Origin of the sequence: Streptomyces sp. ME19-01-6, from assembly GCF_033793745.1 — a bacterium.
GTDB lineage: Bacteria > Actinomycetota > Actinomycetes > Streptomycetales > Streptomycetaceae > Streptomyces.
On sequence record NZ_JARAXF010000047.1, the window covers coordinates 1 to 56,599 of the forward strand.

A 56,599-nucleotide genomic window follows, 5' to 3' on the forward strand; every position below is an offset into this window, starting at 1 on the left:
CGTGGTCACCGACCCCGCCTTCACCAGCGACCCCTTCACCATCCACACCCGCTGGATCGAAACCGAGTTCACCAACACCATCACCCCCTACACCCCCACCGGCACCGAAGAAACCGAAGAAACCGCCCCACGGGAAACGGTGGTCGTCGAGGTCGGCGGCAAGCGACTGGAGGTCTCCCTCCCCGCGTTCCTGGGCGCGGCCGCCGCGGCTGCCCCCGGGGACGCCGGCGGTGGTAGTGGTGCGAAGAAGCCCAAGCGCAAGGCGGTCAAGAAGTCCGGCTCGGCCGCCTCGGGTGACGCGCTGGCCTCGCCCATGCAGGGCACCATCGTCAAGGTCGCCGTGGCGGAAGGGGACCAGGTCGCCGAGGGCGACCTGGTCGTGGTCCTGGAAGCGATGAAGATGGAACAGCCGCTGAACGCCCACCGCGCCGGCACCATCAAGGGCCTTGCCGCCGACGTCGGCGCCTCCATCACCGCCGGCGCCGTCATCTGCGAAATCAAAGACTGACAGCCGGCCACCTGCCCTCGAACCCCTGACCGTTTGGCAGCCCACCGGGCCCCCGTCTCTCCGGTTGTGCCGGATACGGGGGCCCGGCAATTCGTATGGCATCTTCGTGCCACGGGTCTGGGGCGCGAAGCCCACGTGACAGACCATGGAGCCGGTGATTCCGCACCAGCCGCATCACCGGTGAACTTGGTCTCCCCCGCGTAACGGGGGCGGGGGAGGCCAATTTCCCGTGCCCGAATCGGCGCGGATCGAGCCTGAGGCATGCCCGCTCGGGCATCGCCTCTTCACCCCTTCATCGTCCGCCCCAGGAACCCCAGGACCGTCTCCGCGTAGACCCGCGGATGCGTCTTGACGCCCTGCAAATGCTCGGTGTCCGGCAGCGTGTGCACCTCCGCCAACGGATACCGCTCCGCCAGCGCCCGCACCCCGGCCGCCGGGATCATCGTGTCGCTCTCGCCGGTCAGAAAGAGCATCGGCGTGCTTTCGTACGCCCCCTCGGACGCGGGCGGCCACTGCACCCGCAGCATCGCCACCGCCGCCGTCGAGGCGACCTTATCCACAGCCTTCCGGGACGGCCCCGTCCGCAGCGGGCCGGGGATCGGCAGCCCGCCGGCCGCGAGGAAGTTACGGAACAGCGGCCGCAGCTCCAGCGCCGGGCCGCTGTCGAAGACGACCGCGTCGACCGGGCATTCCCCGTCCCTCCTGAGCATGTAGAAGGAAGGGAAGGCGGAGATGGAGAAGCCGTAGACCGCGATGCGCGCCGAGGCGTGCTCCGCCATGCCGCGCAGATGCTTGACCACCGCGATCACATCGTCGGTGTGCCGCTCGCTCATGTCCCAGAAGGCCCGGTCCGCGCTGCTCTTGCCGTGGTTGCGGTGGTCGAACATGGCGACCGTATAGCCCGCCTCGTTGAGCAGCCGGGCGTGCGCGAGGCTCGCGGACTTGCTCAGGCCCAGGCCGTGCCCGAGCACCACCACCCGGTCCGGGTCGCCCGGGCACAGCCACACATGCAGCCGCCGCCCTCCGCCGCCCAGCGGCACGCTGACGTCGGTGCTGGTCAGCCCCAGGTCCGCGGGCTTCTTGTGATACGGCCTGCGGGGCGGGTGATAGATGAAGTACGAGAGGAAGGCGCCGTACAGCGGAGCCACCGGGAGGGCCAGCGCCGAGGCCGCCTTCGCCGAGAATCCCGTCGCCATGTCGCTAACCCCCATTACGGAAAGTGCACGGACTGTGCTTGATCGTAGTGGTGCGGACGGGTGGTCGTACCCGTCGGCAGGGGAACGTGTCCTAAGTCACCGGGTGTCGCCCGTGCGGCAACGCCGCCCCGGGGCAAGGATGTTGAGTCAGTCGCAGCGCTGCGGGGGAGAGCGAATCGTGTCGTACACCAGCCCAGGCGTCCAGCATCCCGCCGTCGACACGGCAGACGGGACGGGGAGCGGAGCGGGGGACCGGGCCTGGGGACCGGAGAGTGCCCTGCCCCGCCCCGAGGACCGGCCCTCCGGCGCCGAGGTGGCCGTATGGCTGCTGCGGATCCCGCCGTCCGCCGCTGCCGCCGCCGCGCGCGCCGGGATGCTGGACGCCCGGGAGAGCGAGCGGGCCGCCAGGTTCCGCGACGGCATCCTGCGGGAGCGCTATGTCGCCTCCCATGTGGGCCTGCGCGTCCTCCTCGGCGCGTATCTCGGCATCGACCCCGCCGAGGTCGAGCTGATCCGCGAGCTGTGCGGCATGCCGGACTGCGACAAGCCGCACGGCCGCCCCGCCGTGGCGGGCGAGCCCGGGCTGCGGTTCTCCCTGTCGCACGCCGAGGACGCCGCGATGTACGCCTTCGCCGACGCGCCCGTCGGCGCCGACATCGAGGCCAGGAACGCGCGGCGCGGCGGCACGGTGCTGGCCGGCCTGATCCGGCAGCTCCACGCCGATGAGCGGGCGGCGATCGAGGTGCTGCCCGAGGCGCTGCATGAAGAGGCGTTCCTCAGCTGCTGGGTGCGGAAGGAGGCCTACCTCAAGGGCATCGGCACCGGCCTGCCCGGCGGCCTCCGGACCCACCACGTGGGCCTCGCCGACCACCTCGCCCCGCCCGGCTCCGCCACCCCGCCCGGCTGGTCCCTCGCCGACGTACCCGCCCCGCCCGGCTACGCGGCCGCGGTCGCGCTGCGCACCGACGACACGCCGGCCGTGCGCCCGGTGGTGAGCGCATTGCGTTTGTAGTGAGTTTGAGACGGCGACACGCCGTAACGTCGGCGTGTCGCCGTCTTAAACTCACTACAAAGTCAACGGCATTGGAGTCGGGTATGCCTGAGCTGGAACTGTCGGCGGGCACCGTCGCCTACGAGGACACGGGAGGCGACGGCCCGGTCGCCGTGCTGCTGCACGGGGTCGCCATGGACGGCTCGCTGTGGCGCCATGTCGTCGCCCGCCTGGCCCCGGACATCCGCTGCGTGGTCCCGACCCTGCCGCTGGGCGCCCACCGCCGCCCGATGCGCCCCGACGCCGACCTGTCGGTCCTCGGCGTGGCCCGGCTGGTCGCCGAGTTCCTCGAACGGCTGGACCTCACCGACGTCACCCTCGCCATGAACGACTGGGGCGGCGCGCAGGCCCTCGTCGCCGACGGCCGCGACCAGCGGATCGGGCGGCTGGTCATCACCTCCTGCGAGGCGTTCGACAACTTCCCGCCCGGCCTTCCCGGCCACAACCTCTACGCCGCCGCCAAGCTCCCGGGCGGGCTGGCCGCCGCCTTCACCCTCCTCAAGCTGCGCCCCGCCCGCCGCCTCCCCATGACCTGGGGCCGGATGACCAGGCGTCCGGTGCCGCCGGAGGTCATGGACGCCTGGTTCCGGCCGCTGTGGACCTCCGCCGAGATCCGCCGCGACCTGCGCAAGTACGTCCTCGGGGTGCCGCCCAAGGCGGAACTGCTGCGCTGGGCCGAGCGGCTGCGCGACTTCGACCGCCCGGCGCTGGTCGCCTGGGCGGCCGAGGACAAGGTCATGCCGCCCGAGCACGGCCGGCGGCTGGCGGCGCTGCTGCCGCGCGGCCGCCATGTGGAGATCGCCGACAGCTACACCCTCATCCCCGAGGACCAGCCGGAGCAACTGGCGGAGCTGATCAGGGAGTTCGTCCTGGACGGCGCGCCGGCGTAGGGGGCGGCGGGCGTCAGGCCGTGGTCACACGTCGCGCCGCCGTACGACGAGCACGGTGACGACGACCGCGACGAGCGGCCAGAACGCGAAGGCCAGCCACGAGTCGGCCGGCGAGGGCAGGGCCGGGACGTCGCGGGGGTGCAGCTGGGACAGGCATTGGCGCCAGTCGCGTACGAGGCGGGGCTGGTGTCACCGTCCCGGTGACCTGACCTGACCTGAAACGGCCCTGCCTCACCCGACCTCACTTCATATACGCCAGAACGGCCAGGACCCGCCGGTTGTCGTCGTCCGAGACCGGCAGGTCCAGCTTGGCGAAGATATTGGACGTGTGTTTGATGACGGCCCGTTCGGTTATCACCAGCCGCTCGGCGATCGCGGCGTTGGAGCGGCCCTCGGCCATGATGCCGAGGACTTCGCGCTCCCGGGCGGTCAGCCGGGCCAGGGGGTCGGCGGCGGAGGAGGCGCTGGAGAAGAGCCGGGCGATGACCTCGGGGTCCATGGCGGTGCCCCCGGCGGCCACCCGGCGGACCGCGTCGACGAACTCGTCCGGGTCGAACACGCGGTCCTTGAGCAGATAGCCGATGCCGCCGGTGCCGTCGGCCAGCAGCTCCTTGGCGTACAGCTGTTCCACGTACTGGGACAGGACCAGCACCGGGAGGCCGGGGATCCGGCGGCGGGCCTCCAAAGCGGCCTGCAGGCCCTCGTCGGTGAACGTCGGGGGGAGTCGTACATCGACGACTGCCACGTCCGGACGTTGCTCGACGAGGGCCTGCAGGAGGTCGGGGCCGGTGTCCACAGCGGCGACGATCTCGAAGTCGTATGCCTCCAGAAGCCTGACTAACCCGTCCCTCAAGAGGAAGAGGTCTTCGGCGAGGACAGCACGCACGGCAGCTCCATGGTCAGTGTCGTCGGACCGCCCTGGGGGCTGGTCACGGCAAGGACACCGTCGAAAGTAGCAAGCCGGCGCTCCATTCCGCGCAGTCCCGTGCCCCGGGAGGGGTCCGCGCCGCCGATCCCGTCGTCGGTGACCTGGGCGCGCAGCCGGCCCGTCTCGTACCAGAGGTCGACCGTGACCCGCTGGGCCTCGCCGTGCTTGGCCGCGTTGGTGAGGGCCTCGGAGATCGCGAAGTACAGGGCGGACTCGACCGGGGCCTCGGGACGGCCGGGCAGCTCGGCGTTGACGTCGACCTCCAAGGGGCTGTCCATGCCCAGGGCGCGGACCGCGTCGGCCAGGCCGCGGTCGGCGAGTACCGGCGGGTGGATGCCGCGGACCAGGTCGCGCAGCTCGTTGAGGGCGGCGGCGGAGGCCTGGCGGGTGTCGGCGAGGATGGCGCGGGCCGCCTCGGGGTCCTTGGCGAGCAGCCGCTCGGCCACGCCCAGGTTCATGCCCATCGCGACCAGCCGGGCCTGGGCGCCGTCGTGCAGGTCGCGCTCGATGCGGCGCAGCTCGGCGGCCGAGGTGTTGACGGCGTCGCTGCGGGTCTCGGTGAGGTGGCGCACCTGGCGGGACATCTCGGTGGGGGCCAGCAGCGACTTGGCGAAGTGGGCGTGCACCCGGATCAGGTGCGGGCCCGCGGCCAGACCGGCCAGCACGATGGGGACGCCGAGGGCGGCGGCCATCAGGGCGGAGCCGTCACTGGTCACCTTGATCATCGCGTACCAGTTGTTGCCGCCCGCGTCAGCGATGTCCTCCCAGATCAGGGGCATGATCAGCCCGAAGACGCCATAGCCGACCAGCGCCAGCGGCAGAATGGCGATCACCAGGCCGACCACCGGGTTGACCAGGGTCCAGGCCAGGTCCCGCCAGGTCGCCGGGTCGGTGAGGATCCACTGGTTGCGCTGCATTAAGCCCTTGAAGCCCGGCTCGGGAGCCGGCTGCGGCCGGTACGGGTCCTCGATCTCGACCCCCGACCACTGCCCGGCCAGCCGCCGGGTGATCGCCGTGGTCCCCCGCAGGGCCACCGCCAGGGCGGGCACCAGGAACACCCCGAGGCCGACACCCAGCAGGGAGATCGCGGTCACCATCAGGCAGAAGAGCACCACCTCCCACGGGGCGAGGGCGGCCAGCGCCAGGCCGCGGCCCATGGCGCGCACTCCACGGACGGGCCAGGGGCCGCTGCCGCCGGCCTGACGTCCGTCGATCCTCTCGTCGGTCATGATGCTCATTTCGTAACCCCCTCCTCGGGGCGGCCCTTCCGCCGCTGTGTGCCATTCAGTCTGCCCGTGGTGCGCCCGCTGGGGCACTGGACCCGAGTGGCGTTTCGGGGGGTGTAGTCAGGTCCCCCATAAGACGCCACACAGGGCCCTCGGCCTACCGGCGCGAACTGAGTTGACTTGTGCTTGCGACGCGATCCCTCTGTGAGCGAAGGAGCCGGTAAATGAGTGCTCGACGCAGCGTTACCGCGGCGGTGTCCCTGCTGCTCGCCGTCCTCATGACCGTGCTGGCGACGGCCGCCTCGGCCTCGGCCGCGCCCGGCTCCCCGCGCCCGCGGAGCCTTGAGGCCCTGGTCGACAGCCTCGTCAAGAAGCAGCTGGACGACTACCGGATCCCGGGGGCCGCGGTGGTCGTGGTCTCCGGCGGACGGCAGGTGCTGGCCAAGGGGTACGGGGTGGCCGACATCGACCGCGGCACCCGGGTGGACGCCCGCCGTACGGGTTTCTTCATGGGCTCGGACGCCAAGGTGTTCACCGCCATGGCGGTGCTCCAGCAGGTCGAGCGGAAGAAGCTGGACCTACGGGCCGACGTCAACCGCTATCTCACCCGCCATAAGGCCGGCTTCACCATCAAGGACAGCTATCCGGGGCGGCCGGTCACCGTCCGCGACCTGCTGATGCACACCGCCGGGTTCGACAACAGCATCATCGGCCGCGCCACCGCCCACCCCGAGGACGCCGAGCGGCTCGGCGACAGCCTGGCCGAACACCAGCCGAAGCGGGTCCGCCCGCCGGGGAAGGTGTCCAGCTACGACAACTACGGCGTGGCGCTGGCCGGGTACCTGGTCGAACTGGTCTCGGGCGAGCCCTTCGACGCGTACGTGGGCCGCCACATCCTGCGGCCGCTCGGCATGACCCGTACCTCCTTCGCCCAGCCGCACCCCGCCGCCATCGCCACCGAACGGGCCGGCGGCTACCGCCCCGACGGCAAGCGGCAGGTGCCCGCCGAGGGCCAGTACGGCGCCTGGACCCCGACCGGCGCCGCGGCCGTCACCACCGCCACCGACATGGGGCGGCTGATGCTCGCCCAGCTCGCGGGCGGCAGCCTCGACGGTCACCGGGTGCTCGGCGAGCGGCTGACCCGGGCCATGCAGCACCGCCAGTTCGGCAACGATCCGCGGCTGCCCGGAATCGGCTACATCCTGGAGGAGCGTGGTCGGGACGGCCACCGCATGCTCGTCAAGGACGGCGACATCCCCGGCTTCCACGACAACCTCGCGCTGCTGCCCGACCGGGACACCGGCGTGTACGTCGCGTACAACGGCGACGGCAAGGACGGCAGCGCCTCCTGGGCCGGCCAGGAACTCGCGGGCCGCGTCGCCGACCACACCTTCGGCACCCCGCGCCGTGCCGCCACCGCCCGCATGGGCGAGACCGGCACGTTCGCCGGCTTCTACCGTTCCACCCGCACCAGCCACTCCGACCTCACCCGCGCCGCCGCGCTGACCAGCTCGGTCCGGGTCACCGCCGGAGCGGACTCCACCCTCACCACCACCGGCCCCCTCAGCCGCGACCCGGGGGTCACCAAGCAGCACTGGGTACGCATCGGCGACGGCCTCTTCCAGGAGAAGGACGGCCAGGAGCGGCTCGCCTTCAAGGACGGCAAGCTCTTCCTCGCCTCCGACCCGACCGTCGCCTACGAGCGGCTGCCCTGGTACGAGTCCCCGGTCCTGCACCAGCAGCTCCTGCTCGGCTCCCTGGGCGTCCTGCTGCTGTCCGTCACCGCCTGGACCATCGGCGCCCTCATCGGCCGCCGCCGGGGCACCGCCACGGCCGCCCCGGCCGGCGCCCAGCTGGCCCGCCTGCTCGCCTGGACCACCGGCGTGCTGCTCACCGTGGCCACCGGCTGCTTCGCCCTCCTGGTCGCCGACCCCAACTCCCTCAACCAGACGGTCTTCCTCGGCGACTCGCCCATGCTTAAGCTGGTCCCGGTCCTGGTGAAGGCGGCGCTGGCCACCACGGCGGCCGTGCTGGTGTGCGCCGTGATCGCCTGGTGGCGCCGCTGGTGGGGCTGGGCGGCCCGGATCCACTACAGCGCGGTGGCCCTGGCCGCGGTGCTCTTCCTGGCGGTCGCGGGCAACTACCACCTGGCGGGGTGACACCGGCGCCGACCGGCCGTTTCAAGGTTTTCGCAAGCTTTTCGCACGCCCCGTCCGGCACGGTTTCCCGCAGTGCGTTCGGTTAGGGAACGCGCCGGCACTGAATTCAGCTCATGCACCGCTGACAAAGGGGGAGACATCCATGAGCATCACAGCAAAGATCGCCACGACTTTCGCGGGAAGCGTCCTGGTCCTGAGTGCGGCGGTCGTTCCCGCCGCCGCCTCCCCGTCGACGGCAGCCGCCGCGTCGGCCGGGACGGCGGCCGGTCCGGTGCAGGGCGCCTGGCTCACCGTGCCGCCCGGCACGACCGCCGAAGCGGCCACCGACGTGCCAATTTGCTGCTGAAGGCGCGTCGGGGATCCGATGGGCAGCGTCCTTTCGGACGCTTGGCGCAGACGGCGGTACCGGCACGCCTGCCGGTACCGCCTACCGGCACTGACCGCGTCAGGGCTGGACGGGCTTGCCGCGTCCCCAGCCCCAGGCGAGCCGGTCGGCGCCGGACTGGTTGGTGGTGGCCAGCGAGGGCCGGGCGGGGTCGCCGGTCAGGGTCTGCAGCGTGTAGGTGTCGTCGGTGCGCAGGCCGGGCCAGTAGACCGACCCCATCTTGAGCTCGCGGAAGGTGTCCGTGACGGCCTGGATGTAGTTGATGTAGTTGTCGGAGGGGGTCGCCTTGTTGTAGTTGAGGCCGGTGGTCATCGGAGCCCCGAACTCATCGGCGACGGTCCGGTTGGCGCAGTCACCGATGCGCCCCTTGAGGTCGGCCACCCACTCGTCGTAGGTGGCGTAGCTCTTCCAGAACCCGTAGTGGTGCAGCGACAGGTAGGTGCCGGCCAGGCGCGGGTCGGCGCAGACGGAGGTGACGTGGTCGTTGTAGCCGGCGCCGCTGACGAACACCCGGTTGCGCGGGACCGAGGGGTAGGTGGACAGCCACTTCGCGGCGATGTCGGCCCACTCGGCGTCGGTGTAGCCGTGGGGCTCGTTCATCGGCTCGAAGTAGACCCGCTTGTTGTCCTTGTACGCGTCGACCACGGTGTTCCACATGGGCCAGAAGGTGGCGGGGTCGTCGATGAAGCCGTCCTTGCGGGGGCCCGTACCCTCCCAGTAGGACACGATGACCTTGAAGCCCTTGGCCGAGGCCGCGTCGATGACCCCGCGGTAGGACTTCCAGTAGGAGCCGTTGACGGTGTACGGGTTGATCGGCAGCCGGACGGTGTTGGCGCCGAGGTTCGCGCGGAACCCGGAGATGATCCGGCTCGCCTTGGCGTAGGTCTGGGCGTAGCTGTCGGAGGTGGACAGGCCGGACAGCACGACCGGGTCGTCGGCGAAGTTGTCGCGGGGGTCCGCCCAGTTCACGCCCTTGAACTGGGTGGTGTCTTTGCTCGGCGCGGCCGTGGCCGCGGCCGTGGAGGCGGAGGCGGGGCCGGCGGCGAAGGTCGTGCCGCCGGCCGCGGCGACCAGGATCGCTGCGAAGGCGGCGCCCAGCCGGGGGGTGAGGCGGGCTCTGACGGGTCTGGCGGGGGATGTGCGCATCGCGTGCTCTTTCAAGAGATGGCGACTCAGCGCTGGCGGAGCCTGCGGGGGGCTGAGTGGCCGTTGGAGGATGTGCCGGACCGGACGGGGGATGTCGGCTCGCCGTCGGCGGGCCCGGTGGTGGCCGGTGGGGTACCGGCGCCCTCGACGCGTGGCGTGAGGGAGTACGGGGTGCGGTCCGCGCGTCCGTCCCGCCCGGATGTCGGGACGCGGGGGCGGCAGACGGTGACGTGGTCAGGGAAGGCGTAAGGCGAAGATCTTGTCGGCGCCGGTCTCCGTCTCCGCCGCCGTCTCCGCGTCCGTCTCCGCTTCCGGGACGGCCGACGGCGGCCAGGAGCCGTGAACCTTCGCCTGCGGTGCTCGGCCCACCGTTCCGCTCCTCCCTGCCCCACCAACAAAGCGTTGGCCGGAACTCACGGCCCGGGACGACCCGTGGCGATGTTTACGCAAACATGGCGGCGCCCGAATCGTGACACCCGGTACAGCGGGCGTCAAGGTTTACTGCGGGTGGCCGCTGTGGTCACGGGTTGCTTCGCCGTTCCGGTACTACCGGCCGAGGAGCTTGACGACCTGCCGCGCCGTGTGCTCCGGGTCGGCGTCCGGCGGCAGCGGGAGCGCGCCGCCGAGCTGCAGCATGGTGAACCCATGGACCAGCGACCAGCCTGCCCACGCGGCGGTCTGCAGGTCCCCGTCCGCCGCGCGGTCGGCCAGGACAGCTGCGCCGCCGTGCAGCGACTCGGCCGCGCGGGCCCGGGCTGCGACCAGGTCGGCGGCGTCCGCGTGGCACAGGTTGGGCTGGAACATCACCTCGAAGTGCCCCCGGTGGGCCAGTCCGAAGCGCACATAGGCGACGCCGACTTCGGCGAAGTCGCCGGTCTGTTCCCAGGTGGTGTTGAGCGCGTCGGCGAACAGCTCGAACCCTTCGACGGCCACCGCGGTCAGCAGTCCGGCCTTGTCGCCGAAGTGGTGGGCGGGCGCGGCATGGGAGACCCCGGCCCGCCGGGCGAGGTCGCGCAGGCTCACGGCGGCGGCGCCGGATTCCTCGATGGCCTCGACGGCCGCGGTCAGGAGTGCGCGGCGCAGGTCGCCGTGGTGGTAGCCCTGGCGGTTGACGGCGGCGTGGGACGCGGGGTCGTGGGCAGTCATGGGTCCGACCCTACCCGGATCTAGCTATTGACAAGATTGGCGCCATCGGCGAATCTTGCCGACGTCAAGATCCGGCGGCGGAAGGAAGAACACGCACATGGTCCCCTTGATCGCGCTCGTCGCCGGTTGGATCCTGGCCCGCCTCGCCGGACTGCTCGGCGTCTCCGCCCTGGACGGCTGGCAGCCCGCCCTGTGTGCCGCGCTGGCCTTGATGTTCACGCTCACCGGCGTCGCCCACTTCACGGGCCGCCGCGCCGAAATGATCGCCATGGTCCCGCCCGCACTGCCCCGGGCGGACCTGCTGGTGACGGGCACCGGCGTGCTCGAACTGGCCGGAGCGGCCGGGTTGGTGCTCCCCGCGACCCGCTCCTGGGCCGCGGTCGCCCTCGTCGTCCTGCTGCTGGCGATGTTCCCCGCCAACGTCCACGCCGCCCGGTCCGGGCTCACGCTGGGCGGGAAGCCGGTCACGCCGTTGATCCCGCGGACGTTCCTTCAGGCGGTGTTCCTGGCGGCCTGCGCGGCCGCGGCGGTCTGAGCGCTCAACTGGGGCCCGGGTAGAGCACCGGAAGGTCGCTTCTGGTGGCTGCGAAGTCCTGGCCGGCGTCCGGCAGCCGCAGCTCCCCGTCCCTGCCGGGCCTAGGCTATGCCCATGTCAGAAGCCATTGACGCCCTCATACGGGATCTCTCCGACCAGGACCGCGCCGTTCGGAGGGCCGCGGAGGACGGCCTGGTCGCGCTCGGAGCCCAGAGCATCGACCCGCTCCTGCCGTATGTCCGCGACGGACGACGGGGGAGCCCGCGATTCAGCGCCGAGTCCGTCCTGAAGCGGTTGGGCGACCAGGCGCTGCCGCGCCTTCGGGAGATCCGGCGCCATGGCCCCGGGCGGCTGCGCGGCAAGGCCCTGGAGACGCTGGTCGACCTGGGCGGCACGGAGGCGCTCGACGACGCCGACCGGCGTGCCGTGGAACGCCTCGTACGGATCAAGCTCCTGGACGAACTCCCGGTGCGCCTCCCCTTGGACGCCGGTCGCTGGCTGGCCTTTCCGGCGGACCGGCTCGACGACGCCGTATCCGCCCTCGGTCTGCACGACCTCCGGCCGGTCACCACCGTGCTGGGTGTGGACGCCACCACCCGAGCCGACGACGCCATGGATTTCCAGGATTCCCAGGGTGAGAAGCAGAGGGCCTACCGGGTCTTCATCACCCCGGAGTTCGAGAACTGGGGCTGGTGGCGCGACCTGGGGATCAAGAACTGGCGCATGGTGTGGGGCAATTCATTCGTCGACGAATGTGACGGATTCGGCCTGGCCGATACGCTCAGCGAGCGATGCGGGGAGGCCCACTTCTACGTCATCGACCCCTACCACTCCGGCTCGGTCTGGTATGTCGCGCGCGACGGCCGAAGGGTGCGGAGCTATGGCACCTATGACTACCCGGAGTTCCGGGGCAAGCCACTGCCCTTCGAGCTCAGCTACATGGAAGACGCGGAAAAAGGGATCGAAGACGAGGAATACGCCAAGGGTGTGCCCCACGCCGACGTGGCAGCCGACAACCTCTCGGTTCAACCCGGCCCCATGGACGCGGAGCACACCCACGGCCACGGCTGGCTCGCCACCACCCACCCCGACCTGCCCAACTCCCGCTTCAAGGGCGCCCTGCCCATCTGACCGACCGCACCACACAGGGGCCGACTAAGCTCACGCACCATGTCGTCGCCGCACACACCCTCGCCCGCGCCGGACGCCACCGTCATACGCATCGGCCGCCGCAGCGCCATGACCGGGCTCCCCTGCTCCGTCCTCCTCATGGTGATCGGCGCCGTCGGCATCTTCGGCGTCGTCCTGGTCGCCACCGGAAAACAGAAGGGGGAGTCCACCGTCACCGGGTTCCTGGGGCTCGGGTTCGCGGTGGCCCTCGGTGTTCTCGGGGTCATCCTGTTCGTTCCCTTCTGGGCGAACCGCCGCAACAGGATTCTCATCGACCACACGGGTCTGTGGCTCGAAAAGGGAAACCTGCGGAACGTCATCCCCTGGCACACCCTCGCCGGAGCCGCCCTCTGCTGGAGCGAGTTCGGGCGCAATGGGAAGACGTACTCCCTGGAGCTGTATCCCACCGGCCCCATCGACCGGGACGACCCGATCCTGTGGGGCCTGGTCCGCGACGAGGAGCCGTTCCACCCCGGTCTTCCGCGCCTGCGCCACCGCATCCCCCTCGCCGCCCCCAACCAGCGGCCGGTGGTCGAGGCGGTTCAGACATACGTCCCGCAGATCTGGCTCGGTGAGTCCCAGCGCCCGGCGGGCCACATCGGCCGCCCCGACGTCAGGGGGCACCGGCAGCGCACCCGGGGCCGTACGCCCTGACGGGCAGTCACCGCCGCCTTTGATCGAAGCGGTCTGGGCGCCGAGAGGGGGCCGTCCAGACCATGCGACGCCCGGCCTCAGCCGGGAAAGGCGCGGGCCAACCCGGCCAGATTCCGCGGGCAGGTCCATATCTCCCGCGTCATCCGGCCCTCGTACCAGGACTGCGCCTCCTCCTCGTCCGGCCAGTTCTCCTCATCGGCCAGGGCCGCCTCATGGGCGGCGTCCCGCTCCGGATGGGCCAGCATCTCCAGGACATGCCGGAAGTTGTCCAGCTCCGCATCGAACGGCGCGTCGTCACACGGATGCTCCTCATGCGCACAGGAGATCTGGCCCAGAGCCCGCTCGACCGCGCCCATCGCCTCCATCACCCGGGCCTCGGCCGCCGCGTCCGGGCGGGCGTAGATCACATAAGGGCCTATGAGTACCAGCCCGAGCGTCCACAGCGCCGTATCCGGCCCGCCGGCCGCCACACTCGCCTCGAGATTCCTCGCGCACGCCAGCACCGTGCCCGGCGCATCGCCGAGGTAGTAGCCGTGGCGCATCTCGTCCCAGTCATCGATCAGGTCGTCCCACTCGGCAGGGGTGGTCGGCGCCGGGGTGGGGGGCAGCTCGTCGTCGTACCGGTCCTCGACCGTCTCCGCATTGCTCATCACCCGATGATGGCAGGGAGGTCTGACCTCGGCCCGGCCTCCCCCCGGCCTCCGAATCCGCGACCAGGGGGGCGGGCGCCACGGGCCGACAGGGCTGTCAGGTGGCCGGCCGCCGGGGGGCCGCCTCCGTCCGGTACTGCCCGGGGGTGGTTCCGAACTCCCTTTTGAAGGCGTGGGAGAAGGCGTACGGGGTGCCGTAGCCGACACGGCGGGCGATGGCGGCCAGTGGGTCCGTGGTGTCGCGGAGCAGGGCGGCGGCAAGGGTGAGGCGCCACCAGGTGAGGTAGGCCATCGGAGGGTGGCCGACCAGGGTGGCGAAGCGGCGGGCCAGGGTGGGGCGGGAGACGCCCGCCTCGGCGGCCAGGCGGTCGTTGGTCCACGCCGCGGCCGGATCCGAGTGCATCGCCCGCAGGGCGGTGGTCGTCACCGGGTCGCTCAGCACCGTCGGCCAGATCCCGGCCGTGTCCTCGGCCATCCAGGAACGGATCACGTAGACGAAGAAGAGGTCGAGCAGGCTGGGGACCGAGATGCACGAACCGGGTCGCCGCGCCTCCAACTCGCCACCCAGCAGATCGATGACGGCGCGGAGTTCGGGGTGGCTGCCCACGCGGTGGGGCAGGTGAAGGACCAATGGCAGCTCCGCCATGAGCGGGTGGACGTGGCTGCGATCCAGCCGGTACTTGCCGCAGAGCATCTCCACCTGGTCGCCGGCCTCCCCGCTCCCGTGCGGTCGCGTGCCGTCGAGCCAGTGCTCGATCGGCACCGCATCCTCCATGGCCGCCGCATCCGCCGGAGAGTCGGCGATCACGTGCCCGGTGCCGTGCGGCAGCAAAACCGCGTCCCCCGTTCCCAGTGAGACCGGAGCGCCGCCGTCGGGCAGCAGCCAGCAGCTGCCCTCCAGTACGACGTGAAAGCCCGCACCGTCATACGGGGCGAGTCGCGCGCACCAGTTCCCGCTCATCCGCACTCGGTTGGAGGACGGCCGGCCGATGCGCACGGCCGCGATGGCGTCGCTCACCACATCCACGGGGCCATGGTATCTGTGCTCGCTTCGAGAGTGAGACGGATGCGTATTCAAGAGAGCCCCTCACGCATTGAGCAGCTCATCACGGCTTCCCTAAGGTCGAGGACATGATCAGCGAAAACCTGCAGAGCAGCATGCTGGGGGACGTGGAAGTCTTCCGGATCATCGAGTGGAGCGGGCCCTTTGCCCCGGCCCTCGGTCTGGTTCCGGAGTCCGGGGCCGAGGTATGGAAGGACAACGAGAACTGGCTGGCACCGGACCACTGGGAGCCGGGCAGCGGTAAAGCCGTGGTCGCGCTGCAGACCTGGGTGCTACGCAGCGCGGGGCGGACCGTCCTGGTCGACACCGGGGTGGGCAACGGGCGCGAGCGGCCCGGCTCGCCGCGGTTCCACCACTGGCAGGGCGACTTCCTCGGCACTCTGGCGCAAGCCGGGATACGGCCGACGGACGTCGACGTCGTCGTCAACACCCACCTCCACGGCGACCACGTCGGCTGGAACACCACCGGTGCCGAGGGGGCGTGGACGCCGACCTTCCCCAACGCCCAGTACCTGATTCCGGCCCGCGACGACTTCCACTTCGGCCCGGACAACGCCTACGCGGGTGGCCATCGACCGGACGACCGGCTGATCTACGAGGACAGCATCGCGCCGGTCCACCGGTCCGGACAGGCCGTGCTGTGGGACGGCACCCACCGCATCGACGAACACCTCACCCTGGAGTCCGCCCCCGGCCACACACCCGGATCGGCCGTAGTGCGGCTCGCATCGGGAAGTGATCGTGCCGTTTTCGTCGGTGATCTGCTCCACAGCCCGGTGCAGATCCTGCGCCCGTCCTGCAACAGCTGCTTCTGCCACGACCCGAGACAAGCGGAAGCCAGCCGACGTCGGATCCTCGACCGGGCAGCGGCCGAACGGGAACTGGTCGTCCCGGCACACTTCGGTGGAGCCGGCGCGGTGGAAGTCCGCAGGGAAGGCGAGGGGTTCGCGCTCAAGCGGTGGGCGGCCTACGCCGCACCGTAGGCAGTGCCCGCCCGCGACGAGATCACGTGGTCCACGGCACCCTCGCCGTAAGGGTTGAGGTGCATCGGGCCATGACAGCAATCTGATCGGCATGAGACACGACGCCGGACACCACACCCACGTACGACAGGCGACGGAGGACGACATCGCGGAGCTCGTACGCCTGCGGCAGTTGCTGTTCGAGACCCTCGCCGGCGACTTCTTCACCCCGTCGGCGGCAGACGACGATTGGCGGGACGCTCTTGTCGCGGTACTGAAGGAACAACTGACCGCGGACGCCGTGCGGATCCTCGTCGTGGACGCCGACAAAGGCCTCGCCGCCTGCGGCATCGGCGCCCTCGAGCAGCGGCTGCCCGGCCCGCACCTGCGGAACGGCAGGATCGGCCAGGTGATCGGCGTGGTCACCGATCCGGCGCACCGGCGGCGCGGCCACAGTCGCGCGATCATGCGGGGCCTGCTCGGCTGGTTCCGGGAACGTGAGGTCGCCCGAGTGGATCTGCACGCCTCCGTCGAGGGTGAGCCGCTCTACCGCGAGCTCGGCTTCGTCAATCACCCTGACCCCGCCCTGTACTGGCGCCCGTGACCGGCACCGGATGGTCCGGCGAGTCCAACCAGGCGCCCTCGCCCTCGCCGTCCACGGTCAGCCCGAAGCGGTCGAAGCCGGGTCGGCCCTGCCGCTCCCACCACCGGTGAGCCGCTTCCGCCTCGTCCCAGAGCCGACGTGGGCCCGACTGCCACACCCGTGCCGTCGCCCCGTCGCGGAACTGCACGCACGCCCAGGAACGGTCGGTGAGCCCATAGAACCACACCGGGCGCGCCCCGTCGTCCTTGTCCGCGACGAGGTGCCGGCAGTGGCGGACGAGGAGGCTCAGCACGAAGCGTTGCGGGCTGAACCGGCCGGTCACGAACTGTGGCTGCCCGGTACGTACGCGGCGTGTACCACGGGCGGAAGGCGCTGCGCCCGGAGCTTCATGAACTCCACCGGTCCGGTGAACGCCCCTGACGCGCTGCGCCCGTCGTCGGCGACGATCAGTCGGGCGACGGCGTCCCCATTGCCGTAGTGCGTGCCCCAAGGGGCGACGATGACCCCGCGCGGCCTGCTCTGCCGCACCCAGGCGAACGGAATCGACCGGAGCCCGCAGGTCGCGATGATCCGGTCGTACGGTGCCGCCTCAGGGAAGCCCCGGAAGCCATCCCCGTGCACCACGCGCACGGGTGCGCCGAAGCGCTCCAGAGCGGCCCGCGCTGTTGTCGCCACGGACGCGTCCACTTCCACCGTGACGACGTTCTCCGCGCCCAGCCGGTGAAGCCAGCAGCGCGGCGTTCCATCCGGTGCCTGTGCCGATTTCCAACGCCTTGTGGCCGGCGCGTACGTCCAGGTCCCGGAGCATGGAGAACACCACGCTCGGCATGGAGGCGGAGCTGGTGGCCACCTGGCCCGGCTTTGCCGCCGTCGGTGGCCGTGGTGATCTGCGATCTCATTGCTCTTTCCTTCATTCGCTTTACGGAATCCATTTGGGCCACCGGCCCGATGAGCACACCATGCACGCGACCTTGGCCGTGCCCTCGCACGTCACGCATCCCGCGAGCCCGCCGCAGTCGGGGCAGCTGACCTCGCCCCAGCCCGCGCAATAGCCGCAGTACCACCTGTGGCCGTCGGTATCCGCCCATGCCGGCCAGGGCTAACGCGGAGCGGAGTTCACCAGCGGCCCACTCGGCGTCCGCCGCGGGCTTTTCGAGGCCTGTCACCGTTCCATCCCTGCTCGTGCGGGCGTGAAGTGAGGGATGTACGGGGGTGCCGGGTCGATGTTCCGCATCAGGGGGATGGTCCACCCCGCAGGGATTATGGGCAGTCCGAGGCGGACCTGCTCCGCGTACGACACGGGGTGCGGCATCGGGTCGGGCGTGGTGACGGGTGTTGGTGGAGTGGTGGAAATCGAATGGCGTTCGGGGGTGGCGGTACAGGGGCCGAACAAGGCTCTTTTCACACGTCCGAGTGATCCTGATACGAATTGCATTGTCGGTCTGCTCCAGTCAGGTCGGCCATGCCCCCGGGCCGGTGCCACGGTCGCGGGGTCCTGTACGTCTAATCAACGGCAGTTCGGACGGCATGACTTGCACACTTTTTGCACACTGCCAAGCGTGAGGCGACCGGGAGTGGGACCATGGGAACATGAACGGCGCGAATGTTCTCGGGCCCGGCGCCAACATCGCGGCGCTCCGCAAAGATCGCGGGCTGAGCCAGATGACACTGGCCCGACGGTCAGGTGTGTCGGTCTCTCTCCTCAGTAAAATCGAAGTGGGCGACCGGGCCTTAACACAGAGTGTTGCCGCATCCCTCGCCAGGGCGATGGGCCTGACTCTCGATGAAGTACTTGGTCGGACACCGGAAGCAAATCTGTCCGATCTGAGTCACGCTATTCGTCATTTCGATCTCCCCGGAGAACCACCCCTGAACCCGGAGGGGTTGGTACTTGAGGTTGAGAGTCTGAATCGGCATCGGTGGAACAGCGAGCTGGCCGAGGTCTCGGCGAAGCTTCCGCCCTTGCTGGCCAAGGTGACCAATCATGCGCACGCGACGGGGCGTCCAAGCGACTGGACTCTCGTCGCTGACGTCTACAGCGTGGTCTATTGGCTTGCCGCCCGGCACAGGTGGATGCACTTGGCCGAGCTGGCCACCATGAAACAGCGTCTGGCAGCGGGGCGGGCCGATCCGATCGCGGCCATCGTGGCAGCGAGGGACGATGCGGGTACGTTCTTGAACTCAGGCGACTACGCCGGAGGGCTGGCTATTGTCGACCGTGCCATCGTTCAGGCGGAATCATCACTGCGAGAGCGCGAGCGGGCCTTTGGGCTGGGCATTCTGCACCTTCGTGCGCTGACCCTGGCCGGGCGCCTGAGGGACAAGCAGACGACGAACCGGCATATTGAGGCCGCATGGCGTGCGGCGGAAGAATTTCCGGAGGACGTCGCGGAGCACGGAATCCACTTCGGCCAGGAGAATACGGCCACGCATGTCATCTCCACAGCTTCCGACATGGAGCGACATCGCGAAGCTCTGGACACCGCAGCGGACTTGATTCGCGCGGGCCTGACACTTCCGGCAACCCGTGTGGGGCCTCTGTACATGAATATAGGTCGTTCTCAGCTGGCCCTGGGAGACCGTGACGCAACCTTGGAGTCCCTTGAGAAGGCGTGGGACGTGGCACCCGAAATGGCTGCCGTTCATCCGACCAGTCTGGAGCTTACGCGCGTACTGACGTCATTGCACAAGCGCAGCAATCCACGCCTGACCAGGCTTGTGAAGAGGGCCGGAATCGCGATGTGAGTCACGCGCGAGCCGGGCTCAGCGCCCCTCGGCGCCGAGCGGGTGTCCTGCGGGCGGGCCGACGGGGCCGTCCACGAGGTTGGCGCGCTGAGTCCGCCACCACGGGACCAACTGAGCGACCCCGAACGCCACCTCCACCACGAGGAAGAGCCACAGGATCCGCGTGGCACCGTCGGCCAGCGCGTACGCCAGCCACATGGAGAACAGCGTGCGTGCGACACCGTCGAACAGGCCGTGCGACGGTAGCGGCTTGACGATGCGCAGGAGTGCCCAGACGACCACGACCGAGCCCATCAGATTCGCGAAGAGGGTCTGGATCGGGTCGAGGGCGGGGAAGACGCCCAGCCCGAGGGCGTCACCCAGCGAGGACAGCGCGTCGTGCAGCAGCGCATACGTCCACGGCGTCGCGAATCCGGCGGTGACGACGAGGTCGTACCAGGCACTCGCGCGTACGACGCGGAGATAGGCGTGGCGGGAAGGGGTGAAGAGACGGTTCATGGCGAGGCTCCTGCTGGTATTTCGGCGGCGACGTGCGGCGACGTGCAGCAACGGCCTCACGCTAAACAGTGGAGTACGGTCCAAGGTCAAGTCGACAGTGCGGCGGAGAGTCATGCGTATCGGAGAGCTGGCCGCGCAAGCGGGCATGAGCAAGGACACCATTCGCTTCTACGAGAAGATCGGCCTGGTCTCCGGGCGGCGCCTGAGCAATGGCTATCGCGACTTCCCGCCGGAGACCGTGACCTGGCTGCATTACGTCCGCACCGCGCAGATGCTCGGCTTCTCGCTGGCCGAAATCGGGCGACACTTCGAGGAGCTGCGCGAGGCGCCGGATTCCGCCGAGGCGTTGTCCGCGTTGTTCGAGGAGAAGATCCGGGTGATCGACGCGCGGATGGCCGAGCTCGCGGCCCTGCGGGCCGACCTCGACGCGCGGGTCGGTACGGGATGCCCGTTGCGTGTGTCGTAAGTCCGGGGCCGCCCCTTCGCGGGGCCGTCGGGGCAAGGGAACCGTCCGAAGCGCCAGATCTGCGCGAAGCGTATGAGTAGCTGCTTTGACCAGGTCAGTGGACAGATCGACAACTGACGGGTAGACAAGCGCCCGAAACCCCTGCAGCACTGGCCTGGAATCGCGGGACGAGAGGCGGCAATGACCTTCGATCGAGCCATCCAGGCCGTGTCGAGCCAAGGAGGGATCGCCGCGGAAGCGCCGGCGAATCCGACTGAGTCCCTCAGCCCCCTCGTCATCTTCGGCGCCACGGTTCTCGCCATCCTGGTCATCCAGTTCGTCGTCTACCTGGTGATCCGGCATCGTCGGCGACAGCGCCGATCCGCGGTGCGGCCCCCCACCATCCCAGCGCAGGTCAGCACGGTCGCGACCGCGACCCTCCGGGAACCCGAGGCCGTCACGCTGTCGTCGGGCCGGTTCACCCCGCTGGAAGAGCTCGGCCGCGGAGGCATGGGTGTGGTCGTGCGGGCGAAGGACAACGTGTTGGGGGCTCTCGCCCGACGCGAGACGGACCATGCGGGCGCGCATGCTCCGCGAGGCGCGGGCCGCCGCGCAGCTCGACCACGGGAACGCCGTGACCGTCTACGACGTACTCGTGGATCAGGATTCGGTGCTCATCGTGATGGAGCTCCGACGCTCACCGAAGTGGGCGCCGTCATCGGGACGCCGGCCTATATGGCCCCGGAGCAGATCCGAGGGCTGGAAAGCTCACCCGCCTCATCGGCCTGCTCGCGAAGGATCCCGGGGGCAGGCCGACGCCGGCACGGATTCGCTCCGACCTCTCGCAGCTGACCTTGCGTATCTGACGCGGTTGCCCACGCGTCGGCACACCATGAACACGACCGCTGCGACCAGCAGGTAGGCGGGCACGAGCAGTACCGCGTCGGGGGGCGTCCGGCTCGCCGACCAGCCCGCGTCGCGCCGGTCGCCCTCCAGCGCGACGCGGTTGACGGTGAGGCTGTCAATCGTTGCGGACCGTGACTGGTGGTCAGGCTGCAGCGGAGCCGAGCAGCAGGGCCCCCGGAGCGACCCCAGCGACGGCTGCGATGGTCGCCGGGGACGAACCGCAAGCAGTCAGCGCCAAGCCGGCTGCTTCGCACGCAGACATCGCTGCGCCGAGCCACGAGAGCGCGGCCAGCCGCCAAACGGTTGCGAGCCCGAAGAAGTGCAGCCCGACCACGAACGCGATCCAGGGCACAGTCGCCAGTGGGGTGTGCAGCAGGCCATTGATGAGCACGATCCCTGTCAGTCCGATTACGGCCTCGATGGCCACCACGGTCCAGTAGCGTCGGTCGAAGCCCGGTCGCGGTGCCTGGGCCGTCTGCGGAGAGACATGGCCGCGCCGAAGCGCGACAAGCAGCCCGAGGAACGCGCCGATCGCGAGCACGCGCAAGGGGATGCCGACGCTCGATGGCAAGGCTCCCGCGTTGGCCTCGATGAAGATGAGCCCCCGCTGCGCGGCGACGGCCTGCCCGCCCCAGACGGCTACAGCCAGGCGGCATGATCAGACGAAGCCGGGCGGCACTACAGAGGCGACCCTGCGGCCGGGCTCTGTGCCGTCGGGCCGGTTCCCGGCGTCGGTCAGGCGGATTCGAGGATCGGGCGGACCTCGACGGTCTCCGGAGTGGGAAGGCTCTTGGCCAGTTCGAAGGCTTCCGCGCGGTCGGCCACCTCGACGATGAACCAGCCGCCGAGGGTCTCCTCGCCGGCGTGCGCGGGCCCGTCGATCAGCGTCGACGTCCCGTCGGCCGCAGTGCGCACCGTCGCGGGCGCGATGCGCTCAGTCTCCAGGGCTTCGCCGCCGACCAGCTTCCCGGCCGCGGCGAGGCCGCCTATCCAGCCCTCGTACTCCTTGCGGTACGCGGCCCGGTCGGCCTGGATCCGGCGGCGCGACTCGTCCGTCTCGAAGATCACGAGTGCGTATTTCATGAGACTTCCTCTCCGGCCGCCGTACGGGCGACCACTGCTGACCGTGTGTGAAGGGGGCTGTTCAGGCGGTGCTGTCCGCCGGGGTGATGCGGGCGAGGGTGCCGATCTCCAGGGCGGTCCACAGGGCGCTGTCGGGACCGAGGGTGATGCCGTGCGGTTCGGAGTGGGGGGTGGGAAGGTCGTGGACGGTGATGGAGCCGTCGGGGGTGATCGTGCCGACGCGGTTGCCGCCCCATTCGGTGAACCATGCGGTGCCGTGGCCGTCGATGGTGACGGCGTGCGGTCGGGCGGTGCGGTCGGGCAGCGGGAACTCGGTGATCTGCCCGTCGGGAGTGATCCGTCCGATCTGTCCGGCGGCGATCTCGACGAACCAGAGCGCTCCGTCGTGGCCTGCGGCGATCCCGACCGGCGCCGCTGCCTCCGTCGGCAGGGGATGGAGGGTGACAGTACCGTCCATGCCGATCCGCCCGATGGCGTTGGCCCGGTTGAGGGTGAACCACATGCCTCCGTCGCAGCCAGCGGTGATCGCCGAGGGGAACGCGCCGGTGACGGGCAGCGGAAACTCGGTGAGGTGACCGTCGACGGTGATGCGGCCGATACAGTCGGCGGCGGTCTCGGTGAACCACAGCGCGCCGTCGGGGCCCGCCGCGATACCGAACGGCCCGCCGCCGGGCGTGGGCACGTCAAATGCGTCGATGACGCCGTCGGTGGTGATTCGCCCGATCCGGTCCGCCCGATACTCGGTGAACCACAGCGCGCCGTCGGGGCCGGGTGTGATGACGGTCGGCCCGCTGTCCGGGGCGAGTTGGTGACTCGTCGGCTCCTCGCCGGGGACAAGGCGGCCGATCCGGCCGCTGTGGACGAGGGTGAACCAGAGCGCGCCGTCCGGTCCCGTGGTGAGGGCGTAGGGTCCGGCCGCGCTGTCGGCCACCGTGTGTTCTTCGATGGATACCTGGGTCACCTGGCTCAAAGGGACTGCCCCAATCCGTGCTCCTTGGAGATGAGTTCGATGGCGTCAGGGGTTCCGGCCATGATCGTACGAGCGTGTTCCGTGACCAGGTCGGCGGGCCAGTCCCACCAGGCGGCGCGCAGCAGCCGCTCGATGCCGGCGTCGTCGAATCGCCGGCGGATCGGTTTGGCCGGGTTGCCGCCGACGATCGTGTAGGGCGGGACGTCGGCGGTGACCAGGGCGCCAGCCGCGACGATGGCACCGTCACCGATCCGTACGCCAGGCATGACGGTCGCCCGGTACCCGAACCAGACGTCGTTGCCGACCACCGTGTCGCCGCGGCTGGGCATGGCGGTGACGATGTCCAGCGTCCGCTCGGCCCACCGGCCGCCGAACATGGTGAACGGGTACGTCGACACCCCCATCGTCGGATGCTCGGCGCCGGCCATCAGGAACGTGGTTCCCGAGGCGATCGCGCAGTACTTGCCGATGACGAGACGCTCCGGCCCATAGGCGTAGAGGACGTTGCGGTGCTCGAAGTCCGTGGCGCCGTCTGGGTCGTCGTAATACGTGTACTCGCCCACGGTGATGTTCGGTGAGGTGACCAGCGGGTTGAGGAACACCACGCGTTCGTGGGCGGGCAGCGGGTGCACGGTGGTCGGGTCAGGGGACAAGGTCGGGGTCCTTTGCGTGGTTGAGGGATGTCGCACACGGCCCTGGCGGGGCGTCGCCGGGCCAGGGCCGGATCACCCTGGCCGGTGGGGCTTCAGGTGTTCTCGGGGCTGGGTGGGGTGACCCACCCGATGAACTGGACGATCACACCTCTGGACTTGGTTACCTGGAAGTAGCTTTCTGTGCGACACGGCACGGGCCGTGCCGCTGAGAAATGGTTGATCAAGAATAGGGGTTTTGTCAACACGGCACGTGCCGTGCCGATATGGTGTCGGCATGACTGACCGCCGCGACCGCTCCGACCAGCGCACCGAAACGATCATGAGAGCTGCCCTCGACCTCGCTCTGGAGGGCGGCTACGCCAAACTCAGCATCGAGGCGGTCGCGTCCAGGGCGGGAGTGGGCAAGCACACCGTCTACCGGCGCTGGCCCTCCCGAGGTCTGCTCTTCCTCGACGCGGTGCTCAGCCTGAGCACCGACAGCCTGAGCCATCCCGACACCGGCGATGTCGTCGCCGACCTGCGCGAGACCATGACAAAGGCCGTCAGCCTGCTCGGCCGGCCCCCCTGGGGTCCGCTCTACCAGGCCCTGATCGGCGAAGCACAGCACGATCCGGAGGTCGCGACTGCGCTCAACCGGCGTTTCATCGAGCCGCAGGCGGCCAACACCCTGGAACGCCTCCGAGACGCCAAGGACCAAGGGCAACTCGCACCTGACTTCGACCTGGACCTCGCCTTCGACGTCCTGTCCGGCCCGCTGTACTACAGACTCCTGATCACACAGCAGCCCATCACCCCCGCCTACATCGACCGCGTCCTGCAGGCGGTGTTCGCAGGGATGGGTCCCAGAGCGCACAGGCCGTAGCCGACGGAAGCCATCGCGGAAGCTAAACCAGGGTCATTCAAGAACCTGGGGCCACCGTTTTCTGACATGATCCGGGTGTCCAGCAGCGGGCAGAAGCTCGAACGGCAGATCGACGCCCTCGCCGCCGCCGGGTGCCGGAAGATCTTCGCCGACAAGAAGTCCGGGAAGACCGCGCCCCGCCCGGAGCTGAAGGCGTGCCACGCCTTCCTCGACGCCGGCGACACCCTCGTGGTCCCCTCACTCGACCGCTACGGCCGCAGTCTCCAGGACCTCATCAACGTGGTCGCCGAACTACGCGAGCGTGCCATCGGGTTCACCTCGCTGCACGAGTCGCTGGACACCACGACTCCCGGCGGCTGGCTCGTCTTCCACGTCTTCGCTGCCCCGGCGGAGTTCATCCGCGAACTCATCGTCCAGGGCACCCGCGAGGGCCTGGCCGCCGCCCGCGCCCGCGGCCGCGTCGGCGGACGCCCCACCGTCGCCACCGAGGAAGTCATCAAGGCCGCCCGCGACCTGCTGCCCGACCCCGGTCGCTCCATCACCTCGATCGCCAAGCTGCTGAACGTCTCCCCGGGCACCCTCTACAACCACATCCCGGACCTCCGCGACCTGCGCGCCTCCGGCGTCCCCCACCAGCTCGAAGCCGGAGAGCGGTGAGCACATGCCGATCCGGCCCGAGAACCGCGACCGCTACCCCGACAACTGGCCGGAGATCAGCGAGGCGATCAAGAACCGCGCCGCGTGGCGGGGTGAATGCGAAGGGGAGTGCGGGCGCGGCAGCCACACCGGCCGGTGCCCCAACCGGCACGGACAGCCCGCGTACGGCACCGGCTCCTGCGTCATCCTGACGACCGCCCACCTCAACCACATGCCGGAACACTGCGAGCCCGAGAATCCCCGCGCGATGTGCCAGGGCTGCCACTTGCACCACGACCAGGACCACCACGCCCGCACCCGGGCCGAAGCCCGCCGCACCGCGCTCGAAGCCTCCCCACAGCTCACGTTCGCGATGTAGCCAAGCTGCTGGCCAAGCCCGTGATCGTTCTCACCGGGATTTCCTTTACCTCAACTACTCACACCCGGATGGCGGCCCAGAGGGGGGCCTGGCCGACCGCCGTCCGGGCCGCGACGAGGGTGAGCCCGAAGAGGGGGGAGCAGGATCAGGTAGGAGGCCGCGTCCTGTCCCGGTGGCACGATGCCGATGGGGGCGGGCTCGGCGCGGATCAAGCGTGCGGTGGCCGCGTACGCCACGGTCGACGCACCCGGCACGAGCAGGAAGACGGCCGTCGTGCCGAGTGCCGAGGCGGTGCCGCAGAACCGTTCGGGCAGGGCGGTCCAGGCGTAGCCGCGCAGGGTGGTCTCTTCAGGCAGGGCTTCGAGCAGAAGCGCGATCACCGCGTTGGTCACCAGGAAGCCGGCGAGGAGCACGGGGTCCGGGTGCGACCAGCGCAGCAGGCCCCCGGCCGTCCCGGCGCCGAGGACGAGCACCGCCGACGCCGCCGTCACGCCCACGCCGGTGAGAAACGCCCGCAGGCCGGCACCGGCACCGCCGAGGCCCAGGGCCTTGAGCGATGCGCCGCGCCGCCGTACCGCGAGAGTTATGGGGACGACCGCCAGCGCGCTGACCAGAACGGCCGGGACCAGCCGGGCCGTCGCCCCGGTGAGGCCGACCCTCTCCGCGGCGGCTGAGCCCGCGGCCGTGCCGATGCCCAACGCGCAGGCCATGACCAGGCCGCCGACGAGAGCCCTGACCAGGGCGCTGAGTCGGGAAGTGGCGGGTTGCCCGCCCGGGTGCTGCCTCGTCATGTGCCCGTCCTGGCTGAGCTGGTGATCGGTCCGTCGTGCTTCTGCCAGTCTCGGTTCCGTTTCGGTCGCGAACCTCGTGACCGCTGATGAGACGCGCGTACATCCTTCGAGGTATTCCGGATGAGAGGTATTCCGGGTCAGCGGACCTTGTCGAAGAAGGCGCGCATGTCGGCGGCCATGGGGCCGGGCCGGTCCATGGCCAGGAAGTGGTGGCTGCCGGGGTTGTCCGTGGGCCAGTGGATGATGGTGTTGTGCCGCTCGGCGAGCCGCCGGATGCCGGGGGGCCCGCTGTAGACGCCGGTCGGCACGGCCTTCTGGCCTTCCGGCCAGCCGAAGCCCGTGCTGTCGTACATGGGCCAGGAGGAGGATCCGAAGGTGTCGGTGAGCCAGTAGAGGGTCGTGTTGGTGAGGATCAGGTCGCGGTCGATCAGTTCCTCGGGGAGTTTGTCGACGACGGTGAACTCCTTGAACTTCTGGGTCAGCCAGGCCAGCGCGGCGACGGGGGAGTCGTGCCAGCCGTAGGCGAAGGTCTGCGGGGCGGCGCGCAGCAGGGCGTGGTGGGGGACGCCGTTCATCCAGTCCGCTTGCTGGAGCTGTTCGAAGACCGCGCGTTCGTCGTCGGTCAGCTCGGGGAGGTCGGCTTCGATGGGGAAGCCGAGCCCGGCGATGATGTAGACGCCGACCACGTGTTCCGGTGCCGCCTTGGCCACTTCGGGGGCGATGTACGCGCCGAGGTCCCCGCCTTGGGTGCCGTAGCGGTCGTAACCGAGGCGGTGCATCAGCTGCACCCAGAGCCGGGCCACCCGGGCGACGTTCCAGCCGGTTTCGCGGGGCGGTGCGGAGAAGCCGTAACCGGGCACGGACGGGACGACGACGTGGAAGGCCTGGGACGGGTCTCCGCCGTGTGAGCGGGGGTCGGTGAGGCGGTCGATGAGGTCGGTGAACTCGATGAAGGAGTTGGGCCAGCCGTGGTTGAGGATCAGCGGCAGGGCGTCGGGTTCGGGTGAGCGTACGTGCAGGAAGTGGATGTCCTGTCCGTCGATCTCGGTCATGAACTGGGGGAATTCGTTCAGGCGCGCCTCGTGTCGGCGCCAGTCGTAGCCGTCCCGCCAGTAGTCGGCGAGTTCCTTGAGGTGGGCGAGGGGCACGCCACGGCTCCAGCCCTCGCCGGGCAGTTGGCTCGGCCAGCGGGTGTGGGCCAGGCGGTCACGCAGATCGTCCAGGTCGGCCTGGGGGATGTCGATGCGGAAGGGGCGGATGTCATCGCTCATGGCGTGTTGGGCTCCTCTGCTGCAAGGGTCTTGCGGTCGCTGCCACGACTGTAGGAGCGATGTAGGTCGGATCCTGGCCTAGATGGGCGGGCATCATGGACGCCATGAGCACCCCTTCGGCCCGGCTGTTGTCGTTGCTGTCCCTGTTGCAGACCCCGCGCGAATGGCCCGGAAGCGAGCTCGCGGATCGTCTGGGGGTGAGCCCCCGCACGGTCCGCCGGGATGTCGACCAGCTGCGTGAGCTGGGATATCCGGTGGAGGCGACCATGGGGGCCGCGGGGGGATACCGGCTCGCCGCGGGCAAGGCCATGCCGCCGCTGCTGCTGGACGACGAGGAGGCGGTGGCCATCGCGGTCGCGCTGAGCACGGCGGTCGGCAAGCCGGTGAGCGGTATCGAGCAGGCGTCCCTGCGCGCCCTGGCCAAGCTGGAGCAGGTGTTGCCGTTCCGGCTACGGCACCGGGTCGGGGCCTTCCGGGCCGCGACGGAGTCGCTGTTCACCGAGAGCGCCACGCCCGTCGACCCGCACGACCTCGCGGTGGCCGCCGCGGCCGTGGCCGGCGATGAACGGCTGCGGTTCGCCTACCGGGCGGGGGACGGCAGCCGGACCCGTCGGCTGGTCGAGCCGCACCGGCTGGTGCTGGCGGGGCGCCGCTGGTATCTGCTGGCGTACGACAACGAACGCGACGACTGGCGGATCTTCCGCGCCGACCGGATGACCCGCCTCCAGCCCACCGGCGTCCGCGTCCCGCCCCGCGAGCTGCCCGAGAAGGACGCGGCCGCCTTCGTCACCCGCAGGATGTACTCCCTCGCGCCGACCTACGAGGTGCGGGCCACGGTGTGTCTTCCGGCAGGTCAGGTGGCGGAGCGGCTCGGCGCGGCGCCGGGCGAGGTGCGGCCGATCGACGAGGACAGCTGTGAGCTGCACGGACGCGCGGACACGTTGGAGTGGCTGGCGTCCCGGCTGCTCATGCTGGGCTGCGACTTCCAGGTCCATGAGCCCCCGGAGTTGCTGGCTCATCTGCGGACGATCGGGGCCCGCGCCCTTGGGGCCGCCGGGGCCCCGGAGGGCGGTCCCGCGGATCTCACGTGGTGAGCTCCTGGTACATCGCCTTGAGCTCGCGGGTCGCGGCCGGAAGATCACCCAGGTCTGGATCCTCGGCGGCGTCCTCCCAGATGGTGTACATCTGATCGGATCGAGTCCAGGCCAGAAGGTCCGCGATTTGCGTGAACGTCGAGGGGGCGAACTCTGGGAGCAGGTCCTCGCCATCCTCGAGGTAGCCATCGCTGCGTAGTCCCCGCCCCGCCAGCAGGGTCAGCCAGGCCGCCGCCACGTAGGCCGTCTGGGATATCACGTGGAAGTCCGGATCCTGGTCCTCGGAGTAGGCCAGCCCCACGGTGGTGAGGTGTTCGTGGATGGCGTCAGCGTCCACCGGCTCCCCGGCGGCGGCCCTGCGCAGCCCGAGCACCGCTTCCGGATTCGACATCACAGGCTCATCGCTGAGCTCTCTGTCCTCACGTTCGATAAGACCGAGCAAGGGAGCGATCAGGCCGTAAAGACCGGTGACTCGCTCACGCGGGTCCAGGCCCTCGGCGAACTCATCAAGAGCGGCCAGCAGTTCGGGGTACTCCGTATCCGTCATGCCACCATGGCTAGCACAGGGCACGGGCATCTCCGCTCAGCACCCGTGTGGCGACGAGAGAAAAACCTGTGGACACGACGACGGGTGCGTCCTGGCGTCCAACGACGTTGAAGGTCCAACTTCCTGATGGCGTGCGTTTGATGACGGTCGAGGCGATCGCGGTCGGCCACGGCCGGCTGCCCTACGACACCGCCCTGACCTCATCAGACCTAAGGAAACCCACGAGTGGATCTTCCGCGTAGCATCGTCATCAGCGAGAGCGGCCACCGCATCCACAACCCGTTCACCAGCGAGAAGCTGGCCACCCTGGGGCAGGCGTTGCACCTGGCGCCGGGGACGCGGGCGCTCGATCTGGCCAGCGGATCGGGCGAGATGCTGTGCACCTGGGCCCGGGACCACGGGATCACCGGAACCGGAGTGGACATCAGCACCGTGGGCATCGACAAGGCGCGTGCTCGTGCCGTCGAGCTGGGTGTCGCCGAGCGGGTCGTGTTCGTCCACGGCGACGCGTCCGGGTATGTGGCCGACGAGCTGGTGGACCTGGTGTCGTGCGTCGGCGCCACCTGGATCGGCGACGGCGTGCCCGGCACGGTCGAACTGCTGCAGCGCAGCCTGCGGCCCGGCGGCATGATGCTGATCGGCGAGCCGTACTGGCGTATGGATCCCCCCGACCAGCGGACCGTCGAAGCCTGCCATGCCCAAAGCAAGGAGGATCACCGACCGCTCGCCGGGCTGATCGAGCAGTTCGGCACGCTCGGTTACGACGTGGTGGAGATGGTGCTGGCCGACCAGGACAGCTGGGACCGGTACCGGGCGGCGCAGTGGTTCAACATCCGCCGCTGGCTGGACCGCATCCCGGACGACGAACTGGCCGACGAGCTGCGGGCGCAGCTCTCCGCCGCACCTGTGTGCTATGCCCGGTACGAGCGCGAGTACCTCGGCTGGGGCGTCTTCGCGCTCATGCGCCGCTGACGTCAGGCGCCGCCTGCCGCCCAGATGAATGAGTCCGATGAGCGATCATCGGACTCATTCATCGAGCGTATGCCTCCAACGCGTTCCGCAGCCGCTCGTCCGGCCCGCGCAGCAGCAGCGCGCGGAGTTCGCTCGCCGGAACGCAGAGGTGAACGTAGTCGTCGTCATCCCACCCGGGATCGTCGTCTCCGTCGTCGTCTTCCGGGTCGGGTTCGGGCGCCGTCACGAGAGGGTCGTCGGGCACGTCGGTGTCGTCGGAGGGCTCCGGGCGGCACTTCCACGCGGCGCCGCACTGCCTGACCTGGACCTCCCCGAAGTACCAGGCCGCGCCGGCCAGGAACGGGTCGTCCTCCGCGGCCACCATCTCCTCGTACGTGGAGAACCGCCCGCGCACCAGGCCTTCGAGCCGGTCCAGCGATTCGGGGGAGAAGTCCCACGCGGCGGTCCCTCCACCCGCTTCCTCGGCCCATGCCGGGAAGGCTTCCCGCCGTTCGGCGAGCCAGGTGTTCAGCCGGTGGTTGTCCGCCCAGTCCGGGCCCTCCAGGTCGTCCGCCTCCTCCAGCTTCTTCAGCTCCTCTTCCGCGAGGGGCGGCAGGGACGGTGTCTCCAGATGCTCCGGGCGGGCCAACACCCACAGCGCCTCGGGCCAGGTCGTCCCGTCGGTGCGCCTGCCCGGCAGGACGGGATCCGGGAAGCGGTCCACCACCTCGCGCAGACTCTCGCCGGCGATGACGTCACGCAGCATCTTCCAGGGGTGTTCGGCGTGGCCGTCGTACCGGAGCCGCTGGTTGACGAACACACTGCCGGTCCAGTAGCAGTCCTCCGCGTGCCATGTGCCGGGCGGGGCATCGGGGTTGATTTCGCGGTACTGCCACAGGGCGTCCTTGATTTCGACGACGTACTGCCCCACGTACCAGGCGGCCATGGTCCAGAAGGGTTCGTGTGCGACTTGGTCGTAGTCCTCGACCGTCCGGAAGTTCTCGCGCAGCAGCGCCTGCATGGCGTCCAGGGACGCGGGAGTGTACTTCCAGCGACGCCGTCCGCCGGCCTCCGCGGCCCACCAGTGGAGGAAGTCGATCATGCGGTCGTTCCGCCACTCCCGCGCGGTGTTGCAGGCCGTGAGGATGGTCCCGTAGCCAACCCACGGCGTGGGAACCCGCTTCGGCCACCACTCCGGATGCTGCCGCTGCCGGTCCCTGACCGCCTTGCGCAGCAGGCGCGCCACCGTGGCGAAGACCTTCCCCGTCTTCTCGTTGAGCGCCTGACCGACGACGAGCAGTGGAACGACCGGCTCGAGGCCGAGGACGGGGTCCGGGCACACGACGGGAAGCCCGTCGGTTCCCGCGTTCTCGTCCCAGTCCCAGCGCCCGCCCGCCTCCTCGATCAGCGTCTCGCCCAGATAGGCCGCCGCGGACTCGAGGTACATCGCGCTCATGTCGCTGCCGTCGTCGTACGAGCAGAAATCGAGCATCGACTCCTCAAGCTCCGGCAGCGAGCGGGCGCTGTATTCGTGGATCCAAACCTCGTCGTTGAACTGGTCGTAGAACCGGGTCATGATTTCGTACAGGCACTCGATCCACAGGTACAACCGGTGCGCGGGAGAGCCCTTTGGGGCGTGCCTGCCCTCCATGTAGTCACCCATGAGCCCCGACCCTAGCCAGGGGGTCCGACAGCGTGCGTGCCTGCCGGGCCCCCTGGCACTTCCCGGGTGCGGGAGCGCGTCACAGCCCCGCCGCGGCCCGCAGCTTCGCCGCGCGGTCGGTGCGCTCCCAGGTGAACTCCGGGCGGCCGAAGTGTCCGTAGGCGGCGGTCCTGGCGTAGCCGGGGCGCAGCAGGTCCAGGTCGCGGATGATGGCCGCGGGCCTGAGGTCGAACACCTCGCTGATGGCGTCGGTGACCCGCCGTACGGCCACCCGGGCGGTGCCGAAGGTCTCGACGAACAGGCTGACCGGCTCGGCCTTGCCGATGGCGTACGCGACCTGTACCTCGCAGCGGTCCGCGAGCCCCGCGGCCACCACGTTCTTGGCGACCCAGCGCATGGCGTACGCGGCGCTGCGGTCGACCTTGGAGGGGTCCTTGCCGGAGAACGCGCCGCCGCCGTGCCGGGCCACGCCCCCGTACGTGTCCACGATGATCTTGCGGCCGGTCAGCCCGGCGTCGCCCATGGGGCCGCCGATCTCGAACCGGCCGGTGGGGTTGACCAGCAGCCTTAACTCGTCGGTGGCCAGCCGGATGCCGTCGGCGCGCAGCGCCGCGAGCTCCGGCTCGACGACATGGGCGCGGATGTCGGGCGCGAGCAGCCCGACCAGGTCCACATCGGCGGCGTGCTGGCTGGAGACCACCACGGTGTCGAGCCGCACCGGCTTGCTGCCCCGGTACTCGACGGTCACCTGCGTCTTGCCGTCGGGGCGCAGATACGGCACGGTGCCGTCCTTGCGTACGGCCGTCAGCCGGCGGGCCAGCCGGTGGGCCAGCATGATCGGAAGGGGCATCAGCTCGGGGGTCTCGTCGCAGGCGTAGCCGAACATCAGGCCCTGGTCGCCCGCGCCCTGGCGGTCGAGCTCGTCGACCACCGCGCCCGAGACCTCACGGGTCTCGTACGCCTCGTCGACCCCTTGCGCGATGTCCGGCGACTGGGCGCCGAGGGAGACCGAGATGCCGCAGGTGGCGCCGTCGAAGCCCTTGGCGGAGCGGTCGTAGCCGATGTCGAGGATGCGCCGCCGCACCAAGGAGACGATGTCCACGTCCCGGGCGGTGGTCGAGATCTCGCCCGCGATGTGCACCTGGCCGGTGGTCAGAAGCGTCTCCACGGCGACCCGGGCGCGCGGGTCCTTCGCGAGCAGGGCGTCCACGATGGTGTCGCTGATCTGGTCGGCGATCTTGTCGGGGTGGCCTTCGGTCACCGATTCGGAGGTGAAGAGACGTACGGACATGGTGCGTTCTCCCTTACGTGGGATGAGAGGTGCTCCCCGGCGCGCGGGGTCGCGCCGGGGAGCGGGGGAGGTGGCCTCAACAGGTGGCCTCGACAGGGGGGCTGGGGGTGATCAGGAACGGCGGGCGAGCAGCACCCGGTGCATCGGGGTGTCGAGCAGGCCGACCCGGCGCAGCCCCGCGTCGGCCAGCCACTGGTCGTAGTCGTGGACGGTGAAGGCGTCGCCGCCGCCGGTGGCCAGCATCGAGGCGGCGAACAGCCGGAAGAACTTGTTCTGGACCGAGCCCTCGCCGCCGTCCTCGTCGACGATGTGGTCGGCGATCGCGATCACCCCGTCCTCGGTGAGCCCCTTGGTCGCCTTCAGCAGCAGCTCGCGGGCCGACTCGGGGGTCTGGAGGTGGAAGATGTTGACGAACAGCGCGAGGTCGGTGCCGCTGCCCCAGTCCTCGCTCCAGAAGTCCACGACCTCGCCCTGGAAGCGCTCGGCGACGCCGAGCTGCGCGGCCTGCCGGGCGGCGATCGGGATGATCCGCTCGGCGTCCAGGCCGCGGGCGGTCAGCTCGGGGAACTCGCGCAGCAGCAGGTGGCTGTAGATCCCGGTGCCGCAGCCGACGTCCAGGAGGGTCGCGGAGCGGCCGGTGGTCCAGCCGAGGTCGCGCAGGGCCACGGCGAGCGCGCGGGTGATCGGCGGCGCCCAGAAGTTGATGCCGCGGACCAGCGAGGTGTAGTCCTCCTCCGATATCTGGTTGAGCTGCTGCGCGCCGTCGGCGGAGCGGGCGCCGGAGCGGACGTTGTCGGCGAGGTGGCGCCAGGCGTTCCAGGCGACGTTGCGGTCGTGGCCGATCTTCCCGGCGAGGCTGAAGAGCCCGTCGGGGGCGAACACGCCGTGCAGTTCGGCCGGGAGGGTGTAGACGGCCTGGCCGTCCTCTCCTCTGCTGCGCTCGACGACGTCGTACGCGAACAGGCCGTCCAGCAGGACGCGGGTGGCCCGCAGGTCGGTGTCCAGGATCTCGGCGAGCTGCGCGGCGGTGGCCGGACCGACGGTGAGGGCGGCGAAGGCGCCGAGGTCCTGCGCGGCCTCGATGACACCTGGAGCCCACATGCCGATCAGGTGCTCGTACAGCCGGTGGGCGGCCCGGACCTCGCTGTCCGCGGCCTGAGGGAAGGTGGTGGTGTCGACGAGCGGGGTGAGGTTGGCGGAGGCGGTGGTGGCGGGAACGGTCATGAGGCCAGCTCCTTGGAGAGTCGAGTGGGGACAGGGGCGTGGTGGGCGGCAGGGCCGAGGCCGGCGGGGGTGCGGTGGCACGTGGGCGGGGGCGTCACAGGACGATCCCGCCGTCGATCTGCAGCACGGATCCGGTGATGTACGCGGACTTGTCGGAGGCCAGGAAGGACACGGCCTCCGCGACCTCCTCCGCGGTGCCGAACCGGCCCAGCGGGATGGCCGCCACGGCTCGGTCCCGCTGGTTGCCGCTGAGGGCGCCGGTCATATCGGTGTCGATCATCCCGGGGGCCACGGCGTTGGCGCGGATGCCGTACCGGCCGACCTCCTTGGCGAGCGCCCGGGTCATGGCGACCATCCCGGCCTTGGAGGCCGAGTAGTTGCCCTGTCCCGGGTTGCCGTAGACCCCGGACACCGACGAGAGGGTGATGATCGAGCCCGCCTTGCGCTTGACCATCGGGAACAGTACGGCCCGGCAGACGTGGGCCGCCCCGTCCAGGTTGGTGGCGACGACCGACCGCCAGTCCTGGTCGGACATCATCAGCATCGGCTTGTCGCGGGTGATGCCCGCGCTGGCCACGGCGACGGCGACGGGCCCCAGTTCGCGCTCGGTGCGCGCGACCCATGCGCGTACGGCCTCGCCGTCGCTGATGTCCAGGCGCTGGGCGAGCGAGCCGACCCCCGCCTCGGCGAGCTCCTTGCCGAGTTGCCGGGCCGCCTCCTCGTCCGAGCGGTAGCAGAAGCTGATCGCGTAGCCGTCCTGGGCCAGCCGCAGCGCGGCCGCCCGGCCGATGCCCCGGGAGCCGCCGCTGACCAGCGCGACCGCACCGGGCGTCGGGGCCGCGGCGCTCATCGGGCACCGCCCAGCAGCCGCAGCACCCCGCAGGCCACCAGGCCCTCGCGGTCCACCGAGGTGATCACGGCGGTCCGCCCGGCCGAGGCGGGGTCGGCGGCCGCCGCGACCAGGACCGCGGCGAGCTGGAAGGCGGCCTGGGCCGAGGCGGTGTCCCCGATCAGTTCGTGGCACAGCGCCCGGGTGGTGGCGTCCGGCCCGAACAGCTCGCCGAGCAGCGCCCGTTCGCGGTCGCCCGCGTCACCGCTCAGCCCGCCCCCGGACGCCGCCCACACCTCGCCGGGGTCGACCCCGGACTCGGCGAGGGCGTGGCGCACGCTCTCCCGCAGGGTGCCGGACAGATCGCCGCCGACGTCCACCCGCACGTCGATCGCCAGGAGTTCGGCCAGCGCCGGCCGGTCCTCGGGGAGGGTGTCGGCGGGTTCGACCAGCAGCACCGCGCAGCCCTCCCCGAGCGGCGCGGTCTGCTCCTCGTCCGTGCCACGGCTGTGGCGCTCCAGCCAGGAACGGGCCCCGGAGTACTCCTCCACCGCCCCCACCAGCGCCCGCTCGGCCCGGCCCGCGGCCAGCAGCCGGCGGGCGTAGGCGAGGGCGAGCAGCGCGGTCGGACGGCCACCGGCCAGGGTGGTGTTGGGGCCCTTGAGGCCGAAGCGGATGGCGCTGGCCCCGGCCGGGCAGTTCATCAGGGTGTTGGGCATCAGCTGGGCCGGCACGTCGTACGGCTTCTCCCCGACGAGCGAGGCCCGGATGAAGTTGTGCTGGCTGGCCGCGCTGCCCAGGGTGGTGCCGAGGACGAGCGCGGTCCCGGTCCCGCGGGTCACCGGGCGCTCGTCGGCCTCGGCCTCCTCGAACAGCTCGCGTACGGCGGTGACCGCGAGCCCCATGGCCCGGTCCATGGTGCGGGTGCCCGCCCGGCCGAGGATCTGGCGGATGTCGAAGCCGGGCACCAGGCAGGCGGCGGCGTCGGGCGTCTGCCAGGCCGCCGGGTCCGGCACGGCCTCGGTGGGCCGCCGCGCGGCGATCCCCTCCGCGTACGCCGCACGGCCCATGCCGTACGGGGAGACGGCCGACCAGGCGGTTATGACGGCGCGGTCGGTACGGGCGGGCCCCGGGGCCCCGGTGGTGACCTCCTCGGTGTGTACGGGGGTCATCGCTGGTCCTCCTCATAGCGGCCGAGGACGACGGAGGCGTTGTTGCCGCCGAAGGCCAGGCCGTTGTTGACCACGATCCGCAGCGGCGCCGGAACGGCGCGGTTGGGCACGCAGTCGATGCCGCACTCGGGATCGGTGGAGCGGTGGTTGACGGTGGGCGGGATGAAGCCGTGGGTCAGGGCGAGGGCCGAGGCCGCGGCGCCCAGGGCGCTGGCCGCGCCCATGGAGTGGCCGAGCATGGACTTCAGGGCCACGGTGCGCGGCGGCCGGTCGCCGAACAGCTCGCGGATCGCGCGCGTCTCGGTGATGTCGTTGGTCTTGGTGCCCGTGCCGTGCGCGGACACCAGGTCGACCTCCTCGGGTTTGATCCCGGCGTCGGCGAGCGCGAGGCCCATGCAGCGGGCGACGCTCTCCTGGTCGGGCGCGGTCGGGTGGTGGGCGTCGCAGTTGAGGCCGTAGCCGAGCAGCTCGGCGTAGATCCGGGCGCCGCGTGCCAGCGCCGACTCCAGGGTCTCCAGCAGCAGGACGCCGGCGCCCTCGGCGGTCAGCAGCCCCTCCCGTTCGGCGTCGAACGGCCGGCACCGGTCGGAGGAGACCAGGCCGAGCCGGGAGAAGCCGGCGAAGGTGCGGCGGGCCAGCGCGTCCGACCCGCCGACCAGCGCGTAGTCGGCCTCGCCGAACCGTACGGCGTCGAAGCCGTCGCCGATGGCGTAGTTGCCCGCCGCGCAGGCGGTGCCGAGCACGGACGGCACCGCCTGCGGGAGCCGCAGTTCACGGACGACGGCGAGGGCCAGCCGGTGGGCGGGCAGCCGCCGCACCGCGGTCGGGTTCAGGCCCTCGGCGCCGACCTCCAGCTCGGACTCGACGAGCTGGTCGAGCTCCCTGGCCTCGCCGTCGGTGGTGCCGATGGTGACCAGGCCGCGCCGGCCGCGCAGCTCTTCCAGGTCGAGCCCCGCGTCCTGGACCGCCAGCCGGGTGGCGGCGACGGAGAACTGGCTGGCCCGGCCGAGCTCGTCGATCGGGGTGTGGCGGATCCACTGTGCCGGTTCGAAGTCCTTGACCTCGTGGGCCAGTTGGCGGCGGAAGCCGGTGGCGTCGAAGAGAGTGATCTCCCCGGCGCCGCACCGGCCTTCGCGCAGCCCCTTGGTGAACTCGGTGACGCCATTGCCGATGCTGGACAGGACGCCGAGTCCGGTCAGCACCACTCGCTGGGCGGTCATCGCGATTCGGCCCGGGAGAGCACCTCGAGGACGGCCTCGAAGTGGATCATGTTTTCCAGCTCGTCCTGCTCGATGGTGACGCCGAAGGCCACCTCGAGGGCGGACAGCATCTCGATCGCGCACAGCGAGTCGGCCCCGTACTCGTCGATGAAGAGCCCGGTGCGGGTCAGCTCCTCACCCTCCAGGTCGAGGGAGTTGGCGAGGATGTCACGGACCTTGGCCTCGGCGGTGGTGTCGATGGTGATGGCGCTCATTGCGAATTCCTCCGTCGGGAAAGTGATGTGCGATGAGGTGGGGGGTTGGGTGGTCCCTCGGGCGGACCGGTCCGGATGGGACCGGTCCGCGTCGGTCGGGTGTCGGGCGGCCTGGGTCAGGCCGCGTCGATCAGGCTCTTCGGGCGCAGATCGGTCCAGGTGCGCTCGACGTAGGCCAGTGCCTCCTCACGGCTGGTCTCGGCGAGTACCGTCGTCCAGCCGGCCGGGACCTCGGCGAACGCGGGCCACAGGGAGTGCTGGCCCTCGTGGTTGACCAGGACCAGAAAGGTTCCGGTCTCGTCGTCGAAAGGGTTCGTCATATCGGGATGCTTTCCTCTCTCGCTGTCTGATTTCTGGCATGGGCATCCCTCGGAAGAAATTCACCATTCTCTTCGGGAAGTCTTCTCGGCTCAGTCGCCGAGCGCTTCGGAAATGACTTTGGCGATATGGGAAGCGGGCTGCGGGGCCAGCATTCCGTCGTGGTCGGCGTCGATCTCGTGGCGGACGATGGCGCCCTCGATATGCGCCGACCAGCGGTCCTCGGTCGGGGCGGACGGGGCGAGTCCCCGGGTGGCCGCGAAGAAGAGCAGGTCTCCGCGGTAGCGGCCCGGCCGGTGGGCCGAGCCCAGGCCGCTGAAGTGACGGATCACCCCGAGGAGATTGCCGAGCCGTGCCTCGTCGAGCTCGGCGAGGGGATTGCCGTCCCGGGCGAGCAGCGCCAGCACACCCGCGGCGTCCAGCTTCCCGCCGCCCTCGGCGCCGCCCCGCGGATCGAGTCCGCAGCGCAGCAGGATCTGGGCCAGCAGGGCCTGATCGCTCAAGTCCTCTTCGGGCTCGGGCTCCGTCGCCGGGAAGCCGTCCAGGTTGGCCAGCAGCGCCACTTCGCGCCCCTGTTCCTGCAATTGGACGGCCATTTCATGGGCGACCAGCGCTCCGAAAGACCATCCAAGAATATGGTACGGGCCATCGGGCTGGATTTCCACCAGACTCCGGATATAATCCGCAGCCATTTCCCTTACGGAGGTGGGCTGTTGGGCGGCGGACAGAATTCCGCCCGCCTGGAATCCGTACACGGGAAATTCGGTGAGCGCGCCGGCCAGCTCCAGGAACGGCCAGGAGAGCCCGACCCCGCCGTGTACGCAGAACAGCGGCGGACGCCTCCCCTGGGAGCGGATCGGCAGCACCCGGGCGAAGGCGTCGGCCACATCCGGCGCCGAGCCCGCCGCGGTGGCCGCCGTGGCCAGGCCCGCCACCGTCCGGTGCAGGAACACATCGGCGGGGGTGAGCCCGACGCCCAGCTCGCGGGCGCGGCCGACCAGGCGGATGGAGCGGATGGAGTCGCCGCCCAGCTCGAAGAAGCTGTCCTCGGCGCCGACCCGCTCCAGGCCCAGCACCTCGGCGAAGGCCTGGCACAGCGTCTGTTCCAGCGGGGTGCGCGGCCCGCGGCCGGTGGCCGCGCGGGGCAGCCCCGGGGACGGCAGGGCCTTGCGGTCCACCTTCGCGTTGGGCGTCAGCGGCATCCGCTCCAGCTCGGTGAGGAACGCCGGGACCATGTAGTCGGGCACCGCGCCCGCCACATGGGCCCGCAGCTCCGCCAGGTCGAGGCCGGGCTCGCCGCGCGGCACCACATACGCCGCCAACCGCGGCTGGCCGGGCGTGTCATGGCGCACCACCACCGCCGCCTGCGCCACCCGCGGATGGCCCAGCAGCGTGGCCTCGATCTCGCCCAGCTCGATACGGAAGCCGCGCACCTTGACCTGGTGGTCCGCCCGGCCCAGATAGTCCAGCGTGCCGTCCGGCCGCCGGCGCACCAGGTCGCCGGTGCGGTACATCCGGGCGCCGGGCACCGGGGAGTACGGGTCGGCGACGAACCGCCGCGCGCTCAGGCCCGGCCGGTCGTGGTAGCCGCGCGCCGGGGACGCCCCGCCGAGGTACAGCTCGCCTCGCACTCCGGTCGGCACCGGCCGCAGCGCCGCGTCCAGGACATAGGCCCGGTTGCCGGCCAGCGGGCGGCCGATGGGCGGGGTGCCCGTGCCGTCCAGCTCGGCGGCGGTGGACCAGATGGTGGTCTCCGTCGGCCCGTACAGATTGGTCACCTTGCGCGCCGCACCGTGCAGGGCGGTCGCCAGGTCCTGGCTGATCGCCTCGCCGCCGGTCAGCGCGTGCACCTCGCGCAGCGCCCCCGGATGTCCGGTGACCAGGGCGTGCCACAGGGTCGGCGTGGCCTGCACGACGGTCGCGCGGGCCTCGACCAGCAGCGCGGCCAGCGCCTGCGGGTCCCGTACGGTGGCGGGCGGGGCCAGGACCAGCGTGGCGCCGGAGAGCAGCGGGACGAAGATCTCCAGGTTGGCGATGTCGAAGCCGAAGGTGGTCACCGACACCAGCCGGTCGTCCGCGCCCAGGTCCAGCAGGCGCGAGGTCTCGGCCAGGAAGTTGGCGAAGGCGCCGAGCGGCACGACGACGCCCTTGGGGCGGCCGGTGGAGCCCGAGGTGTAGATGACGTACGCGGTGTGGCCCGCGGTCGGCGCGGCGAGGCGCTCGTCGGGCCGCAGGTCGTCCGCCGGGAGGGCGGCCACCTCCGCCGCCGACTCCGGGTCGTCCAGCAGCAGCTGCTCCACAGCGGCCAACCCGGGCACCGCCCGCGCCACGTCGCGGTCGGTCAGGGCGAGCACCGGGCGGGCGTCCTCGACCATGTAGCCGATCCGGTCCGCCGGGTACGCCGGGTCGATGGGCAGATACGCGGCGCCCGACTTGAGCACCGCCAGCACCGCCACGATCATCTCGGGGGAGCGCGGCAGGGCGATGGCGACCAGCCGGTCGGGGCCCGCGCCCCGCGCGACCAGGGCCCGCGCCAGCCGGTTGGCCCGCTCGTTCAGCTCGCGGTAGCTCGTGGCCCGTCCCTCGAAGAGCAGCGCGGGATGGTCCGGGGCCGCGGCCGCCCGCGCCTCGAACCGCTCGTACAGCGGCGGTTCGACGTCGTGCGCGGGCGCGCCGTTCCAGTCCACCAGCAGCCGCTCCCGCTCGCCCGGCAGCAGCGCGTCCGCCTCGCCCAGCCGGCCGTCGGGGGCGGCGGTGAGCCGGTCCAGCAGATGGGCCAGGCGGGCGGCCAGCGTGTGCGCGGTCTCCTCGGTGAACAGGTCGGCGCTGTACTCCAGGCGCCCGGCGATGCCGCCCGGCGCCCCGGACCCGGTGTGCTCCTCGGCCAGGTCGAAGGCCAGGTCGAACCGGGCGCTGCCGGTGCGCGCCACCCCGACCGTCCCCGCGAGACCGGGCAGCTCCAGCTTCGCCGCCGCGTTGTTCTGGAACGCCAGCATCGTCTGGAACAGCGCGTGCCGGGCCATCGACCGGGCCGGGGACAGGGCGTCCACCAGCCGCTCGAACGGCAGGTCCTGGTGGGCGAAGGCGGCCAGCGACGCCGAGCGCACCCGGCCCACCAGCTCCCGGAAGGTCGGGTCGCCCGACAGATCGCTGCGCAGCACCAGGGTGTTGACGAAGAAGCCGACCAGGTCGTCCAGCGCGTCGTCGGTGCGCCCGGCCACCGGGGTGCCGACCGGGATGTCCTCCCCGGCGCCCAGCTTGGACAGCATCGTGGCCAGCGCGGCCTGCACCACCATGAACAGGCTCGCCCCGCACTCCCTGGCCAGCGCGGCGGCGCGGGCGTGGGTGGCGGCCGGGATGGTGAACTCCACCGTGCCGCCCCGGTAGGAGGGCAGCGCGGGGCGCGGGAAGTCCGTGGGCAGCTCCAGTTCGTCCGGCAGCCCGTCCAGCGTCTCGCGCCAGAACTCCAGCTGCCGGGCGGCCAGGGACTTCGGGTCGCTCTCGTCGCCCAGCAGTTCGCGCTGCCACAGCGCGTAGTCCGCGTACTGCACCGGCAGCGGGCTCCACCTCGGCTCCTCGCCGTGCAGCCGGGCCGTGTAGGCGCGGCTCAGGTCCCGGGCCAGCGGGGCGTTGGACCAGCCGTCGCCCGCGATGTGGTGGATGACCGTCACCAGCATGTGGTCGTCTTTGTTCAGCGCGAACAGCGCCGCCCGGAACGGTAGTTCGCGGGACAGGTCGAAGCCGCGCGAGGCGAACTCACCGACCGCGCCCTCCAGGTCGGACTCGGTGACGTGGTGCACCGGCAGGGTGATCCGCGACCGGCGGCGGATGCGCTGGTACGGGCCGTCGGCCGTCTCGGGGAAAACGGTGCGCAGCGCCTCGTGACGCATCACCACATCGCCGAGGGCGGCGCGCAGCGCGGGCCGGTCCAGCTTCCCGGTCAGCCGCAGCGTCCACGGCAGGTTGTAGGTGCCGGACGGGCCCTCGAGCCGCCCCAGGAACCACATGCGCCGCTGGGCGAACGACAGCGGCAGCCGCCCCCGTCGCGTCGCCGCGGTCAGCGCCGGCCGGGCGGCGTCCGCGCCGGTCAGCCGGGCGGCGAGCGCGGCCGGGGTCGGCGCCTCGAAGACCGTACGCAGCAAAACCTCCGCGTCCAGCAGCGACCGCACCCGGCTGATCAGCCGGGTGGCGAGCAGCGAGTGGCCGCCGAGGTCGAAGAAGTCCTCGTCGATGGAGACCCGGTCCAGGCCCAGCACCTCGGCGAAGGCCTGGCACAGCAGCTCCTCGCGCGGGGTGCGCGGGCCGCGCCCGGCCGAGGTGGTGATCTCGGGCGCGGGCAGCGCCTTGCGGTCCACCTTGCCGTTGGCGGTCAGCGGCAGGGCGTCCAGCAGCACGAACGCGGACGGCACCATGTACTCCGGCAGCCGCTCGGCGGCCGAGGCGCGCGCCGCCGAAGGGTCCGCCGCGCCGGCCAGATAGCCGACCAGCCGGCCCTCGCCCCGCGTGTCCTTCGCGACGTTCACCACCGCGTCGGTGACCCCGGGCATGCTGCGCAGCACGGCCTCGATCTCGCCGAGCTCGATGCGATGCCCCCGGATCTTGACCTGGTGGTCGCGCCGCTCCAGGAACTCGAGGCGCCCGTCGGGCCGCCGCACCACCCGGTCCCCGGTGCGGTACATCCGGGCGCCGGGCACCGGCGAGTACGGGTCGGCGATGAACACGGCGGCGGTGCGGCGCGGGTCGTCCAGATAGCCGCGGCCGACCCCGATCCCGCCGACGTACAGCTCGCCGGGCACCCCGGCGGGCACCGGGCGCAGCCCGTCGTCCAGCACATACAGGCCGGTGTTGCGCACCGCCGACCCGATCGGCGCCCGTACCCCGGGCACCTCGTCGGCGTCATGGATCACGGCGTGGGTCACATCGTCCGAGCACTCGGTGGGCCCGTACGCGTTGACCAGCGGAATGCCGGGGAAGTACGCGAACCAGCGGCGGCACAGCTCGGCGGGCAGCGCCTCACCGGTGACCACCAGCCGGCGCAGCCGCGTCAGATCCGGCACCGGCGCGCCCGCGTCCCAGCTGTCCAGCGCCGCCCGCAGCAGCGAGGGCACGACCTCCAGGACGGTGATCCGCTCCGGACCGACCAGCCCGAACAGCTCGGCCGGGTCGGCCGCCGTCCGCTTGGGCACCACGCGCAGCAGACCGCCCACGACCAGCGGGGACAGCATCTGCCACACCGAGATGTCGAAGGTGACGGGCGCGTTGTGCACGACCGTGTCACACGCGGTCAGATCCAAGTCCTCGACCTTGGCCAGCAGGTGGTTGACCATGCCCCGGCGGTGGACCATCGCGCCCTTGGGGCGGCCCGTGGAGCCCGAGGTGAAGATGACATACGCCAGGTCGTCGCCCGCCCCGGCCACGGGCGCGAGGTCACCGGGAGCGTCGCAGCGGTCGGAGATCGGCAGGACGGGCAGCGAGCCGCCCACCTCGGAGGCCAGCACGGTGTGCGCGTCGTCGGTCAGCAGCAGGGCCACCCCCGCGTCCGCGACCAGCGCGGCCGTACGGGCCGTCGGCGCCGTGACGTCCAGCGGCACCCACGCCGCGCCCGCGCCCAGCGTGCCGAGCACCGCCGTCACAAACCGGGCCCCGGGCGCGGCGAGCACGCCCACGAGCGAGCCCGGGCCGATGCCACGCCCGGTCAGCTCCCGGGACAGGGCGCTGCCCCGGCCCACCAGCTCCCGGTAGTTCAGGGTCTCCCGGCCGTCGGTGACGGCCGGCGCCTCCGCCTGCTCCCGGGCCAGCGCCCGCACCCGCTCGACCACGTCCGCGAACGGGTCCTTTGGCGCGGGGGCGGCCGGCAGGTCGAGGACCCGCTCGCGCTCCCCGGGCAGCAGCGCGTCGAGTTGGCCGAAGGGCCGGTCGGGGTGGTCGAGCAGGGTGCGCAGCAGCCCCGTGAGGCGGTCCATCACCGCCGCCGCCTCCTCGGCCGGGTACACGTCCGGGGCGTATCCGACGTCCAGCCGCAGCCGCTCGCCGGGCAGCGCCATCAGGCTCAGCGGGTAGTGCGTGGCGTCCTTCGCCTGCAGCCCGGCGATGCGCAGCCCGGGCGCGGGCTCCTCCATCTGCGAGGGGTCGAGCGGATAGTTCTCGAAGACCAATACCGTGTCGAAGAGCTCCCCGGCGGCACCGGCCTGCTGGATCCGGGTGAGACTCAGGTGCTGATGCGGCAGCAGGCCGGTCTGCCGGTCCTGGAGCGCGGTGAGGATCTCGGCGAAGGAGCGGGCCGGGTCCAGGTCGACCCGGACCGGCAGGGTGTTGATGAACAGGCCGACCATCGTCTCGACGCCGGGCAGCCCCGGCGGCCGGCCGGAGACCGTGCCGCCGAAGACCACGTCGCGCAGCCCGGTGAGGGCGCCGAGGGTGGCCGCCCAGGCACCCTGCACCACGGTGTTCAGGGTCAGCCCCCGGCCGCGCGCCCAGGCGGTGAGCTCGGCGGTGAACGCCGCGGGCAGCTCCACCGCGTGGTGCCCGGGCAGCGCCGCCGCACGCCCTGCCGCGGCCGGGGCCACCAGGGTCGGCTCGTCGAGACCGGCCAGCGCCGCGCGCCACGCCTCCTCGGCGGCGGCCCGGTCCTGCCCGGCCAGATGCGCGAGGTAGGACTTGTACGGGGTGGCGGGGGCGAGCGCCGCGGTGTCCTCGCCGTACAGGGTGAACAGCTCGCGCACGATCAGCGGCATGGACCAGCCGTCGAACAGCATCTGATGCGCGGTCAGCACGACGCGGTGCGCGCCCGCGCCCAGGTCCATCACGGTGAACCGCAGCAGCGGCGGGCGGTGGACGTCGAACCGCCGCACCCGATCCTCGTCGGTGATGCGCTGCGCCTCGGCGGCCCGCTCATCGGGGCCGAGCGAGCGCAGATCGGTCTCGGTCCACGGCACCTCGACGGTGCGCGGGATCAGCTGCACCGGGTCGCCGTTCTTGCGGTAGCGGAAGGCCGCCCGCAGATTCGGGTGGCGCTGCAGCAGGGCGGCGGCCGCGGCCTTGAGGCGGCCCGCGTCAAGCGGGCCCTCCAGGTCCAGCACCAGCTGGATGGCGTACACGTCCAGCTCGGCCTGGTGCTCGTACACCGCGTGGAAGAGCAGCCCTTCCTGCAGCGGCGTCAGCGGCAGGACATCACTGAAATTGGACCGCTTGGCAGGTGGCTTCGCCGCGCGGAGCGCGGTCGCGCTCGCCGGGTGACTCAGAGTTCCGCTCATAGGGACCACTCACCCATCTCGTCTTCGAACTCGTCGATCTCGTCCTGGCTCAGCTCCACCAGGTCGACATCGGAAGGGGTGTGCCCGCCCGAATCCGGGCTCTGGGCGTGCAGGGCCAGGGCCTTCAGCGCGCGGAACCAGCCCTCGGCGACGGCCCGCGCGTCGTCCTCCGGCAGGAGCTCCGCGGCCCAGGTCCAGGCGGCCACCAGCCGCGGCCCGTCCGGGCCGTCCTCGGTGAGGGCGTTGAGCCCGAGTACGTGCGGCAGCGGCAGACCCGGGTCCGCGCCGGCCGCGACCAGCGCCGCCTCGGGGGCGACGGACCAGTCCTCGGCCACCGGGGCGGGCAGCCGCCCCAGGTAGTTGAAGCCCAGCTGCGGCGGATCGGCCGCGACCAGCTCGGGCGCGGTGTCCGGGGCGAGCCGGCGCAGCAGACCGTGGCCCAGGCCGTGGTCGGGCAGGGCGCGCAGCTGCTCCTTGACCGCCTTGAGGACGAGGCCGGCGGCGGGCCCGCCCGACCAGACCTCGGCCCAGTCGGAGTCGTGCATGTGGTGCGAGCCCACCTCAAGCCGCACCGGGCAGGTGGTGGTGAACCAGCCGACGGTCCGGCTCAGGTCCACCCCGTCCGCGAACTCCTCCCGCCCGTGGCCCTCGAGCTCCACCAGCACGGCCGAGCTCTCCTCGCCCCTGCGCCGCCGCCAGTCGGCCACGGCCAGCGCGAGACCGGCCAGCAGTACGTCGTTGGCCTCGGTGTGGAAGGCGGCCGGGACCTCGGTCAGCAGCGCCGCCGTGGTGCCGGTGTCCAGCGACAGCCGCAGGGTGCGGGCGGTGGCCGTGGTGTCCCGGGCGCGGTCGAGCGGACGGGTGCCCAGCGGCGGATCGCAGGTGGCCACCACCTCGCGCCAGTACGGCAGTTCGGCGCCGCGGCGCACCGTACGCGCCTCGGCCGCCAGCAGCCCGGACCAGTGACGCAGCGAGGTGCCCACCGGCTGGAGCGCCACCGGCGTGCGGTGCGTGACCGCCTCGTACGCCTGGGCCAGATCGGGCAGCAGGATCCGCCACGACACCCCGTCGACGACCAGGTGGTGCATCGTCAGCAGCAGCCGCCCGGTGCGGCCTGGGCCCGCGTCGAACCACACCGCCTGGACCATGACGCCCGCGTCCGGGTCGAGCCGGGCCTGGGCCGCGGCGGCCGAGCCGGTCACCGCCTCGGCCCAGGACTCCTCGGGCAGCGAGGCGATACCGACGCGGCTCAGCAGCTCCTTGGCGCGCACCGCGCCGGGCTCCGTGATCCGCAGCGTCCAGCGCCCGTCAGCGGATTCGAGGCGCATCCGCAGCGCGTCGTGGTGGTCGAGCAGGGCCTGGAGCGCCGCGGCCAGGGTGGCCTGGCTGGCGCCGGCCGGGGTGTGCACCACGACCGCCTGGTGGAACCCGGCGAACTCCGCGCCCTGGGACAGCTCCTGGAGCCAGTGCACGATCGGGGTGGGCGCCAGGGTGCCGACGCCGTCGTCCGTGCCGAGGACCACCTGTTCGGCGGCAGGCCTGGCCGCGGCCGCGAGCGCGGCGGGGGTGCGGTGGGTGAACACGTCCTGGGCGGTGATCAGCAGCCCGGCCTTGCGGGCCCGGCCCACCAGCTGGATCGAGACGATCGAGTCGCCGCCCAGATCGAAGAAGCTGTCGTCGGCGCCGACCCGCTCCAGGCCCAGGACGTCGGCGAAGACCTGGCAGAGCGTCTCCTCCTGCGCGGTGACCGGCGCCCGGCCCGTGGCGCGGGCGGTGAAGTCGGGCGCGGGCAGCGCCTTGCGGTCCAGCTTCCCGTTGCCGGTCAGCGGCAGGGCGTCCAGCGTGACGAAGGCGGCGGGGACCATGTAGTCGGGCAGCCGCTCGGCCAGCCGCTCCCGCAGCCGCGCCGCATCGGGGACCCGGTGCGCCTCCTGCCCGGCCGGTACGACGTATCCGACCAGGCGCTTCTCCCCGGGGCGGTCCGAGCGCACGATCACCGCGGCCTGGGCGATGCCGGGGTCCGCGAGCAGGGCGCTCTCGATCTCCCCGGGCTCGATCCGGAAGCCGCGCAGCTTGACCTGGTCGTCCGAGCGGCCGACGTAGTCCAGCGTCCCGTCGGGCAGCCAGCGCACCAGGTCCCCGGTGCGGTACATCCGCGAGCCTGGCTCCCCGTACGGGTCGGCGACGAACCGCTCGGCGGTCAGCCGCGCCCGCCCCAGATAGCCGCGGGCCAGCCCGGCGCCCGTCACGTACAGCTCCCCGGTGACCCCGACCGGCACCGGCCGCAGCACCGTGTCCAGCACCCGCACATGGGTGCCGGCCAGCGGGCGGCCGACGGGCGGTTTGACGGCCCCGGAGAGCGGTTCGCTGAGGGTGGCGCACACGGTGGTCTCGGTGGGCCCGTACGCGTTGATCATCCGGCGCCCGGCCGACCAGCGCTCCACCAGTTCGGGCGGGCAGGCCTCGCCCGCCGTGATGACCGTGATCCCCTCGGGCATGGGCAGGTCCTCGGGCCAGGCGGAGAGCACGGTCGGCGGCAGGCAGACCACGTCGATCCGGGCCTCGGCGATCAGCGCGGCGAGCGGTTCGCCGGGTGCCCGGTCCTCCTCGCCGGCCAGCACCAGCACCGCGCCGGTCAGCAGCGAGGTGCAGACCTCCCAGGCGGCGGCGTCGAAGCTGAACGAGGCGAACTGCAGCACCCGGGCGCCCTCCCGCACCCCGAACGGCTCGCCCTGCGCGGCCAGCGCCGCCACATTGGCGTGCGGCACGACCACGCCCTTGGGGCGGCCGGTGGAGCCCGAGGTGTAGATGACGTACGCCGGGTGCAGGGGTGTCAGCCGCCCCAGCCGGTCGGCGTCCGTCGGGTCGTGCGCGGGCGCCGCGGCCAGCGCGGCGGCGGTCTCCGGCGCGTCCAGCGCGAGGATGCCATCGGTCTGCTGGAAGGCCCCCGCCCGCTCCGCCGTGGTGAGCACCGCGGCCGGCCGGGCGTCGTCGATCACATAGTCGACGCGGTCCTGCGGATACGCCGGGTCCACGGGCAGATACGCCGCACCGGCCTTGAGTACCGCCAGCACCGCCGCCACCGCCTCGACCGTGCGGGGCAGGACGAGCGCGACGGTGTCCTCGGGACCCACGCCGAGGGAGATCAGATGGTGGGCGAGCCGGTTGGCCCGCTCGTCCAGCTCCCCGTACGTGACCGGGCCCACGCCCGTGGCCAGCAGCGCCGTACGCCCCGGATCCAGCGCCACCCGGGCGGCGAACAGCTCGGGCAGCGTGGCCGCTTCGGGGGCCTCGGCGCCGCTGCCGTCCCATGCGCCGAGGATGCGCGCGGCCTCCTCGGGCAGCAGGGCGTCCAGCCGGCTCAGCGGCCGGTCCGGCTCGGCGGTGGCCTTGCGCAACAGCTCCACCAGCCGCTCGGCGATCACCGCCGCGCTCGCCTCGGTGAACAGGTCCGCGCTGTACTCCAGCTGTCCGCTGATGCCACCGGCCGCGCCACCGTCAGCGTGCTCCTCGGTGAGCTCGAAGGCCAGGTCGAAGCGGGCGGTGCCGGTGGGCACCGGGGCCATGGTGGTGATCAGGCCCGGCAGCCCGAAGTCGGCGGGCGCGTTGTTCTGGAAGGCGAGCATCACCTGGAACAGCGGCTGCCGCGACAGCGAGCGGGCCGGTCTGACAGCAACCGTGTTGACCAATGCCTCGAACGGCACGTCCTGGTGGTCGAACGCCGCCAGGTCCGCGGAGCGCGCCCGCCCCACCAGCTCCCGGAAGGTCGGGTCGCCGGACACGTCGGTGCGCAGCACCAGCGTGTTGACGAGGAAGCCGATTAGCCCCTCCAGCGCGGCCTCGCCGCGGCCCGCCACGGGCGTGCCCAGCGGGATGTCCTCCCCGGCGCCCAGCTTGGTCAGCAGCGCCGCCAGCGCGGCCTGCAGCACCATGAACACACTCGCCCCGGACGAGCGCGCCAGCGCCGTCACGGCCGCGTGCAGCTCGGGCTCCAGGCGGAAGTCCACCGTGCCGCCCCGGTAGGAGGGCAGTGCCGGGCGCGGGAAGTCGGTGGGCAGCTCCAGTTCGTCCGGCAGGCCCTCCAGCTCCTCGCGCCAGAAGGCGAGCTGCCGCGCGGCCAGGGACTCCGGGTCCTTCTCATCGCCGAGCAGCTCGCGCTGCCACAGCGTGTAGTCGGCGTACTGGACCGGCAGCGGCCGGTACGCGGGCGCCCGGCCGCGCAGCCGCGCCGCGTACGCCTCGCGCAGGTCCTGGGCCAGCGGCAGCACCGACCAGCCGTCCCCGGCGATGTGGTGCAGCACGACCAGGAGTACGTGTTCCTCCGCATAAGTGGCTCGGTTCGCCTCCGGGGCGCCACAGCCTCCCCCAGCTACCGCTGGGAGGTGCCCCCGGCCGGGGGCGATCCTGAACAGCTCGGCCCGCAGTGGCAGTTCCGCCGCCAGGTCGAACGGGCGCGCCGCCCGCTCGGCCAGCAGCGGCCCCAGCTCGTCCTCTGTCGCCTCGGTCACCGGCAGGCCCGGCCGGGCCACCTCGGCGGCCAGCACGACCTGGGTGGCGCGCCCGTCCGCCTCGGGGAAGACCGTGCGCAGGCTCTCGTGCCGGGCGACCACATCGGCCAGCGCCTCGGCCAGCGCGGCGGGATCCAGCTCGCCGGACAGCCGCAGCGCCCGGGGCAGGTGGTAGGTGGCGCTGCGGTTGTCCAGGTGGCCGAGGAACCACAGCCGCTGCTGGGCGAAGGACAGCGGCAGCTCGGCGGGGCGGTCCGCCGCGACGAGCGCGGGCCGCGCCTGGCCGGCGCCGTCCAGCGCGGCGGCGAGCCGCTCGACGGTGGGCGCGTCGAACAGGGCCTTGATGGGCAGTTCGATGCCGAGCAGCACGCGCAGCCGGCTGATCACCTTGGTGGCGAGCAGCGAGTGGCCGCCGAGCCCGAAGAAGTCGTCGTCGATCGACACCCGCTCCAGGTTCAGCACATCGGCGAAGAGCTGGCACAGCACCTCCTCGCGCGGCCCCCGAGGGGCGCGGCCCGAACCCGCCGCGGCGGCGGCGAAGTCCGGCTCCGGCAGCGCCTTGCGGTCCACCTTGCCGTTGACGGTCAGCGGCAGGGCGTCCAGCACCACGAACGCCGCGGGCACCATGTAGTCGGGCAGCGCGCCCGCCACCCGGTCCCGCGTGGCGACCACGTCGGCCGAGCCGGACAGGAACGCCGCCAGCCGGGAGTTGCCCTCGCGGTCCACGGCCACGGTCACCACGGCGTCGATGACGCCCGGCACATCGCGCAGTACGGCCTCGATCTCGCCGAGCTCGATGCGATGGCCGCGGATCTTGACCTGGTGGTCGACGCGCTCCAGGAACTCCAGCTGCCCATCCGGCCGGTGCACCACCCGGTCCCCGGTGCGGTACATCCGGGCGCCGAGCACCGGCGAGTACGGGTCGGCCACGAACACGGAGGCGGTGCGGCGCGAGTCGTCCAGATAGCCGCGGCCGACCCCGAACCCGCCGACGTACAGCTCGCCGGGCACCCCGGCGGGCACCGGGCGCAGCCCGTCGCCGAGGACGTACAGGCTGGTGTTGCGCACCGCCGAGCCGATCGGCGCCCGCACCGGGCCCAGGTCGTCCTCGGAGCGGATGAACGCGTGCGTGACGTCGTCCGAGCACTCGGTGGGTCCGTACGCGTTGACCAGCGGGACGCCGGGGTAGTACGCGAGCCAGCGGCGGCACAGGTCGACCGGCAGGGTCTCCCCGGTGACCACCAGGTGGCGCAGCGCGGCCAGTTCCGGCCGGGCCGCCCCGGCGTCCCATTCGTCCAGGGCCACCCGCAGCAGCGAGGGCACCACTTCGAGCACGGTGATCCGCTCGGCGTCGGCCAGCGCGAACAGCGTCTGCGGATCGCCGGCCACCTCGCGGGACACCACCCGGGTGCGGCCGCCCACGACGAGCGCGGACAGCATCTGCCAGATGGAGATGTCGAAGGTCACGGGCGCGTTGTGGACCACCGAGTCGGCCGCGGTCAGATCCAGGTCCTCGACCTTGGCGAGGAGGTGGTTGACCATGCCGTGGCGGTGGACCATCGCGCCCTTGGGGCGGCCGGTGGAGCCCGACGTGAAGATCACGTAAGCCAGGTCGTCGCCCTTGCCCGCAACCGGTAGAAGATCCGCCGCAGCATTCCCGGAGCCCTCCGCGCTCGGCTTGGCGTCCCCCAGCTCGATCACCTCGGGCCAGCCGCCGCAGGCGGCCAGCACCTGATGGGCGAACTCCTCCTGGTCCCGGCCGAACAGCAGCGCCTGCGCCCCGCTGTCGGCCAGCAGGGAGGCCCCGCGGGCGACGGGGGCCCGTACGTCCAGCGGCACCCACGCGGCCCCCGCGCCCAGCACCCCGAGCACCGCGGTCACGAAGGCCGCGCTGGGCCCCGCGGCCAGCGCGACCAGTGAGCCGGTGGAGAGCCCCGCGCCGGCCAGGGTGCGGGAGAGGGCGTCGGCCCGGACGACCAGCTCGGCGTAGCTCAGCCGGGTCGCGCCGTCGTCGACGGCCACCGCGTGCGGAGCGAGCCCGGCCAGCTCCCGCACCCGCTCCACCACGTCCGTGAAGCCGCCGGTGCGCTCGGTGGCGTTCCAGTCGACCAGCAGCCGCTCCCGCTCGGCGGGCAGCGTGACATCGACGCGGCCCAGCGGCAGGTCGTCGGCGCCGTGCGCGAAGGCCTCGATGGCGGCGAGCAGCCGGTCCTGGTGGGCGGTCAGCTCGGCGTCGGTGTACAGGCTGGGGTTGGCGTCCAGGCGGAGCATCCAACCGTCGCCCGGCGCGTCCAGATAGATGATCTGCAGGTCGGGCACCGGCCCGGTGGACAGGTTGTGCAGCCGGCCGGTGCACGCGTCGCCGAAGGTGAAGTCCGCCCCGGACTCCAGTACGTTGACCGTGGGCCCGTACGTGGTGTCGGCGTCCCCGGTCACGCCCAGCTCGCGCCGCAGCTCGTCGCCGCGGTACCGCTGGTGGCGCACGGTGGCCCGCAGCTCGGCGGCGGTGTGCCGGAGCAGCTCGGCCCGGGTCATCGAGGGGCGCACCGACAGGGCCAGCGGCAGGAAGTTGGCGCGCATCCCGGGCACGGCCCGGGCGGTCGCCCCGGTCCTGGCGGGCACCGGAAGGGTCAGCAGCACCTCCCCGTCGCCACTGGCCCGGGCGGCCCACGCGGCGGTGGCCGCGATCAGCGTGGTGGGCCAGGTGACCCGCGCCTGCCAGGCCAGCTCGCCCAGCCGGGCCACGGTGGCCTCGGGCAGCGGGGTGGTGCGGCGCAGGGTGTGGCGGGCGTGCGCCGGGCGCCGCCGGGACAGCCGGGTGGGCTCCGGGGCGGCGTCGAACCGCCCGGACCAGAACCGCGCGTCGCGGTCGTGGGCCGGCGAGGCGAGGTACGCCTCCTCATCGGCGAGCAGCTCGGCCAGCGGCGGCAGCGCGTCCGCGGCTGCCTCATCGTCGCTCCCGTACAGCTCGGCCAGCCGCTGGTAGAACACCGACCGGCTGAAGCCGTCCATCTGGATGTGGTTGGCCCGCGCGTAGAGCCGGGTGCGCCGCGGGCCGAGCAGATGCAGCTCGCTGTGGAACGCCTCGGCGCCCAGGGACGAGGGGAGCCGCAGGTCCGCAGCGATCCGGTGACGGGAGGCCGCGTCGGGGTCGGTGGCGGCGCGGAAGTCGCGCACCGCCAGCGACCGCTCCCCGAGCGGATGGACCGTCTGCACGGGATCGCCGTCGCGTTCGGTGAACCGGGCCCGCACACACTCCGTTTCGCGGATCAGCTGCCACCAGGCGCGCTCGAACCGCGCCAGGTCCAGCGGCCCGTCCAGGTCGAGATGGTCGGCCATGGTGTAGACGGGGTTTCCGGGGTCGAGCGCTTGCGCGTACCACATCTCCCGTTGCGCACCGGAGAGCGGTAGTTCGAAAAGGGCGGTCTCTCTCATCGTCAGTGCACTCCTGATGTGACGGCGCCCGGACGGGGAGCCGGCTCCAGCGCGTCCAGGCCGTAGACGTCCCTAACCCAGGTGGGCCGGTAGATGGTGTCCAGGTAGCGGTCGCCGAGATCGGGCGAGATGGCCACGGCGGTGACGTCCTGGCCGGGGCGGTGCTCGGCCAGCCACTTCACGGCGCCGTTGACGACGGTGCCGGTGGAGCCGCCGAACAGAAAGCCGCCGCGGGCCAGGGTGTGACAGGTGCGGATGGTCTCGATCTCGGGGACCAGCACCATGTCGTCGATGTACCGCTGGTCGAACAGGGCGGGACGCACTCCGGCGCCCAGGCCCGGGATCATGCGGGGGCCGGCCGGCGCGCCGAAGGTGACCGAGCCGACGCTGTCGATGCCGACGACCGTGACGGGGGAGTTCGGCTGCTCCTTGAAGTAGCGCGCGCAGCCCATCAGGGTGCCCGTGGTACCCGCCCCGACGAACAGCACTTCCAGGTGGGGAAACTGCTTTTCAATGGCGGGCGCGGTCGTGCGGTAGTGCGCCTTCCAGTTGTTCTGGTTGGCGTGCTGGTTCAGCCATACGTAACGGGGATCCGTGGTGCACAGCCCGCGTACGAAATCGAGGCGTGCCCCGAGAAAACCGCCGGTGACGGACGGCTCGGTGATGACATGCACCTCGCTGCCGAGGGATTCGATGACCTGCCGGGTGGACAGGTTGGTCCGTGAGTCCACCACGCAGATGAACCGGTAGCCCTTGGCGGCGGCGATCACGCTGAGCGCCATACCGAGGTTTCCCGAAGAGGACTCGACCAGGATCGATTCGGGGCCCAGGAGCCCGCCGCGTTCCGCTGCTTCGATCATGGACGCGGCTGCCTTGAGCTTCACCGAGCCGGCGAAGTTGAACCCCTCGCACTTCAGGTAGAGCGGATAACCGAACATCTCCCGCAGGTCCACGAAGAGGTCCTCTTCGTTGAACTCCTGCGGCGTCGTGATGATGGGCACGAGACCTTCCCCCTGATCGCCGTATCCGTCCCGCTGCTCAGTCCCAGCCCACGTCGCCCACGTTGTCGGGGTGGGGCTTGCTGTCCCAGCCGACGTCCGGGTCGCCGGCGCCCGCGCTGTCCCAGCCGACGTCCGGGTCGCCGGCCGCCACCTTGTCCCAGCCCACGGCGGGGTCGTGGGCCGGGGCCAGGTCCCAGCCCACGGCGACTTTGTCCCAGCCGACCTCCGGGCCGGCCGCGCCCGCTCTGTCCCAGCCGACGCCGTGCGCGGCCGGGGAGGTCGCGAGAATAACGGCTCCGAATGCGAGCGAGATGAAGGCATTCATGCGGGCAGACGAGTGATTGGTGGCAGACATGAGTATTCCCTTTTCGCTGGGGATTGGTTACTCTCAAGTTTCGGAAGCGGGAATTCCAGAATGAGTTGAATTCCTGTCCGGTGTTATGAGTCTGTACCGCCGTAGGCCCGGTGTCATGTGTTTACGCTGTCAGGGTCCTGCGATGGCCGGAGAATGCCAGGGATTATTTGGGATCTCCCTAGACTTCGCCTCGACGGCCTTCCCACTCCCAGCCCCGGAGTTCATCCTGGGCGAGCAGACGGTTCACGATACGGCCGGCGGTGGCCTCAGCTCGTTCCGCGGAAGTGGCACACAGAAAGAGGACGGTACCGGCGCCGTCAAGATCGGTCTCGGCATAGACGTGCTCGAGACCGTCCTCCGGTAAGGCGGCGGCGTACACCAGAGCGCGTAGCTGCCCTGCGTCCACGATCGTACGGCCGCGCAGCATGCGTCCCATGACGATGTACATGGCCACCTCTCACGGTTCGATGCCGGGCTGCCGAAGGGCTGGTGAATTCATCAACTACCGTGCGGTCGGACCCCGTTCGTGCCGTAACATGCGGGAGAATGATCGGGACGTACGGGTGGGTTTCGATCACGCGCGGGGGAGCGCGGGGGACGAGGGGGTACACACGTGCTGGAGATCCTCGGTGTCAGTTCCGCAGCCGAGAGCGTCTACCGAACGATGCTGGGCCGGCCCGAACTCGGAGTATCAGGCCTGGCCGCACATCTCGGCTGGAATGAAGAACACGTCAGGAGCGCCCTGGACGAACTGGCCAGGCTCTCCCTGGTGCGCCAGTCCGACCAGCGGCCGGGCGGGCTCTTATTAATCAATCCCGAGATCAGTCTGGTGTCTCTGCTGGCGCGCCAGGAGGTCGAACTGACCCAGCGGCAACAGGAGATCACCTCCGGCAAGCTCGCCATCAGCAAGATCGTCGCTGAATACGTCGACTCCGTCCAGAACAAGCGCCGGGTGGACGTCGAGGAACTGAACGGCATTGACATGGTCCGGGTCCGGCTCGAGGAGCTGGCCCATGACTGCACCTCCGAGATCATGGAATTCACCACCGGCGGGGGGCAGTCGGCCGAGTCTCGGCAGGCCAGCAAACCGATCGACCAGGCGCTCCTGGAGCGCGGCGTGCGCATGCGCTGTGTCTATCTGGAGAGCGTGATCAACCATCCGCAGACCGTGTCCTATCTGGACTGGCTGACCGGCCTCGGCTGCCGGGTCCGGGTGGTCCCCTCGCTGCCGCTGCGCATGGTCATCTTCGACCGGCAGGCGGCCGTCGTACCCAGCAACCCCGAGGACACCGCCGTCGGGGCGCTGCTGCTGCGCGGATCCGGGCTGGTCTCCGCCCTCTGCGCACTGTTCGAACACCTCTGGGAAGAGGCCCCGCCGTTCGGCTCCACGCGGCGGCGCGACGAGGACACCGGACTCAGCAGCCAGGCCCGCGCCGTGCTGAGCCTGCTGGCCCAGGGCCACACCGATGAGGTAGTGGCCCGCAAGATGGGCATCTCGGTGCGGACCGCCCGCCGGATCACCGCGGAACTGATGACCCAGCTCGGCGCCCGCAGCCGCTTTCAGGCCGGTGTGATCGCCGGCGAGCGGGGCTGGCTGCAGGGCAGCGCGTACGGGTCTGCCGAACCGGAGTGACCGGCGGGCGGCCGCCATGGTCAGCGCACGGCGGCCGTGCGGAAGGTCCGCAGGGCCACCGGGATCAGTACGGCGATCAGCGCACCCACCGTGATGACCGAGACCAGCACCGGATGCTCCATCGGCAGACTCCCGCCCGAAGAGGCGGGCGCGTTGCCCCACAGCACCCGGCAGGCCTCGGACACCGAGCTGACCGGGTTCCACTCCACCGCCGTGCGCAGCCAGCCGGGCAGCCCGGACAGCGGCATGAACGAGTTGGACATGAACGACAGGATCACCAGGGCCAGGGCCGAGATGCCGTTGATGGCCTCCATGTTGCGCAGCACCATCCCCAGCAGC

At 71.4% G+C, this 56,599-nt stretch carries 49 protein-coding genes and 1 pseudogene (1 of these 50 cut by a window edge); 19 read left to right on the forward strand and 31 right to left on the reverse strand.

Going from position 1 to position 56,599, the window contains the following annotated elements; all coding sequences use genetic code 11:
* A partial coding sequence (locus PV419_RS49020; RefSeq protein ID WP_319700363.1) for an acetyl-CoA carboxylase biotin carboxyl carrier protein subunit occupies window positions 1-508 on the forward strand: 508 nt, incomplete at its 5' end.
* A 284-nt stretch (window positions 509-792) separates the two neighbouring features.
* On the opposite strand, the gene PV419_RS49025 is transcribed toward PV419_RS49020, so the two are convergent.
* Window positions 793-1,704, reverse strand: a complete 912-nt coding sequence (locus PV419_RS49025; protein ID WP_319700365.1) for an alpha/beta hydrolase — start codon at window positions 1,702-1,704, stop codon at window positions 793-795.
* A gap of 178 nt (window positions 1,705-1,882) precedes the next feature.
* Here PV419_RS49025 and PV419_RS49030 point away from each other — a divergent pair, with 178 nt between their 5' ends.
* Both PV419_RS49030 and PV419_RS49035 read left to right on the forward strand, forming a co-directional pair.
* Complete coding sequence (locus tag PV419_RS49030; protein ID WP_319700366.1) at window positions 1,883-2,716, forward strand: 4'-phosphopantetheinyl transferase family protein; 834 nt, start codon at window positions 1,883-1,885, stop codon at window positions 2,714-2,716.
* Between the two features lie 83 nt (window positions 2,717-2,799).
* A complete protein-coding gene (locus PV419_RS49035; RefSeq protein WP_319700368.1) occupies window positions 2,800-3,645 on the forward strand; it encodes an alpha/beta hydrolase in 846 nt (281 codons plus the stop codon).
* A gap of 241 nt (window positions 3,646-3,886) precedes the next feature.
* Here PV419_RS49035 and PV419_RS49040 read toward each other — a convergent pair whose 3' ends face one another.
* Window positions 3,887-4,531 (reverse strand): response regulator transcription factor, encoded by a 645-nt coding sequence (locus PV419_RS49040; protein ID WP_319700370.1) that lies wholly within the window; start codon window positions 4,529-4,531, stop codon window positions 3,887-3,889.
* Window positions 4,495-5,811, reverse strand: a complete 1,317-nt coding sequence (locus PV419_RS49045) for a sensor histidine kinase (protein ID WP_319700371.1) — start codon at window positions 5,809-5,811, stop codon at window positions 4,495-4,497. The genes PV419_RS49040 and PV419_RS49045 overlap by 37 nt, the downstream gene beginning before the upstream one ends.
* 212 nt (window positions 5,812-6,023) lie before the next feature.
* Here PV419_RS49045 and PV419_RS49050 point away from each other — a divergent pair, with 212 nt between their 5' ends.
* Both PV419_RS49050 and PV419_RS49055 read left to right on the forward strand, forming a co-directional pair.
* Complete coding sequence (locus tag PV419_RS49050) at window positions 6,024-7,958, forward strand: serine hydrolase domain-containing protein (protein WP_319700372.1); 1,935 nt, start codon at window positions 6,024-6,026, stop codon at window positions 7,956-7,958.
* 142 nt (window positions 7,959-8,100) lie between these two features.
* Window positions 8,101-8,304: a hypothetical protein gene (locus PV419_RS49055; RefSeq protein ID WP_319700373.1), complete on the forward strand. Its 204-nt coding sequence runs from the start codon at window positions 8,101-8,103 to the stop codon at window positions 8,302-8,304.
* Window positions 8,305-8,403: 99 nt separating this feature from the next.
* On the opposite strand, the gene PV419_RS49060 is transcribed toward PV419_RS49055, so the two are convergent.
* From PV419_RS49060 to PV419_RS49070, 3 genes are all read right to left on the reverse strand, one after another.
* Window positions 8,404-9,489 (reverse strand): glycoside hydrolase family 5 protein, encoded by a 1,086-nt coding sequence (locus PV419_RS49060; RefSeq protein ID WP_319700375.1) that lies wholly within the window; start codon window positions 9,487-9,489, stop codon window positions 8,404-8,406.
* A 234-nt stretch (window positions 9,490-9,723) separates the two neighbouring features.
* Window positions 9,724-9,858, reverse strand: a complete 135-nt coding sequence (locus PV419_RS49065) for a hypothetical protein (RefSeq protein ID WP_319700377.1) — start codon at window positions 9,856-9,858, stop codon at window positions 9,724-9,726.
* 177 nt (window positions 9,859-10,035) lie between these two features.
* Window positions 10,036-10,635 carry a TetR/AcrR family transcriptional regulator gene (locus tag PV419_RS49070; RefSeq protein ID WP_319700379.1) on the reverse strand — a complete coding sequence of 200 codons (600 nt, stop codon included), beginning with the start codon at window positions 10,633-10,635 and terminating at the stop codon, window positions 10,036-10,038.
* Window positions 10,636-10,732: 97 nt separating this feature from the next.
* Between PV419_RS49070 and PV419_RS49075 the strand changes: the two genes are divergently transcribed.
* The 3 genes from PV419_RS49075 to PV419_RS49085 all read left to right on the forward strand — a co-directional run bounded on the left by PV419_RS49075 (window position 10,733) and on the right by PV419_RS49085 (window position 12,994).
* On the forward strand, window positions 10,733-11,170 hold the full coding sequence (locus PV419_RS49075; protein ID WP_319700381.1) for a DoxX family protein: 438 nt from the start codon (window positions 10,733-10,735) through the stop codon (window positions 11,168-11,170).
* 114 nt (window positions 11,171-11,284) lie between these two features.
* A complete protein-coding gene (locus tag PV419_RS49080) occupies window positions 11,285-12,301 on the forward strand; it encodes a HEAT repeat domain-containing protein (RefSeq protein WP_319700383.1) in 1,017 nt (338 codons plus the stop codon).
* Window positions 12,302-12,340: 39 nt separating this feature from the next.
* The gene (locus PV419_RS49085; RefSeq protein WP_319700385.1) at window positions 12,341-12,994 is read left to right on the forward strand and encodes a hypothetical protein; all 654 of its coding nucleotides are present in this window, start codon (window positions 12,341-12,343) and stop codon (window positions 12,992-12,994) included.
* A 77-nt stretch (window positions 12,995-13,071) separates the two neighbouring features.
* Here the strand turns inward: PV419_RS49085 and PV419_RS49090 are convergent, their stop codons facing one another.
* The gene (locus PV419_RS49090) at window positions 13,072-13,644 is read right to left on the reverse strand and encodes a hypothetical protein (RefSeq protein ID WP_319700387.1); all 573 of its coding nucleotides are present in this window, start codon (window positions 13,642-13,644) and stop codon (window positions 13,072-13,074) included.
* A 97-nt stretch (window positions 13,645-13,741) separates the two neighbouring features.
* Window positions 13,742-14,671 carry an AraC family transcriptional regulator gene (locus PV419_RS49095; protein WP_319700388.1) on the reverse strand — a complete coding sequence of 310 codons (930 nt, stop codon included), beginning with the start codon at window positions 14,669-14,671 and terminating at the stop codon, window positions 13,742-13,744.
* Window positions 14,672-14,775: 104 nt separating this feature from the next.
* Between PV419_RS49095 and PV419_RS49100 the strand changes: the two genes are divergently transcribed.
* Window positions 14,776-15,690: an MBL fold metallo-hydrolase gene (locus tag PV419_RS49100; RefSeq protein ID WP_319700390.1), complete on the forward strand. Its 915-nt coding sequence runs from the start codon at window positions 14,776-14,778 to the stop codon at window positions 15,688-15,690.
* 91 nt (window positions 15,691-15,781) lie between these two features.
* A complete protein-coding gene (locus PV419_RS49105; RefSeq protein WP_319700391.1) occupies window positions 15,782-16,273 on the forward strand; it encodes a GNAT family N-acetyltransferase in 492 nt (163 codons plus the stop codon).
* On the opposite strand, the pseudogene PV419_RS49110 reads toward PV419_RS49105, so the two are convergent.
* Window positions 16,236-17,135, reverse strand: a pseudogene (locus PV419_RS49110) (methyltransferase domain-containing protein); the annotation flags it as partial. The gene PV419_RS49105 and the pseudogene PV419_RS49110 sit on opposite strands and share 38 nt — an antisense overlap.
* On the opposite strand from PV419_RS49110, the gene PV419_RS49115 reads away from it, so the two are divergent.
* A complete protein-coding gene (locus PV419_RS49115; RefSeq protein ID WP_319700393.1) occupies window positions 17,080-17,325 on the forward strand; it encodes a hypothetical protein in 246 nt (81 codons plus the stop codon). The pseudogene PV419_RS49110 and the gene PV419_RS49115 sit on opposite strands and share 56 nt — an antisense overlap.
* Before the next feature lie 538 nt (window positions 17,326-17,863).
* Entirely contained in the window at window positions 17,864-19,018 is a 1,155-nt protein-coding gene (locus tag PV419_RS49120; RefSeq protein ID WP_319700395.1) for a helix-turn-helix transcriptional regulator, read from the forward strand.
* Between the two features lie 18 nt (window positions 19,019-19,036).
* Here the strand turns inward: PV419_RS49120 and PV419_RS49125 are convergent, their stop codons facing one another.
* Window positions 19,037-19,516 (reverse strand): hypothetical protein, encoded by a 480-nt coding sequence (locus PV419_RS49125; RefSeq protein ID WP_319700397.1) that lies wholly within the window; start codon window positions 19,514-19,516, stop codon window positions 19,037-19,039.
* Window positions 19,517-19,628: 112 nt separating this feature from the next.
* On the opposite strand from PV419_RS49125, the gene PV419_RS49130 reads away from it, so the two are divergent.
* Window positions 19,629-19,982 (forward strand): MerR family transcriptional regulator, encoded by a 354-nt coding sequence (locus tag PV419_RS49130; protein ID WP_319700399.1) that lies wholly within the window; start codon window positions 19,629-19,631, stop codon window positions 19,980-19,982.
* Between the two features lie 1,027 nt (window positions 19,983-21,009).
* Here the strand turns inward: PV419_RS49130 and PV419_RS49135 are convergent.
* The 4 genes from PV419_RS49135 to PV419_RS49150 all read right to left on the reverse strand — a co-directional run bounded on the left by PV419_RS49135 (window position 21,010) and on the right by PV419_RS49150 (window position 23,573).
* Window positions 21,010-21,408, reverse strand: coding sequence for a hypothetical protein (locus tag PV419_RS49135; protein ID WP_319700401.1), 399 nt, complete (start codon window positions 21,406-21,408; stop codon window positions 21,010-21,012).
* A 194-nt stretch (window positions 21,409-21,602) separates the two neighbouring features.
* Window positions 21,603-21,950, reverse strand: a complete 348-nt coding sequence (locus PV419_RS49140; protein ID WP_319700403.1) for a YciI family protein — start codon at window positions 21,948-21,950, stop codon at window positions 21,603-21,605.
* Between the two features lie 61 nt (window positions 21,951-22,011).
* Window positions 22,012-22,911, reverse strand: a complete 900-nt coding sequence (locus PV419_RS49145) for a virginiamycin B lyase (RefSeq protein ID WP_415925543.1) — start codon at window positions 22,909-22,911, stop codon at window positions 22,012-22,014.
* 5 nt (window positions 22,912-22,916) lie between these two features.
* Window positions 22,917-23,573: a CatB-related O-acetyltransferase gene (locus PV419_RS49150; RefSeq protein ID WP_319700406.1), complete on the reverse strand. Its 657-nt coding sequence runs from the start codon at window positions 23,571-23,573 to the stop codon at window positions 22,917-22,919.
* 274 nt (window positions 23,574-23,847) lie between these two features.
* On the opposite strand from PV419_RS49150, the gene PV419_RS49155 reads away from it, so the two are divergent.
* From PV419_RS49155 to PV419_RS49165, 3 genes are all read left to right on the forward strand, one after another.
* Entirely contained in the window at window positions 23,848-24,435 is a 588-nt protein-coding gene (locus tag PV419_RS49155) for a TetR/AcrR family transcriptional regulator (RefSeq protein ID WP_319700408.1), read from the forward strand.
* A gap of 66 nt (window positions 24,436-24,501) precedes the next feature.
* Window positions 24,502-25,092: a recombinase family protein gene (locus tag PV419_RS49160; RefSeq protein WP_319700409.1), complete on the forward strand. Its 591-nt coding sequence runs from the start codon at window positions 24,502-24,504 to the stop codon at window positions 25,090-25,092.
* A gap of 4 nt (window positions 25,093-25,096) precedes the next feature.
* Window positions 25,097-25,450 (forward strand): hypothetical protein, encoded by a 354-nt coding sequence (locus PV419_RS49165; protein ID WP_319700410.1) that lies wholly within the window; start codon window positions 25,097-25,099, stop codon window positions 25,448-25,450.
* 50 nt (window positions 25,451-25,500) lie between these two features.
* On the opposite strand, the gene PV419_RS49170 is transcribed toward PV419_RS49165, so the two are convergent.
* Together PV419_RS49170 and PV419_RS49175 are read right to left on the reverse strand one after the other, a co-directional pair.
* Complete coding sequence (locus PV419_RS49170) at window positions 25,501-26,241, reverse strand: hypothetical protein (RefSeq protein ID WP_319700412.1); 741 nt, start codon at window positions 26,239-26,241, stop codon at window positions 25,501-25,503.
* A gap of 137 nt (window positions 26,242-26,378) precedes the next feature.
* Window positions 26,379-27,512, reverse strand: coding sequence for an epoxide hydrolase (locus PV419_RS49175; RefSeq protein ID WP_319700414.1), 1,134 nt, complete (start codon window positions 27,510-27,512; stop codon window positions 26,379-26,381).
* Window positions 27,513-27,616: 104 nt separating this feature from the next.
* Between PV419_RS49175 and PV419_RS49180 the strand changes: the two genes are divergently transcribed.
* On the forward strand, window positions 27,617-28,606 hold the full coding sequence (locus PV419_RS49180; protein ID WP_319700416.1) for a YafY family protein: 990 nt from the start codon (window positions 27,617-27,619) through the stop codon (window positions 28,604-28,606).
* On the opposite strand, the gene PV419_RS49185 is transcribed toward PV419_RS49180, so the two are convergent.
* Entirely contained in the window at window positions 28,596-29,153 is a 558-nt protein-coding gene (locus tag PV419_RS49185; protein WP_319700418.1) for a hypothetical protein, read from the reverse strand. The genes PV419_RS49180 and PV419_RS49185 overlap by 11 nt on opposite strands.
* Before the next feature lie 225 nt (window positions 29,154-29,378).
* On the opposite strand from PV419_RS49185, the gene PV419_RS49190 reads away from it, so the two are divergent.
* Window positions 29,379-30,125: an SAM-dependent methyltransferase gene (locus tag PV419_RS49190; RefSeq protein ID WP_319700420.1), complete on the forward strand. Its 747-nt coding sequence runs from the start codon at window positions 29,379-29,381 to the stop codon at window positions 30,123-30,125.
* A 58-nt stretch (window positions 30,126-30,183) separates the two neighbouring features.
* Here PV419_RS49190 and PV419_RS49195 read toward each other — a convergent pair whose 3' ends face one another.
* From PV419_RS49195 to PV419_RS49255, 13 genes are all read right to left on the reverse strand, one after another.
* Window positions 30,184-31,767 carry a hypothetical protein gene (locus PV419_RS49195; protein ID WP_319700422.1) on the reverse strand — a complete coding sequence of 528 codons (1,584 nt, stop codon included), beginning with the start codon at window positions 31,765-31,767 and terminating at the stop codon, window positions 30,184-30,186.
* 79 nt (window positions 31,768-31,846) lie between these two features.
* The gene (metK, locus tag PV419_RS49200; protein WP_319700424.1) at window positions 31,847-33,058 is read right to left on the reverse strand and encodes a methionine adenosyltransferase; all 1,212 of its coding nucleotides are present in this window, start codon (window positions 33,056-33,058) and stop codon (window positions 31,847-31,849) included.
* A 111-nt stretch (window positions 33,059-33,169) separates the two neighbouring features.
* Window positions 33,170-34,282, reverse strand: a complete 1,113-nt coding sequence (locus PV419_RS49205; RefSeq protein WP_319700425.1) for a class I SAM-dependent methyltransferase — start codon at window positions 34,280-34,282, stop codon at window positions 33,170-33,172.
* A gap of 94 nt (window positions 34,283-34,376) precedes the next feature.
* Window positions 34,377-35,132 (reverse strand): 3-oxoacyl-ACP reductase FabG, encoded by a 756-nt coding sequence (gene fabG, locus PV419_RS49210; RefSeq protein ID WP_319700427.1) that lies wholly within the window; start codon window positions 35,130-35,132, stop codon window positions 34,377-34,379.
* A complete protein-coding gene (locus PV419_RS49215; RefSeq protein ID WP_319700428.1) occupies window positions 35,129-36,283 on the reverse strand; it encodes a beta-ketoacyl synthase N-terminal-like domain-containing protein in 1,155 nt (384 codons plus the stop codon). Before PV419_RS49215 ends, fabG begins: the two co-directional genes overlap by 4 nt.
* On the reverse strand, window positions 36,280-37,503 hold the full coding sequence (locus PV419_RS49220) for a beta-ketoacyl-[acyl-carrier-protein] synthase family protein (protein WP_319700430.1): 1,224 nt from the start codon (window positions 37,501-37,503) through the stop codon (window positions 36,280-36,282). Before PV419_RS49220 ends, PV419_RS49215 begins: the two co-directional genes overlap by 4 nt.
* Window positions 37,500-37,757, reverse strand: a complete 258-nt coding sequence (locus PV419_RS49225) for an acyl carrier protein (RefSeq protein WP_319700431.1) — start codon at window positions 37,755-37,757, stop codon at window positions 37,500-37,502. The genes PV419_RS49220 and PV419_RS49225 overlap by 4 nt, the downstream gene beginning before the upstream one ends.
* A 116-nt stretch (window positions 37,758-37,873) precedes the next feature.
* Window positions 37,874-38,077: an MbtH family protein gene (locus PV419_RS49230; RefSeq protein ID WP_319700433.1), complete on the reverse strand. Its 204-nt coding sequence runs from the start codon at window positions 38,075-38,077 to the stop codon at window positions 37,874-37,876.
* A gap of 90 nt (window positions 38,078-38,167) precedes the next feature.
* On the reverse strand, window positions 38,168-45,328 hold the full coding sequence (locus tag PV419_RS49235) for a non-ribosomal peptide synthetase (protein ID WP_319700435.1): 7,161 nt from the start codon (window positions 45,326-45,328) through the stop codon (window positions 38,168-38,170).
* Entirely contained in the window at window positions 45,325-53,271 is a 7,947-nt protein-coding gene (locus PV419_RS49240; RefSeq protein ID WP_319700437.1) for a non-ribosomal peptide synthetase, read from the reverse strand. Before PV419_RS49240 ends, PV419_RS49235 begins: the two co-directional genes overlap by 4 nt.
* Before the next feature lie 2 nt (window positions 53,272-53,273).
* Window positions 53,274-54,272, reverse strand: coding sequence for a 2,3-diaminopropionate biosynthesis protein SbnA (sbnA, locus tag PV419_RS49245; RefSeq protein WP_319700439.1), 999 nt, complete (start codon window positions 54,270-54,272; stop codon window positions 53,274-53,276).
* Between the two features lie 37 nt (window positions 54,273-54,309).
* A complete protein-coding gene (locus PV419_RS49250) occupies window positions 54,310-54,627 on the reverse strand; it encodes a hypothetical protein (RefSeq protein ID WP_319700441.1) in 318 nt (105 codons plus the stop codon).
* A gap of 178 nt (window positions 54,628-54,805) precedes the next feature.
* Entirely contained in the window at window positions 54,806-55,075 is a 270-nt protein-coding gene (locus PV419_RS49255; RefSeq protein WP_319700443.1) for a hypothetical protein, read from the reverse strand.
* 165 nt (window positions 55,076-55,240) lie between these two features.
* Between PV419_RS49255 and PV419_RS49260 the strand changes: the two genes are divergently transcribed.
* The gene (locus tag PV419_RS49260) at window positions 55,241-56,260 is read left to right on the forward strand and encodes a helix-turn-helix transcriptional regulator (RefSeq protein WP_319700445.1); all 1,020 of its coding nucleotides are present in this window, start codon (window positions 55,241-55,243) and stop codon (window positions 56,258-56,260) included.
* 20 nt (window positions 56,261-56,280) lie between these two features.
* On the opposite strand, the gene PV419_RS49265 is transcribed toward PV419_RS49260, so the two are convergent.
* Window positions 56,281-56,599: the 3' end of an ABC transporter permease gene (locus tag PV419_RS49265; RefSeq protein ID WP_319700446.1), read on the reverse strand. 533 nt of this gene lie beyond the right edge of the window; the window shows 319 of its 852 coding nt (coding positions 534-852); its start codon lies off the right edge, out of view; it ends in the stop codon at window positions 56,281-56,283.

Bases quoted from the DNA above. Each gene is read 5' to 3' on its own strand.
- PV419_RS49025 (WP_319700365.1), bottom strand. From the start codon at position 1,704: ATGGCGACGGGATTCTCGGCGAAGGCGGCCTCGGCGCTGGCCCTCCCG.
- PV419_RS49035 (WP_319700368.1), top strand. From the start codon at position 2,800: ATGCCTGAGCTGGAACTGTCGGCGGGCACCGTCGCCTACGAGGACACG.
- PV419_RS49045 (WP_319700371.1), bottom strand. From the start codon at position 5,811: ATGAGCATCATGACCGACGAGAGGATCGACGGACGTCAGGCCGGCGGC.
- PV419_RS49050 (WP_319700372.1), top strand. From the start codon at position 6,024: ATGAGTGCTCGACGCAGCGTTACCGCGGCGGTGTCCCTGCTGCTCGCC.
- PV419_RS49055 (WP_319700373.1), top strand. From the start codon at position 8,101: ATGAGCATCACAGCAAAGATCGCCACGACTTTCGCGGGAAGCGTCCTG.
- PV419_RS49060 (WP_319700375.1), bottom strand. From the start codon at position 9,489: ATGCGCACATCCCCCGCCAGACCCGTCAGAGCCCGCCTCACCCCCCGG.
- PV419_RS49070 (WP_319700379.1), bottom strand. From the start codon at position 10,635: ATGACTGCCCACGACCCCGCGTCCCACGCCGCCGTCAACCGCCAGGGC.
- PV419_RS49075 (WP_319700381.1), top strand. From the start codon at position 10,733: ATGGTCCCCTTGATCGCGCTCGTCGCCGGTTGGATCCTGGCCCGCCTC.
- PV419_RS49080 (WP_319700383.1), top strand. From the start codon at position 11,285: ATGTCAGAAGCCATTGACGCCCTCATACGGGATCTCTCCGACCAGGAC.
- PV419_RS49085 (WP_319700385.1), top strand. From the start codon at position 12,341: ATGTCGTCGCCGCACACACCCTCGCCCGCGCCGGACGCCACCGTCATA.
- PV419_RS49090 (WP_319700387.1), bottom strand. From the start codon at position 13,644: ATGAGCAATGCGGAGACGGTCGAGGACCGGTACGACGACGAGCTGCCC.
- PV419_RS49100 (WP_319700390.1), top strand. From the start codon at position 14,776: ATGATCAGCGAAAACCTGCAGAGCAGCATGCTGGGGGACGTGGAAGTC.
- PV419_RS49105 (WP_319700391.1), top strand. From the start codon at position 15,782: ATGAGACACGACGCCGGACACCACACCCACGTACGACAGGCGACGGAG.
- PV419_RS49115 (WP_319700393.1), top strand. From the start codon at position 17,080: ATGGAGAACACCACGCTCGGCATGGAGGCGGAGCTGGTGGCCACCTGG.
- PV419_RS49120 (WP_319700395.1), top strand. From the start codon at position 17,864: ATGAACGGCGCGAATGTTCTCGGGCCCGGCGCCAACATCGCGGCGCTC.
- PV419_RS49125 (WP_319700397.1), bottom strand. From the start codon at position 19,516: ATGAACCGTCTCTTCACCCCTTCCCGCCACGCCTATCTCCGCGTCGTA.
- PV419_RS49130 (WP_319700399.1), top strand. From the start codon at position 19,629: ATGCGTATCGGAGAGCTGGCCGCGCAAGCGGGCATGAGCAAGGACACC.
- PV419_RS49140 (WP_319700403.1), bottom strand. From the start codon at position 21,950: ATGAAATACGCACTCGTGATCTTCGAGACGGACGAGTCGCGCCGCCGG.
- PV419_RS49155 (WP_319700408.1), top strand. From the start codon at position 23,848: ATGACTGACCGCCGCGACCGCTCCGACCAGCGCACCGAAACGATCATG.
- PV419_RS49160 (WP_319700409.1), top strand. From the start codon at position 24,502: ATGATCCGGGTGTCCAGCAGCGGGCAGAAGCTCGAACGGCAGATCGAC.
- PV419_RS49165 (WP_319700410.1), top strand. From the start codon at position 25,097: ATGCCGATCCGGCCCGAGAACCGCGACCGCTACCCCGACAACTGGCCG.
- PV419_RS49170 (WP_319700412.1), bottom strand. From the start codon at position 26,241: ATGACGAGGCAGCACCCGGGCGGGCAACCCGCCACTTCCCGACTCAGC.
- PV419_RS49175 (WP_319700414.1), bottom strand. From the start codon at position 27,512: ATGAGCGATGACATCCGCCCCTTCCGCATCGACATCCCCCAGGCCGAC.
- PV419_RS49180 (WP_319700416.1), top strand. From the start codon at position 27,617: ATGAGCACCCCTTCGGCCCGGCTGTTGTCGTTGCTGTCCCTGTTGCAG.
- PV419_RS49185 (WP_319700418.1), bottom strand. From the start codon at position 29,153: ATGACGGATACGGAGTACCCCGAACTGCTGGCCGCTCTTGATGAGTTC.
- PV419_RS49195 (WP_319700422.1), bottom strand. From the start codon at position 31,767: ATGGGTGACTACATGGAGGGCAGGCACGCCCCAAAGGGCTCTCCCGCG.
- metK (WP_319700424.1), bottom strand. From the start codon at position 33,058: ATGTCCGTACGTCTCTTCACCTCCGAATCGGTGACCGAAGGCCACCCC.
- PV419_RS49205 (WP_319700425.1), bottom strand. From the start codon at position 34,282: ATGACCGTTCCCGCCACCACCGCCTCCGCCAACCTCACCCCGCTCGTC.
- fabG (WP_319700427.1), bottom strand. From the start codon at position 35,132: ATGAGCGCCGCGGCCCCGACGCCCGGTGCGGTCGCGCTGGTCAGCGGC.
- PV419_RS49215 (WP_319700428.1), bottom strand. From the start codon at position 36,283: ATGACCCCCGTACACACCGAGGAGGTCACCACCGGGGCCCCGGGGCCC.
- PV419_RS49220 (WP_319700430.1), bottom strand. From the start codon at position 37,503: ATGACCGCCCAGCGAGTGGTGCTGACCGGACTCGGCGTCCTGTCCAGC.
- PV419_RS49225 (WP_319700431.1), bottom strand. From the start codon at position 37,757: ATGAGCGCCATCACCATCGACACCACCGCCGAGGCCAAGGTCCGTGAC.
- PV419_RS49230 (WP_319700433.1), bottom strand. From the start codon at position 38,077: ATGACGAACCCTTTCGACGACGAGACCGGAACCTTTCTGGTCCTGGTC.
- PV419_RS49235 (WP_319700435.1), bottom strand. From the start codon at position 45,328: ATGAGCGGAACTCTGAGTCACCCGGCGAGCGCGACCGCGCTCCGCGCG.
- PV419_RS49240 (WP_319700437.1), bottom strand. From the start codon at position 53,271: ATGAGAGAGACCGCCCTTTTCGAACTACCGCTCTCCGGTGCGCAACGG.
- PV419_RS49250 (WP_319700441.1), bottom strand. From the start codon at position 54,627: ATGTCTGCCACCAATCACTCGTCTGCCCGCATGAATGCCTTCATCTCG.
- PV419_RS49255 (WP_319700443.1), bottom strand. From the start codon at position 55,075: ATGTACATCGTCATGGGACGCATGCTGCGCGGCCGTACGATCGTGGAC.